Raw genomic sequence first — 56,384 nt, forward strand, 5'->3', positions numbered from 1 at the left:
GGGCGGCGCTCACGCCGACGGGGTGCCTTGCTCCGCGAATGTCCCCCGGCCTGCGGCCTCCTCCTTTATTTCGCTGCGCAAGGCACCCCGCCAGCGTGGGCGTCGTTCAGAGTGGTCATTGATCGGCGAGCACAACGGCAGCGTCTCTTGTGCACAGGGCATCGGGTGCTCCCCGCAGCGAAATAAAGGAGGAGGGGCGCAGCCCCGGGGGACATTCGCGGAGGGGAGTACCCGATGCCCTGTGCACGCGCCCCGAACAAAGCTCAAGACAAACAGCAAACTTCCTCAGAAGTCCGAACACCCGTTCCGCTTCTCCGTATCCACGCAACTCGAAAGATTGGGCCGAGACCGCACACGCGACCACTCGCGCGCCAACACATCGCCTCCTTGCGCCGCGCGGTCGCCTTCCAGCGGCCCGGTTGCGTAGCAGATCGGCGCCGGCCCGATGTTGCGGTCGTACAGCCAGGTGCTCGGCAGGTCGCGCAGCACATCGGGGCGCGGCAGGTTCGGCAGCCCCGAAACCAGCAGCGTGCCCGGCACCACGTTGACCGCATAGCCTTCGGCCGAGGTGAAGGTGCCGTTGATCGGGTACGCGCCCAGCGGGCTCGACGGCACCGCAGGCGAACCGACGACACCCGCGAAGCCCGCCCCCGTGTCGCCAAGGATCAACCCGCCGATGGTGTAGCTGAACAGTGGGTTCGGATAACCGAACGGCCGGCTCACGCTGCCGATCAGCACCGTGGCCGTTGGCTGCTGCGCATAGATGAAGTGGTTGGCGCCCGCGGGAATGTTCACCGAGCACAGCCCCAGGTACGCGCAGTGGTACAGGTTCGGGTACAGCCCCGAGCCCAGCAGCCCGCCGCGCGTTTCGCCGACCCACGTGTCGGCCCACACGCGCCATGGCGCACCGCCGATCGTGTACGCACCGAGGTTCTGGAACCGTGAACCCGCCACAAGGTCGGTGCCGTTCGTGCTGCTCACGTTGGTGCCCAGCAGCAGGTCGCCCGTCAGCGTGCGCACGAACACCGTGTCGGCCGCCATCGAAGTGGCCGCCTCGACCTGCGGCGCATTGCCGGCCGCATCGAATCCGACGACCGAGACCGACCCCAGTTGCACCGTGTCGACATCGACATAGCGGAAGGCCCCCGCCGCGCCGCCACCGACCGTGGCCGCGCTGACGTTGTTCGGCGCCTGGTCGAGCAGCACGTTGCCACCGGTCGAGCGCGCCATCAGCGTGGTGGCGGTAATGGGTGCGTTGGCGGCCTGCGTGATGTCGCCGCGCGACAGCAACCCGAGCGTCGGTACCGTGACCGCGCCGCCCAGGTGGATGTTGCCGCCGCCACCGTTCTCCAATGTGAGCGCCGAAGACAGCGACAACGGCCCGACCACGTTGATGTCCGCCGCGTGCGCGTTGCTGCCGGCCACGATGGTGGGCGCATTGAGCCGCGTGAACTCGTCCGCCGACACCGCGAAGCCCGTGGCCGCCGTGCCGCCCAGCGTGATGGGGTTCGCCGTGCGGTCCACCGCATTGCCCGTGGCATCCACGCCGCCGGGGCGCAGGTCGAGCACGTTGCCCGCGCGCACCGTGCCGCCGATCACCAGCGCATCGACTGCACCGCCATTGCTCGCGCGCAGCACCACATTGCGGTTGCCGTCGACACGCCCCGTCGGCGCGATGGTGAGGCCCGCGCCGCCCGACTGCGATTCGCCGGCGATGTCGATGTTGCCCACGCCGAGCGTCGTGACCAATGCGTTGTTGGCGATCAGCACGCCGCCCGAGGTGTCGCCGGCGGGGCCGGCCGTTGCCAGCCCGCGAATGGCGATGTTGCCGTCGACGCTGCGCACCAGCGCGTCGTTCAGCTCCACGCTCTGCACGGTCGTCGTGCCGAAGCTGGTCGTCGGCGCACTGCCGACGCCGACGATCTGGATGTCGCCGCTGGTCGTGAGGATCTGGCTCGGTGCCGTGCCGTCGGCAATGCGCACGCCCGCGCCCTGCACGCCGATGCCCGAGATGGCCACGTTGCCCGTGCTGCTCTGGATGTTGACGCCGTTGAACTCGACCGTCGCGCCGGTGGTCGAGAAGGTGGGCGCCTCGCGCTTGCCGGTGATCTGCACGAAGCCGCCGGGGCCCGCATCGCCCAGCGCCGTGATGCGCGTGTCGATCGTCGTGTTGTTCAGCTGGATGGCGCGGTTGCCCGTGCTGGTGGCGTCGGCATTCATCGTGACGTTGCCGCCGTCGGTCAGGATCTGCCCGCTGTACACGATGCCGTTGCTGAAGCCACCGCCGACGCCCTTGGCGTTGAAGACCACGTCGAGCGGCCCGGTGGTCGACCGGATGACCGTCGGCACGAACGGGCTGCAGGGGAAGCTGGGGCACGGCGGCGGGTTCTGGCCGATGCCGTTGTTGGCATCGAGCCGGAACGTGATCGGCGTGGTGCCGGCGGTGCGCTCGACCACGACGCCGCTGTCGAAGTTGATGTTGCCCGGGCTCGTGCCCGCGGTGCCGGTGGTGATGGTCACGCTGGTGCCCTTGTCGAGCGCCGCGTTGATGTCGCCGTCCTGGATGGTCGAGTTCATCACCGGAACAAAGGGGTTGGTGGGTAACGAACCCGGCCCGTTGCCATGCGCGATGGTGACGTCGAAGGGGTCGATCAGCCAGGTGCCCGCGGTGCCCACCGGCGCCGATGCATCGACGCGCACACCCGACAGGTCGAAGTGCGGCGCCGAGGTTTCGACGGTGCCGCCATTGCCGCCCGCGCTGCCCCCGCGCGCCGCGAGGCTGCCGTAGGCGCGCAGCGTGTCGCCGGCAATCACGCGCACCGAGCCGCCGTCGCCCGTCGCCGAACTGGCATTGGCGGCCAGGCCTGCCTTGGCGCCGATGGCGATCACGTTGGTGGCCTCGATGTCGATGCTGCCGGCCTTGCCCGCGCCGCTCGCGTCGATGGTGGGAACGGTATAGACGTCGTCGACCAGCACGTTGCGCCCGGTGATCGCGACCGTGCCGCCTGCCCCGGTACTGCTCGATACGTCGAGCATCGCGGTGCTCACCGGCAGCGGAAAGTCGCTGTTGCCGAAACCGCGCGTCACGGACACGTCGCCGCCACGGCCGTCGATGGCGATCCGGCCGCCTTCGGCAAAGATGCCTCCGCTGCCCCCGACGCTGATCGTCACGGCGCTGGGGTCGGAGCCCATCGTCACGGCGCCCTGGCCATCGACCTGGAAGCTCTTGCCGCCCGCCGTGCCCGCGACCGACACCTGCTGGCCCTTGCCGGCCACGATGCTGCCGCCCGAGATGGCCACCCCGTCGCCCGAGCCGTAGCTCACGCCGTTGCCGTTGTTGGCGACGCTCGCCGCGCGAACGAAGCCGGGGTCGGCGGAAAGATCCTGCAGGTTGCCGCCCGTGCCGTCGATGCCCACACGCCCGCCCGCCACGATGACCGTGCCGCTCAGCGACACGCCGGTGTTGAGCCCCGTCACCACGGTGGGCGCGCCGCTGCTGTCGTTGGGGGTGATTTCACTGGCGTAGACCACGGCCGGATCGGCCGCCGTCCAGCTGCGCGAGCTGCCGACTATCGACACGTCGCCCGTGCCCGTGCGCAGCACTGGGCTGCCGCCGTCGGTGACGCGCATTTCCACGCCGGCCGCGCCGATGGCGCCCTGCCCCACGATGGCGATGTTGCCGGCGCCCGTGGTCAGGCTGCCGCCCGCCATGAGCACGCCGCCCGCGCTCACGTAGTAGTTGGGGTCGCCGCCAGCAGAGTTGCTGGTGCCCTGCCCGCGCAGGCTGATGGCGCCCGCGCCGCCGCAGGTGCCCGATGCCATCGCGCAGGTCGAGAGCTGGCTGTCGGACAGCGTGACGCCCGCCAGCGCGACGTGCGGGCCGCCGTCTGAATCCGCCGTGCCGCCGACCGCATACCCCGCAACCGGATCGCGCTGCCCGTAGAAGCGGATGTTGCCGCCGTTGGTGGCGATGTTGGCACCCGAAAGAACGATCGCGCCACCCGACGTGCCCTTGTCCGCGTTGGCGTCGAAGTCCACATGCAGCGCGCCGAAATTCGACTGGATCGACGATCCCGAGAACATCTCGATGTTGCGCTGCGAATCGACCGTCAGCCGCGCGTCGCGCCCTTCGGACTTCACGATGCTGGTGCCGCCCACGAAGATCACGTCGGGCGCGCTGCCTTCGATGGCGCTGGCGCTGTTGCGCAAGGTGACGTCGGTCGAGCGGCCCAGCGTGTAGCCGATGGCACTGGTGCTCACGCGCGTGTCCGCCGTGTTCTGCGCGTAGCTCGACGGGTCGTAGGCCGGCGTGGTGCTGTCCACGTTGAGCGTGCTGTTGGAATTGGCGACCCAGACGCCGTTGGCGCCCGTGGCGCCGCCTGCCGCGTCGATCTTCGCCTGGTCGCTGATCTCCAGCTGCCGGGCACTCGTGGTGACGGTGCCGCCGGCGCCGCTGCCCACGCCGCGCGCCTGGACCTGGCCCGAGACGTGCACGAAGTCGGCACTGAACCCGACCGTGCCGCCGGCACCATTCGCGCCCGTCGCGTTCGCGCTCCACAGGGCGTCGGGCGACATGCTCACCGCGTTGACACCCGTCACCTGGATCTTGCCTCCCTGGCTGCCGCCGGCATCGGCGGTGCCGGTCAGGCGCACATAGTCGGCCTGCGCGGTGATGCTGCCGCCGGCCACGCCTGCGTCGGTGCCGCTGGCATCCAGCGTTCCGCCGAGCAGCATCTCGTTGGAGCCCACCTTCGACTGGCCCGCGTCGAGCACGATCTCGCCGTTGCGCGTGGACAGCGAACGTGCGCGGACCACGCCGGTCTGGCTCACGACCAGTTGCCGCGCGTCGGTGTCCGCCGCCGCGGCCATCAGCACCACGCGGCCGCCATCGGCCGAGACGACGCCCCACTGCTTGTTGCTCTTGTCGGTGCTCCCGACGTTCATGAGCTGCGCCGTTGCCGTCGGGTCGCTGGCCTGCAGGTCGGCGAGCTTGAAGGTGGTCTGCCCGTCCACCGGCACCTTGAAGGTCGTGAGCCCGTCGCCGTCGAAGTCCAGGTTCATCGTGACCTTGCTGGCCGACACCAGGCCCACCGAGCCACGCGCAACGTTGATGTTGCCCTCGTTGCGCACCGAGCCGCCGAGCAGCGCCACGGTGCCGCCCGGCGAGGCGGTGATCGTCGCACCGGCCTCCAGCTTCACCTGCGCGACGCTGTTCGCCGTGTCGCTCACGAAGATCAGCTGGTCGTTCTTGCCGAAGGCCTTGTTCTCCGATCCGGCGGGCATGAAGTTGTCGTCGGTGATCTTCAGGGTCGACGCCACCAGCCCGCCCACGTTCACCGACGCGCCATTGCCGAACACGATGCCGCTCGGGTTGATGAGGAACACGCTGCCGCCCGGCAGGTTCGGGTTGCTCGCAAGGTAGGTCCGCAGCGTGCCGTCGATGCGGGACGCCTGGATGCTCAAGCCATCGCCCACCACCCGGTTGAGCAGCACGGCCGCGGTGCTCGGCTGCGCGATGTTGACCACGCCGCCGGGGCCGATGGAAAAGGTCTGCCAGTTGACGATGCCGCGTTGCAGCGGCTGGTTGATGGTCATCACCCCGCCGTTCTGCATGACCGTCACGTTGCCCAGGATGGCGCCGGGGAACGGAGAAATGACCGGCAGCACCTGGGCCATGGCCGGTGCCAGGCCCGCGCAGATCAACGACAGCGCCAGGGGGCGCAGCGGCAGGAGCTTGTTGCGTTGCTTCATGGTCAGAACGCCTTGACGAGCTGCACGTACAGCCTCGGGTTGCGGCCGCCGCCATCGGTCTGCGCGGCCGGCGTGCCGGCGCGCCAGGCGAGCGTCGCGTTGATCGAGAAATTGCCCGGCCGTGACCAGCTCAGGCCGATGCCATAGCCGCGCAGGCTGTGGCTGTTGACGCCATCGAAGGGCGTGGGGTTGCGCACGATCTTTCCGCGCGCCGCGTCGTAGAACAGGAAGGGCGTGAGTTCGTCGTTGACCGACCAACGCCATTCGACCGTGCCGATCAGGCCCTGGTCGACCAGCAGTTCGCCCGAAGGGTAGGCACGCACGGCGCGCGCACCGCCGAGCGCCAATTTTTCCGACGCGTCGAGGTTCTTGCTGGCCCACTGGCCGCCGAGCGAGAGGTAGAGCGAATGGCGCGGCACGATGGCCTGCAGGCGCGAGAGCTGGAAGCTGAGCTTGGTGAAGCCGCCCGCGGTGTGGTGGCCCGTGATGCTCTGGTCGAACTCGCGGCTCTCGCCGTCCTTGATCGAGAGGTTGCCGTGGTACAGCGTGCCCGAGCTGGCCCAGTAGCCGCCGCCCAGCAGTTCGTCGCGGCGTTCCCACGTCCAGCCCAGGCTCAGGCCGTTCACGCGCTTCTTCGAGGTGAAGTCGACCGCGCGCAGTTCGTCGGTCAGGTCTTTCACGTCGATGCCCAGGCGCAGGAACAGGTTCTGCTGCCGCTGCCGGATCAGCGGGTAGTTGAGCGAAAAGTCGAGCACGTTGGCGCGGCCGCGTGCATCGAGTTCGGAGAACTGGCCGCCAAGCTCATAGCTCACGCGCGACAGGCCGATGCCCGCGCGCAGCCCGCTGGTGCCAATCGGCGCCTCGTACGAAACGCGGCCGAACTGCAGCGCATTGCCGTTGGACACCATCAGGCGCATGTCGAGGTTGTCGCCGATGCCGAAGGGGCTGAGCCAACGCGCCGTGCCGCCTGCGCGGTAGCGCCCCGATTCCTTGGTGCCGTGGTTGTCGGCTTCGGCCGTGAAGGCCCAGCGCGGCGCGGCGGCCACTTCGACCGACAGGTCGGTGGTGCCGGCCTGCGTGCCTTCCTGCAGGCCCGACGACACCTTGACACCGGGCTGGTCCGACAGCAGCAGCATCGCGCGTTCGTAGTCGGGCGCGCTCACGGCTTCGCCGGGCTGCAGTGGTGCGAGAAAGCCGCGCACGCGCGCCTCGCTGATGGGCGCATCGGGCGCGACCACCACGTCGACCTTGCCGAGGCGACCTTCGATGACGCTGATCTCGACGATGCCGTCGCGCACGGTCTGCACCGGCACCACGGCTTGCGCGAGGAAGTAGCCGCGCTCCTTGTAGCGGGCGGTGATGGCCTTGGCGAGTTCTTCGAGGTCGCCGAGCGTGACGTTGCGGCCGATGTAGGGCGTGGTGATCGCCTGCAGTTCCTCGTTGCTCAGTGCCTTGACGCCATTGAGGCGCAGGTCGTTGAGCTTGAAGGAGCCGGCGGCCGCGGCAGCGGGTTGCGGCGGTGCGGGCAGGCTCTGCGGCGCGACGGTGCCGGTGGCCTGCGCCAGCGGCCGGTCGCAGGTGCCGCAGGGGTCGGCGGTCGGCAGGAGCGCAGTGGCACCGGCTTCAGCCTCGCCCGCGTGCGTGCGTTGGGCTGCGACGAACAAGGCTGCACCGACCAGTGCGGTGACCGCAAAGGCGATCGGCGTGGGGCGTTGGCGGACTTGCATGTCAGCCACCCACCGTGAGACGCCAGTTGCCGATCAGGTTGAACGGCGCCCAGAAGAAGGGGTGGGACATCTTGGGGTCCTTCAACACGGCGAGTTGCCCGGCCTGCATGGCCTTCTGGATGTCGCGGCCCTTGGCCAGCTCGCCATAGAGCGTGCTCATCAGCACGGCCGTTGCGTCGTCCGACACCGGCCACAGCGAGGCGATCAGGCTGGAGCTGCCGGCCGACAGGAAGGAGCGCGTGAAGCCCAGCACCTCGTCCCCCTGCGCGATGCGCCCCAGCCCCGATTCACAGGCCGACAAGGTCACGAGTGCGGTGCCGTCCATCGGCAGCCCGAGGATCTCGTGCGCCTCCAGGAAGTTCTGCTTGCCGCCCTCGTTGGCCAGCAGGATGCGCGAGTAGAGCGGGTCGACCGCATCGGCCTCCGCATGCGCCGCGACGTGCATCAGCGGAGAGCGCGAGGCCACGTCGCGGAACTGCGTCTTGGTGGCGGCCGCGCCCATGTACACGCTGTTGCGCGGAAAGATCTGCGCGAGCTGCTTCACCTCGGACTCGGCGCCGGGCAGGTCGTACTTGTCTTCGATGCGCGGATTGCCGAAGGCCACCAGCGATGCGTTCACGCGCGGCGTGCGCTGCGCCAGCTGCACGGCGATGCTGATCGAAGGCGCCACCGACACCGGGTGCGTCTCGATCACGTAGCGGCCATCCAGGCGCAGCGCCTGGAACGGCAGGTAGTGCAGCGGCCCGTGCGGCACGACGATCAGCCGCTGCCCCGGCGCCAGCCCGAGCGGCCCGAGCAGCGCGGCGCCCAGCTTGTCGGCGTTGGTGATGGCCGTGCGGCGGCCGCGCACGATGGAGTTGCGGAAAGTCTCGACCAGCTCGTTGAGGTCGTCGCGCTTCACCGCCACCGTCTTCTCGGTGATGTCACCCGCGCTCACGACCCACACCACCAGCCGGTCGGGCAGCGAATGGAACTGCACCACGCGCTCGTCGGGCGCCAGCGTGCGCTGCAGCGTGGCGAGGTCGACGGTGTTGGCGGCCTGGTCGTTGATCTTCGCGCGGCCGCGCACCGCATCGAGCAGCGCGCGCGAGCGGCTGTGCTCGCTGACCTCGAAGGCCTGCCGCGCATCGCCCGCGTCGCTGTAGATCGACACGCCGCGCTCGAACACGGTCTGCAGGTCCGAGAACAGGCCCATCTTGAATTCTTCGCTGCGGAACTTGGCGCGCACGTGGTCCACGTCGCCGAGCGCACGGCCCACGGCTTCGGCCGCGGCCTGCTTCTCGCCAAGCGCGAGTTCGCTGCGCGCCACGCCGTCCCAGGCCCAGAGGCGGTAGTACTCGGTGTCGACGCCGACCTGCCGCGCGGTGAGCGCGCGGTAGGCATCGCGTGCCTCGGCCGGCTTGTTCTCGGCCAGCAGCAGGCGCGCGCGGGTGCGGTCGAGCTGCGCGGTGAGCGGTGCGTCCTTGGGCGGTGCCATGGTGCCGAGCACTTCACGTGCGCGCACCGCATCGCCCGATTCGATCAGCGCATTGACCAGCGAGGCCTGCACCAGCGGCGCATAGCGCGGCGAGCTGTTGGCCAGCGCCTCGTCATAGCTGAGCACGGCACCCGAGAAATCGCCGCGCCGCGTGCGCACGTCGCCGATCACCTTCTGCACCGGGCCGACGACCAGCTTGGGGTCGCGTGCCGGATGCTTGAGCGCTTCGCGTGCGAATTCTTCCGCCTTCTCGAGCTGGCCCGAGTAGCTGTAGACGATGGCGAGGTCGCGATTGGCCATCGCCATCAGGTTCGGATCGTTGGTGGCGTTGGCCAGGTGCAGCGCCTTGCTGGCGGCACGCACGCTCTGGCGAAACTCGCCGGCCTCGGCCAGTGCGACGGCCTGGCTGCAGTACTGGTAGCCCGAGAGCTTGACCGCGTCCTGCCCATAGAGCACGGCGCCCTCGCTGGTCAGTGCCAGCAAGGTGTCGATGTCGGCCAGCCGCGCCTGCTCCATGCGGTCGGCGGCGGCCTCGGCGCTCGTCCCCTGCTGCGGCTGTGCCATTGCCGAAGGGCCGAAGCCCAGGAGAAGAATGCCTGCAAGACCGAGAGCTCTTGCGACCCCCGCACGATCACGCGCAGGGCGTTCCCATCCCCATCTCGATAACCACGCCATTGGACCCCCGCGCGCGGCCCGTGCGCCCGCCGGAAGCGGGCGGCCGGCGCGTCGAAAGTGCGCGCCGTTCAGGCCTCGTGGGGAAAGTCTAGGAGCGGGCTCTGGCCGCGCCTATTCGCAATACGGTCTAGCGCAAAAGGACTACCGGGTTCCGGTGGAGCCCTTGCGCCCGTGCTTACGCCGGCACCGCATCGATGTTGGCGCGGTCCCAATGGCGGTGCTTTGCGATCGCCGCGATGAAGTCGTGCGCGATCTGCGTTGCCGCGGTTGCATCGCCCAGGTTGGTCACCGGCGTGGCCGCGACGACGACGCCCGCGGGCGCATCGGAATCCGCCACGATGCCCAGCGTGGACAACAACTGCACGCCCTCGCCCACCGTGCAGATCGCCTTGCAGTGCTTGTAGGCCTCCAGCACGAAGTGCACCGCGTCGCCGATGGCCGCGAGCGCGGCGGCGCTGTCGGTGCCGGCCGGCACGAGCACCGCGTCGAACATCACCGAGGGCGTGTTGGCGAAGGTCATGTCGACATCGATCTGCCGCCTGGACGCGCTGGCCACGGTGCCGAGCCTGGGGCCCACCACCTTGCATTGCGCGCCGGCCTGTTCGAGCGCATCGCGGATCGGCTTGAGCGAGGCCGAGTCGACGCCATCGGCCACGAGGATCGCGATCTTGCGTGTGCGGATGGAGCCGTCGCCGGTGTCGGCCATGCTCAGCGCTGGCGACTCGTCGATCGGCAGCGCGATGCGATGGTCGCGAAAGCCCGCGCGGCCGGCTGCCGCCTTGGCATCGGGCTCGCCGATGCCGAGCGGCTCGGCCACGCGGCGCGCGAGCTTCTCGTCGACGTGCGCGAGGTTGTCGACCATGCGCTGGCGAATGGCCGGCACCTCGAGCTTCGACAACTCGAAGCGGAAGGCCGCGACGATGTGCTCCTTCTCGGCCGCGCTCTGGCTGTTGAAGAACAGGCGCGCCTGCGTGAAGTGATCGTCGAAGGACGGGCTGCGCCTGCGCACCTTCGGTGGATCGATCTCTTCGGGGAACGACTGGAAGCCGTTGCTGCCGCCATCGACACGGAACTCCGCACCGCCGCTGCCCAGCGTGTTGGGCTCGTAAGCCACCTGGCCGCGCGCGATGGTCTGGCGGTGCATGCCGTCGCGCTGCATGTTGTGGAACGGGCACACGGCCTTGTTGATCGGCAGCTCGTGAAAGTTGGCACCGCCCAGGCGCGAGATCTGCGTGTCGGTGTACGAGAACAGGCGCCCCTGCAGCAGCGGGTCGTTGCTGAAGTCGATGCCGGGCACCACGTGGCCCGGATGAAAGGCCACCTGCTCGGTCTCGGCGAAGAAGTTGTCGGGGTTGCGGTTGAGCACCAGCTTGCCGATCTTCTGCACGGGCACCATTTCTTCGGGAATGAGCTTGGTGGGGTCGAGCAGGTCGAAGCCGAGCGAATGCTCCTTGTCTTGCGGAACGATCTGCACGCCGAGCTCCCATTCAGGGAAGTCGCCGTTCTCGATGGCTTCCCACAGGTCGCGGCGATGAAAGTCGGCGTCCTTGCCGGCGATCTTCTGTGCTTCGTCCCACAGCAGGCCGTGGACGCCGAGCTTGGGCTTCCAGTGGAACTTCACGAAGTGGCTTTCGCCACGGCTGTTGATGAAGCGGAAGGTGTGCACGCCGAAGCCTTCCATCATGCGAAGGCTGCGCGGAATGGCGCGGTCGCTCATGGCCCACATCAGCATGTGGGTGCTCTCGGGCATGAGCGAGGCGAAGTCCCAGAAGGTGTCGTGCGCGCTCGCGGCCTGCGGCATCTCGTGGTGCGGCTCGGGCTTGACGGCGTGGATGAGGTCGGGGAACTTCATCGCGTCCTGGATGAAGAACACCGGGATGTTGTTGCCCACGAGGTCGTAGTTGCCTTCGCGCGTGTAGAACTTGACGGCGAAGCCGCGCACGTCGCGCACCGTGTCGGCCGATCCGCGCGAGCCGGCCACGGTCGAGAAGCGCACGAAAACGGGCGTCTTCGCGTCCGGGTCCTGAAGAAAGTCGGCGCAGGTGAACTGCGACATCGACTTGTAGACATGGAAGTAGCCATGCGCCGCCGAGCCGCGCGCATGCACGGCGCGCTCGGGAATGCGCTCGTGGTCGAAGTGCGTGATCTTCTCGCGCAGGATGAAGTCTTCGAGCAGCGTGGGCCCGCGCACGCCGGCCTTCAGCGAGTTGTGGTTGTCCGGTATCTGCAGGCCCTGGTTGGTGGTCAGGGTCGGCGGATGCTCGACGGTGAAGCCTTCGAGCTGCTGCTGCTTGGCGTTGCTGCCGTCGCCCGCCTTGGTGCCGGCGCGGCGGCCTGCGGCGGCCTTGTTCTGTGGCGTCATCGTGGACCTGGAATCTTTCATGGGGTGGGCACTCAGCCCGCTTCGTTGCCGTCGAGGAACAGGTCGAGCACATTCACCAGCGCGATCAGGCAGATGCAACCCGCGACGGCGGCAACGGCCCAGACGAGGATCTCGTCGCCCCATGCGGTGGTGAGCGAGTCGAAAAGCGATGAAATCTCCATGGTTCCCTCCTAGGAAGCAGACAGACGGGCAGGCAAGCAGGCAGATGGGCTGTCGCGGGTGTCGCGATGTCTCGGGTTTCGCTCGCGGGTGCAGGGTGGGTGCAAGGTCGCAAGCGAAATGCAAGGTTATGTTTCGCGCGGGCCGCCATCCGTAGTGGCCGCCCTCCCCCCTGCGTGGGAGAACAAGCGGGCGCGCGGTAGGAACGCGCCGACAGCGCATCGCGGCGGCCTACGCGGCTTCGGGCATCCTGGCCGCGCCGGTGGCACCGGGCACGCGCATAGCATGGGCCGCAAGATGGCACGGGGCGACACACGGCACCAATCGTGCTTGCTGTCTTCACCGTGTCTCGCGCACCGGGCGCAATCACCCGGACGCCCCCCAGGGAACAAAGAAAGAAAGAACGCAATGCAGATCAGGATCGGCTTCGATATCGAGCTCGGCGTCACCGCCCCCACGGCGTTGATCTACATGCTGCAGGTGCATCCGTCGCGCACCGCCGACCTGCAGGGCGGCGAGCACATCACCATCAGCCCGCCGCTGGTGACCGACCACTACAAGGACGCCTTCGACAACCAGTGCGCCCGCGTGCACGTGCCCGCGGGCGTGAGCAGCGTGCGGCTGCGCAACCATGCGGTGGTGTACGACACCGGCTGGCCCGACCCCGTGGACCTGGGCGCCATCGAGCACGCGGCGGCCGACCTGCCGGCATCGACCTTGCCCTTCGTGCTGCCCAGCCGCTATTGCGAGGTCGACAGCGAGTTGCTGCAGTTCGCCTGGGCGAACTTTTCAAACGTGACGCCGGGCTGGCCGCGCGTGCAGGCGATCTGCGACTTCGTGCACCGGCACCTGCGCTTCGACTACCAGAAGGCACGCGCCACGCGCACGGCACTCGAAGGCTTTCGCGAGGGCACGGGCGTGTGCCGCGACTTCGCGCACCTGGCGATCACGCTGTGCCGCTGCATGAACATCCCGGCGCGCTACGTGACCGGCTACCTCGGCGACATCGGCATTCCGCCGGTGCGCTATCCGATGGACTTCAGCGCGTGGTTCGAGGTGTACCTGGGCAACCGCTGGCACACCTTCGATGCACGCCACAACACGCCACGCATCGGCCGCGTGGTGCTGGCGCGCGGCCGCGACGCGGCCGACGTGCCGATCACGATGGTGTTCGGTGCGAACACGCTGCAGCGTTTTGACGTGACGACGGAAGAAGTGCTGCAGTAGCGGGAGTTTCTCCTTCCCCCGCTGGGGGAAGGCTGGGATGGGGGCAGGCCTTCGATCAGACGCCGCGCTTTTTATGGAAGCCGTCGTGCCCCCACCCCAACCCTCCCCCAGCGGGGGAGGGAGCGATACGGGCCGATGTTTGCTTGTTGCGTTGCAGTGGCCCGGCTTCAGGCCGCGCCAGCCACCGGCCCCAGCTCGCGCTCGCTCGGATGCGCGAAGTAGAACCACTCGGCACCCGGCAGCGCCATCGCGTTCGGGAACACGATGAAGCCGTCGTCCGGCGCGTTCAGCATCGTGCCGTCGTGGCGCATGCCGATGGGCTCGCCGCGCAGCACTTCGTCGAAGGTGGCCCAGTCGCGCACGAAGCTATCGTCTTCGTGCAGCCGATCGGTCACGCTGGCCAGGCGCAGCAGCTTGGGCGGCTGGGCCGGCGCGCCCGCCAGGCCCGGTGGCAGCGGGGCCATGCCGAGCAGCGCGAGCGTGCGGCGGATGGCGCGCCACGCGACCTCGGGCGCCTCGGGGTCCTGGTGCTGGCCGCATTCGAGCGTGACGCCGTAGCCGCCGCAGCTGCGGATGTATTCGTTGGTGCCGCGGCCGAAGTCGATCGCCGCCTCGTCGGCCGGCGCACCGCCCGCGCGCTGCGCGAGGCCGGCTGCGTAGATGTCGAGCCAGCCTTCCACCACGATGGGCGTGCCGATGTGCAGCGCGAGCTGGCCTTCTTCATACGAACGGGCAAAGGGCTCCAGCGTGCCGGTGTTGTCGCGCGGGCCGATCATCGCGAAGGCCTCGCCCTCGCTCTGGAAGGAGTGCAGGTCGAGCAGCACTTCGTGGCGCGCGATCACCGGGGCCAGGCGGTTGGTGACGCGGGCTTCGTAGTCGGCGGGGTCGTCGCTCGGGCGAAACAGGCGATTGAGGTTGCGTTCGCCCTCGCGCTGCAGGCGCCGGCGTGCAAGCGGGTTGGCGATGGGCACCAGCGTCAGTTCGCCGCGTTGCAGTTGCAGCGTGCCGGCATCGAACTCGGCCAGGATGCGCGCGATGCCTTCGGTGCCGCAGGTTTCGTCGCCGTGTACGCCGCCGATCACGAGCAGGCGCGGGCCGGGGTTCAGCGAGGCGAAGGTGTGGATGCGCAGGCTGTCGGTGGCCGCGCCGGCAAAAGGATCGGAGGACATGCGGGGATTATTGCGGAGCCCTCTCCCTGCGCGCAAAGACGCCATTGGCCCGGCAGCGGGCAAAAAGGGACGGGCCGCAACGAAGGCCTCTCGTCAGGGGGCGAATGCACACGCCCCGCCCCAGGCAGCGCCCGAACCTAGGCGCTGATGCCGGCCAGCTGCTTGCGCATGTCGGCGATCACGGCGCCGTAGTCCTTGGCATTGAAGATCGCGCTGCCCGCCACGAAGGTGTCGGCGCCGGCCGAGGCCACGCGCGCGATGTTGTCGGCCTTGATGCCGCCATCGACTTCGAGGCGGATGTCGCGCCCGCTCTGCTCGATGCGCTTGCGCGCGAGTTCGATCTTGCGCAGGGCCGAGTCGATGAAGCTCTGGCCGCCGAAGCCGGGGTTGACGCTCATGATGAGGATCAGGTCGATGTCGTCGATGGCCCAGTCCAGCGCCTCGAGCCCGAGGCCGGGGTTGAACACCAGCCCGGCCTTGCAGCCAGCGTGCTTGATGGCCTGGATGCTGCGGTGCGTGTGCGGCGATGCGTCGGGGTGGAAGCTGATGTAGTCAGCGCCTGCTTGCGCGAACGAGGCCGCCAATGCGTCGACTGGCTGGATCATCAGGTGCACATCGACCGGCACCGGCGTGCCGTCCGCCTTCTTGGCGTAGGGCTTGAGTGCCTGGCAGATCATCGGCCCGAAGGTCAGGTTCGGCACGTAATGGTTGTCCATCACGTCGAAATGGATCCAGTCGGCACCGGCCGCGATCACGTCGGTCAGTTCTTGGCCGAGGTGCGCGAAGTCGGCGGACAGGATGGAAGGCGCAATGCGGAACGGGGTGCTCATGCCCCCGATTGTCGCTTCAGCCCCTAGCCGTTGTCCTTGGAGGCTTGCATACTTCCCGATACATTTGGCCTGCCGCAGGCGCGCGGGTACAACAAATGGGGGGTCCTATGGACGAGGGCTGGTGGTACGCAGAGGGCGAAGACAGGCAGGGTCCGCTGTCGGTCGCGCAGATCCATGAGCGCATCCGCACCGGGGCCATCGGCGCACAGACGCTGGTGTGGCGTCCGGGGCGGCTGGCCTGGAAGCCCCTGCACCAGGTCGAGGAACTGGTGCTGCCCGGCATGCGCATGGAGCCCGTGCTGCTGCCGGAATTCGAATCCGCCGCCCTGCGCGAGACGCCGCCCCTGCCCGAGCCATCGGCGTCCGACCCAACGCCCACGCCGCAGTTCGCCCGCGCCGACGCAGAGCCGGAGCCCTGGCTGTCCGACGGCCCCGTGGAGGCGCCGGCACCGCGAATGCGCGCGCCCGGTCTGCCGCCGGCCGGCCCGTGGCGGCGCTTCTTCGCGCGCATCTTCGACGTCTGGACGTTGTGTGTGCCCGCCGGGTTTTTCCTGGGCGCGGTCGTCGGCCGCATCTGGCCGGCGTTCGGCTTGTGGATGGAGAACCCGTCGTCCACACCCGCGCTGGGGCTCATCATCGTGCCGGTGGCGCTGTTCTTCGAGGCCATCGTCTTCGGCCTGTTCGGCACCACGCTGGGCAAGCTGCTGTTCGGCATCCGCGTCACGCTGCACGACGGCGGGCGGCCGACCTTCGTGCAGTACCTGGGGCGCGTGGCGTGGGTCTACCTGTCCGGGCTCGGGCTGGGCATTCCCTTCGTCACGCTGATCACCATGGGCCGCCAGTTCTTCGAGGTGAAGGAGGGCCGCCCGGCCTCCTACGACCAGAAGCGCTATTTGGTGCACGCAACGGGAACCGGCGTGCTGCGCACGGGCATCGCCACGACCGCGCTGGTGGGCCTGGTGGCCGGCGTGGTCTTCATCCATCACCGCGAGACGGAAAGAAGCATCCGCTACTACGCCGGCTTTGCATGGACGAACCCGGTCACGAAGCTGCGCGCGGACATCCCGCGCGGCTGGCAATACCGCGAGCAGTCCAACACTTCGGGGGACGTGGTTCATACCTTCGTGTCCGACAGCGTGGTCGCGGTCTTCGCCGTGGAAAGCGGCCTGGACCACGTGAGCCTCGACGAGTACCAGCGGGTGTGGGTGCACGCGGTGCGGGCGGCGATGGAACTGGACTCGCGCGCCCGCCCGATCAGCGTCAAGGGGCGCTTCGGCCTGCAGATGAAGGGCGCCATGACCTCCGATGCCTCGCGGCACGTCGATGCCACGCTGCTCAAAAGCGGCGGCCAGGTCTGGCGGATGGTGGTGGTGGGCACGTCGGACCGCGACCCGGACACGGCCGCCACCGCGGCGTTGCGCGACCAGTTGTTCCAGACCGTTCCGACCGCCGCCCCCGAGGCCACGCCGAAGGGCGAAACCATCTGAGCCCCGTAGGGGTACCGGGGCCTGCAGTTACCATCGCGCCCATGTCACACAGCCCCTTCAGCGTACAAGTCGAACCACGCTACCTGGCCGACCAGTCCTCCCCCAAGGACAACATCTATACCTTTTCGTACACGATCACCGTCACGAACACGGGTTCGGTGGCCGCGCAGCTCATCGCCCGGCACTGGCTCATCAACGACGCCTCGGGCCACCCGCAGGAGGTCAAGGGCCTCGGCGTGATCGGCCAGCAGCCGCTGCTGGCGCCCGGCGAATCCTTCCGCTACACCAGCGGCTGCCGCCTGCAGGCCGCGAGCGGCACGATGCACGGCAGCTTCTTCGTGGTGACGGAAGAAGGCGAGCGCTTCGACGTGCCGGTGCCCATGTTCGTGCTCGAAGCCGACATTGGCGGCACCCCGGTTTCACGCGTCCTTCACTAGGTACTCCCCCAGGCTGCGCGCACTTCGTGTCGCTTCTCCTTCCCCCTCGTCGGGGGCAACACCAGCGGCTCGGCAAAGCCGGTTCCGCGGTGTTCCCCGCACTGGAGCCCTACTTTCATGGCTGCTGCATCTCGCGACTTGCAGGGGCTGCTTGCCGGCCTCGACCCCACGGCCGATGTGGCGCAGCGCCACATCTGGCTCATCAATCTCTTCGACTGGCTGCGCGGTGACCGCGCCTCGCCGCAGGCGGCCATGGGCCGCGTGCAGCTGCTGCTCGACGCCATCGAAGCGCGGCCCGAGCTGCGCGAACGTCTGCGCGCGTGGTGGCGCGCATTCACGCAGACGGTCGACCTGACGACACTGCTGGCCGACTACGGCTTCGCGCCGCGCACTGCCTTCGCCAGCGAGCTGGGCGAACGGCTGCGCCGCAAGATCCTGCCCGGCACGCCCGAGACCACTGACGCGTCGGACCTGTTCCGCATGGTGCTGCCCGGCGTGTTCGATGCGGGCTGGATCGCGCTGCTCGACGAAACCCAGCTCGGGCGCATCGGCGCGCTGCTGGCCGATGCCGCGCTCGATGCAGACGGCGCGCCGCGCTGGCGCCACACGGTGATGGACGCCGTCACCTACTGCGCCAGCCAGGTCGTCGCGGCGGGCTTCTCGCCCGAGCTGCGGCTGCGCATGAGCACCGAGCAGGCCGCGTCGCGCCCCTTCCACGCATTGATGGCCGACCTGGACGCACTGCGCGAACAGATGTTCGGACAGCCGCCCGGAGAAGAAAGCGAAGCAGCGCTGCAGGCCGCCTTCGTGGCGTTCCGCGACCGGCTCGACGCCTGCCGCGCCGGCGCCTCCTCGGTCTACACGCACCTCGAAGACAACGGCATCTCGGTCGGCCTCGTGTTCCGGCTGCGCCAGCTGCGCGAGCGCGTGCTGCGCATCCGCGAGCTGCTCGATTGCCTGATGTCGCCCAATCCCGCGCCCAGCGTGGCGCGGCTGATGGGCCGGCTGGTGCTGGCGGGCGGCGAGCGCAACAGCATCCGCGCGCTGATCGCATCGAACTCGTCGATGCTCGCGGCCAAGGTGACCGAGCGCAGCGCCGAGACCGGCGAGCACTACATCACCCGCGACCGCGCCAGCTATGCGCAGATGGTGAAGAAGGCCGCCGGTGGCGGCGCGCTCACGGCCATCACCGTGCTGCTGAAGTTCAGCATCTATGCGCTGGGCCTGTCGGCTTTCTGGGCCGGCCTGAGCTCGGGCCTGATGTATGCGGCGAGCTTCGTCGCGATTCAATTGCTGCACCTGACGCTGGCCACCAAGCAGCCCGCGATGACGGCGCCTGCGCTGGCGGCACGGCTGCGCGACATCAAGTCGGATGCCGCCGTCGACGACTTCGTCGACGAGGTGGCCAACCTCGTGCGCTCGCAGGTGGCGGCCGTGCTGGGCAATGTGCTGGTGGTGGTGCCGGCCATGCTCGCGCTGGCGCTCTTGGTGCAATACGCACTGGGCCGGCCGCTGCTCGACGCGGCGCATGCCGCGGCCACGCTGCATTCGCTGTCGCTGGCCGGGCCGACCGCGCTTTACGCGGCAATCACCGGCATCCTGCTGTTTTCGGCCAGCATCATCGCCGGATGGACAGAAAACGCCTTTGTCCTGCATCGCATGGACTCCGCCATGCGTTACAACCCACGCATCGGTGCTTTTCTGGGCGCCGCACGGGCCCGCCGCTGGGCCACCTTCATGCGCACACACATCTCAGGCTTTGCCTCCAACATCTCGCTCGGCCTCATGCTCGGACTGCTGCCCGCGTTCGCGGGTTTCTTCGGGCTCGGGCTGGACGTGCGCCATGTGACGCTCTCGGCCGGGCAGATCGCCGCGGCCGCCGCGTCCACGGGGCTTTCGGTGCTGCAGCAGCCTGCGCTGTGGTGGGCGGTGGCGGCGATTCCGGTCATCGGCGCGCTCAACGTGAGCGTGAGTTTCTATTTCGCCTTCCGGCTGGCACTGCGCGCACACAGCGTGAGCCTGGGAGACCGCGCACGCATCCGCAGTGCGATCTGGGCCCGCTGGCGCAGCCGGCCCATCAGCTTCTTCCTACCTGCATGAATTTGACGAGCTTCATCAACGATCTGCTGGGTTTCTGGTCCGAGTGGGTGCGCCCCTCGGCCGGCCTGCCCACCGTGCTGTGGTCACTCTTGCTGGCCGCGGCCGCGGTCTCGGGCCACCTGGTGCGCCGCTACCTGGGCCTGCCCAAGGTGATCGGCTATTCGCTGGTGGGCGCAGTGGTGGGCTTTGCGGGCTTCGAAGGCGCGATCTGGCCGCTGCGCGGCATCAGCCTCTTCTTGCTGGAGCTGGGCGTGGCCATCGTGCTGTTCGAGGCCGGCGGGCGGCTGCCGCTGCGCTGGTTCCGCCACAACCCGATGGTGCTGGTGCAGAGCCTGCTCGAAGCCACGCTCACCTACTTCGGCGTGTTCTGGGTGCTGATGCTGCTGGGCCTGCCCGAGCCGGTGGCCAACCCGATCGCGCTGATGGCCATCGTCGCCTCGCCGGCCGTGCTGAGCCGCGTGATCATCGACACCCGCGCCGCCGGCCCGGTGACCGAGCGCGCGATGACGCTGGCCACGCTCAACACCTTCTATGCACTGGCGCTCGGCTATGCGCAGGCCGGCCTGATCGAACGCGCGCCGCAGACGCTGCTGCAAAAGCTCTACCCGGTGGCGGTGGTGCTGGGGCTGTCGTTCGTGGTCGGCGCGATCATGGCGCTGGCCCTGCGCTCTGCCCTGCGGGTGATGAGCCCGACCAGCGAGAACACATCGATCCTGCTGCTCGCGCTCATCGCCGCGGGCGCCGCGCTCACGGCGCACGTCGGCGGCTCGGCACCGCTGGCGGCGCTGATCGGCGGCGTGCTGCTGAAAACACTCAACCCCAAGCCCTGGGCCTGGCAACGGCAACTGGGCACGGCGGCATCGCTGCTGACCATGCTGATGTTCGTGCTGGTGTCCATCGTGGCGGCGCAGGCCGACTGGACATTGCCCGTGGCCAGCGTGGTGCTCGCCGTGATCGGCGTGCGCCTGGTCACCAAGATCGCCGGCGTGGCCATTGCCAACCCCGGCAGCGGCGCCAGCTGGAAGCAAGCCTTCTGGGTCGGCTGCGCGATGTCGCCGCTGTCGTCGATCGCCTTGCTGATCGCCTCGAACTTCGCCAGCGCCTCGCCCTTGCTCGGCACCATGATCACACAGGTCGCCCTGCCTTCGATTCTCTTGATGGAGGTGGTGGGCGCGGTGCTTGCCACCGTCGCCATTCATGCGGTGGGCGAAAGCTCGGTGCCCTGGGCACCCCAGGCCTTCAGCACCACAGAGGACACGCAGCGATGAGCACCACCACGGTCACCCCCATCGATCCGGACAGCGACGACGTGCGCTCGGCCCCATTGCCGGCCGACCCCGCGAGCCGCGCGGTCAAGCTGGAGCCGTTCAACAAGTCGGAAGCGCTGTCGCTCGGCGTCGAGCTGGAATTGCAGCTCGTCAACACGCACGACTACGACCTCGCGCCGTATGCCGAAGACATGCTGCGGCTGATGGCACAGACGCCGCTGCCCGGCAGCGTGGTGCCCGAGATGACCTCGAGCATGATCGAGATCTCGACCGACATCTGCCACTCGGCGCAGGACGTGATCACGCAGCTCTCGCCCATTCGCGAGGCGCTGATACGCAATGCCGACAAGCTCAACATCGCGGTGGTCGGCGGCGGCACGCATGCCTTCCAGCAGTGGCACGAGCGTCGCATCTACGACAAGCCGCGCTTTCGCGAACTGTCGGAGCTGTACGGCTACCTGAGCAAGCAGTTCACCATCTTCGGCCAGCACGTGCACATCGGCTGCCCCGATGCCGATGCGGCGCTGTTGATGCTGCATCGCATGTCGCGCTACATCCCGCACTTCATCGCGCTGTCGGCGTCGTCGCCCTTCGTGCAGGGGCAGGACACGCAGTTCGACTCGGCCCGGCTCAACTCGGTGTTCGCATTTCCGCTGTCGGGCCGTGCGCCCTTCACGCTGAGCTGGAAAGAATTCGAGGCGTACTTCGAACGCATGACCCGCACCGGCGTCGTGCGCAGCATGAAGGACTTCTACTGGGACATCCGCCCCAAGCCCGAGTTCGGCACCATCGAGATCCGCGTGTTCGACACACCGCTCACCGTCGAGCGCGACGCCGCGCTCGCGGGCTACGTGCAATCGCTGGCCGCCTGGTTCCTGCAGGAGCAGCCCTTCGAGCCGACCGAAGACGACTACCTCGTCTACACCTACAACCGTTTTCAGGCCTGCCGCTTCGGCCTCGACGCGGTGTATGTCGACCCGGCCACCGGCCAGCACATGCCGCTGCGCGACCACATCCTGATGACGATGACGCAGCTCGAATGGCACAGCGAGGCGCTCAACGCCACGCAGGCGCTGGGCGAGCTGCGCACCAGCGTCGAGGCCAACCGCAACGATGCGCGCTGGCTGCGGGAGAAGCAGGGGAAAGAGCGGCTGCTGGCCGAGGTGGTGCGGCAGGCGGCGTTGAGGTTTCGCGGCGCGGCCTGAGCGTTTTCTTCGCGCGTCGCAGCGCCTGCGGTTGCGCGCTTGTGCCGTGGCATCCCCCAGTTGAGGGGGCCCCGCGGCGCACCCGGGCTCCTAGACTTTTTCTCGTTCTGAACCAACGAGGAGAAGTTGCAATGGCAAAGAGAATTCGACAGACCGCCACCGTGCTGGCCGTGGGCGCGCTGCTGGGGTTGAGCGCCTGCGGAGGCGGCGGAGGTGGGAGTGGCGGCGCCCTGCCGATGGTGCCGCCCGCTGCGGTGGGAGACCCGCCTCCCGCACCCGTCCCCGCCGGGAAAATCGCGGGCACCTTCGCGACCGGCAAGGCCGTCAGCGGCACCATCGACATCCTGGCGGCCAACGGCGCGACGCTCTCGGTCGACGCCGATGCGACGGGCCATTTCGAATTCAGCGTCGAGGGGCTCGACGCGCCCTATGTCCTGCGCGGCAAGCTGCCAGGCGGCGCTTTGCTCTATGCGGTGCGCGTCGCATTGCCGCCCGGCGGCACGACCGTCACCGCCAACATCAGCCCGCTGACGCACCTGGCTGTGTCGGGCCTGTCGCCGGACGGCGATGCGGCAAAGCTCTGGGCACTGTCGAACGACGATCGCGCGGCGCGCATCCAGGCGGGCTACGCCGGCATCCACCAGCGGCTCAAGGACGCCCTGGCCCCACTGGCAGCTGCCTTGAAGCTGCCCGACGGCGCGGACTTCGCCGACACGGGCTTCCAGGCAGACGGCACGGGCATCGACGCCCTGCTCGACAACCTGCGCACGGAGGCGATCGCGTTCACGGGCGGCACCCTGTATTCGCTCGCCTCGGCCAGCTCGCCGAACCTGCGGTCGTCGTGGCTGTCGACGGCCGGGACGATTCCGGCGCTGCAGCTCGGCACCTCGCATCCGCCGGTCGCGCTCGGCCCGGTGCAGGCGAGCATCGACGCGTCCTACAACGGCTATCGCGAAGGCGCCGCCAAGTTCGATCCGGCCAAGATCGACCAGGCCGAACTCAGCCGCGTGCTGGACCTGCTGCAGACCGAGGCGCAACGCCCCGAGCCCTCGATCGACACGCTGCAGGACCTCATGCGCCAGATGCTCGTCGCGTTGAGTTTCCCGGACGCACTGGCCAAGGAGATCGTGCGACAGCTGGATGCACGGGACCCATCTGCGGCGCTGAGCCTGATCGCCAGCTTCTTCGGGCCCGAGGGACAGGCCGCACTGAACGACGTCAAGAACATGCAGGCCCGATGGATCTCCACCGACCTGCCCGGCGGCCTTGCGACCTACCAGGTCACCATCGGCAGCAAGACCTACTTTCAGTCGTGGCTGTTGAGCACCGGGAACACCGTCGGCGGCCAATCGCCAACGCGCGACCATCCGGAATGCATGGTGTCGCGCTACACCGGCTCCACCGGGCAGGCGATCTCGAACACGCAGCTGATCGAGAACTCGGAGTTCTTCAACACCTGCAGCTTTCCCGTGAACTACGTGAGCTGCATCTGGCAGGCCGGCACCACCGGACCGCAGCACAGCGGATGCAGCAGGGAGCAGACGAGCGGTTCGGCGGAGCCCGGGGCGTCCGCGCACAAGTACGAGGTGCTGTACGGGCCGCTGGGCGAGAGCCGGGTCTTCATGGCCTGCGCTGCGCCGGCACGGCCGGTGTTCCTGGGCGAGGGGCCGTCCAACGCGCCCGCCCTGCCCTACCGCGTGCAATGGCAGTGCCAGTGAGGCGACGCGGCCTCGCTCAGCCCAGCCGCATCGACTGAACCAGTCGCACCAGCTCCACCTGGCGATGGCATCCGCTCTTGCGCAGCAGGTTCTTCAGGTGGTAGCGGGCCGTGTGCTCGGCACACTGCTGCACGAGGGCGAAGTCCTTCACGGTCTTTCCGGCCGCCAGCAGCAGGGCCAGGCGGGACTCGGCCGGCGTGAGGCCCAGCAGTTGGGCCAACGCGCGCGGGTCGGTGGTGGTGACGGCGTCGGTGTCGCGGCTGGTGAACACCACCAGCGCCAGATGCTGCTGGCGGAACGAGGCCAACGGATGGCTGGCCTTCAGTGGCAGCACACTGACATCGAGCGGCGTGCCGCTTGCCCTGGGCACCCGCATCGCGCCTCCCGTCGCCGGGCCCGACTGGCCGCAGGCCTTGTGCAAAAGCGCCAGAAAGCCGCTCTGGTATTGGCCCGTGCGAAACAGCAGGCGGCCGTGCACCACTTCGCAGGGACCGCCCGCCGAGGTGTGGCTCTCGGCCTGGCGATTGAAGTACTGCAGCTGCCCCGTCGCTTCGAGCACGGCAATGCCCTGCGGCAGACCGTCGAGGGCCGACAAGCCGATGGCCGCGTGGCTGGCCAGCTTGTGCATGCGCGCGCGCAGTTCGCTGGCACGCGCCAGGTGCGGAGCGACGCGCCGCGAGAAGGCCAGGCTGCCCGCCTCGAAATGCGCGTCGCCATGGGCACGAACGATGCCAAGGACTTCGCGGGTTTCCTCGTCGGCGCGCAGCGACATCGCCAGCGTGTAGCGCAGGCCGGCCTTGCGCAGCCAGTCGGCATAGATCTGGCTGCGCGACATCGCGCGCTCGCCCAGGTATTCGTGATCGGCGACCACCACGCCGACAGGTGCCGTCATGGTCATGTCCATGCGCCGGTCGTGGCGGCAGTGGTGAAGCTCGTACTCGCGCAGCTTTTCAGTGGGCGTCTCGAGGTTGCCAAGGCCCTCCCCGACCACCATGCCGGTGTCGCGGCGCACCGTGAAGTTGTGGAAGCAGGCCGCGCCCAGAGCGGCGCGCAGGGTGTCCAGCGCGTCGTACCAGTCGCCGGAACAGGTGACTCCGTCGTAGAGCAATGAAACGATGGCATCGTGGCGCGCGGGCGCCTGGGTGAGCGATATCGACGATGGCATGCCGATGACTCCGCTTCCTAGTTCTTCTGCCCGGTGACCACGCCGGCCGATGGGGCTGGGGGCCATATCTGCAGATAGTCGGGCTCGTAGATCAGGTCGACCAGCATGCGGGTCCACGCGGTCGAGACATAGCCGTTGTGGACGGAAACGCCGCCGAGGCTCGGCACCCGGAAGTTGAGCATGCTCTCGCTGGTCTCGATGTTCCACATGCGCCCCTGTGCGGGCACACGGCGTTCGGACGGCGGAAAGCCGTCTCTGCTGCCTTTCGACTGGAGATAGTCGAAGTTCACGTCGGCAACGTTGCAGACAGCCTTGCTCCTGAGTTCCTCCCGCTGCTGCATCGACAGCATCGGACGCCGCACCAGCACGCCGCAGTAGTCAACGGGCACGTCGCTCACCGGGGGCAACCAGGCGTATCGCTGCACGAACTGGTTGTATTCGAACCCCTTGCCCGCGTCCTGTTCCCATGCATTTGCGTCCACGTGGTCTTCGACCTTCCTGCAATCGCTCCCGCTGCAGCGCATGACGTCCAGCACGTGCGTGATGTAGGCGGGGAAATGGCCGATGGTCGTGCCCGAGGCCTTCTCCTCTTCCCTGACAACCTCCCTGTCTTTCTCCATCTCCTTTTCCTTCTCGCTCCACTCTGGTTTGAGCCAGCCCAGCGAGAACGCCTTCGGGTAGATCCAGCCAGTGGCCCAGTCTTCTTTCGAGGTCATGTTGATCCAGCTCGGGCGCAGCGCTTCGGCCCGCGCAAAGCCTTTTGCATAAAGCGGCGAGAAATAGTCCGCGCCGATCGCCGCATTGACCGTGTTCACCAGCACCCGCTCGCCAAGAGGCTGCGAACGGCCCTCGATAAAGTCCGGCACGAAGGCCCTGCTCAACAGGCGGCCGCCGAACGAATGCCCCATCACGACCATGCGGCTTTCAGGATGGGTCTCGCGCATCGCTTTGGCCACCGCGTCCAGGGTGCCACGAACACCGTCCGGCGACCGGTTGGCGGCAATGGCATTGGCCACCCCGGCGCGCGACCCTACGGAGCGAAACCATCTGTAGCCACCGTCGTAGACCTCGCCCTGCCAGCCCACATAGATGCCCAGGACATCCGGCACGCGCCCATCGGGAAACTTGCGCACCAGCGAATCCTTCGTGCGCGCGAGCAGGTCATCGAACTTGACGGCGTTCTCGCTCTCGTCCGAAGCGACGGTGCTCGCGTTCTGATGCCAGCCGTGCACATAGACGAGCACGAACAAGGGCTTGTGCGTGTTCTTGAGGTAGCGCTCGACGGCATTCCACTGATTGACATCGTGGGGCCAGCCTTCGGCATTGAACTCCAGGTAGGCCTTGGGCACGCGCCGTTCGATGTATCTGGCGGGGTCCGTGTCCGCCGGAAGCGCCTGGCGGTAGGTCCACCATCCGTCGCGCCGAACGAAGACGGGCGTCGACTTCACGGCACCGGCGTATTCCTCGTCCGTGCATTGGCGGGGCGTCTTGCAGCTCACACGCTGCCAGGCATGGTCGGGAACATAGGTCCCGCACCCTGTCAGCACACATGCAGCGCACGCTGCAAGGAAGGCGCGACGCCGGGCATGAGCGCCCAAGCCTGCGGTTGCGGCGGGCGTGGTTCTGTTGGACAGGTGCATGGCGCTCTCCCCCGAGGCGTGTGCATTTGTGAATCCGGCGGATTCTGGAGCTTCGCGGCGCGGAGCGCCATCCTGTGTTTCGAGGATGCGCAGGCACGCGCGCCACCCTGGCCGCGAGCGCTTATGCTCGTGCGATGGGTGAATTCGACCTGATCACACGCTACTTCAAGCGCCCCGCCACGCGCTCCCCGCTCGGCGTGGGCGACGACTGCGCCTTGCTCGCGCCGGCCGCAGGCATGCAGCTCGCGGTTTCTTCCGACATGCTGGTCGAGGGCCGGCACTTTCTCTCGACCGTCGATCCGGCGCGCCTCGGCCACAAGGCGCTGGCGGTGAACCTCAGCGACCTTGCGGCCTGCGGCGCGAAGCCGCTGGCCTTTACCCTCGCGCTGGCGTTGCCGGGCGTGGACGAAGGCTGGCTCGAAGGCTTCTCGCGCGGCCTCTTCGCGCTGGCCGATGCGCATGGCTGCGAACTGGTGGGCGGCGACACCACGCGCGGGCCGCTCAACATCTGCATCACGGTGTTCGGCGAAGTGCCGGCCGGCGCGGCGCTGCTGCGTTCGGGCGCGCGGGCCGGCGACGACATCTGGGTCAGCGGCACGCTGGGCGATGCGCGGCTGGCGCTGGAGGTGTTTCGCGGCACGGTCGCGCTGTCGGCCGATGCCTTCGAGTCGGCACGCGCGCGCATGGAACAGCCGACGCCGCGCGTGGCGCTGGGGCAGGCGTTGCGCGGCACGGCCACGTCGGCGGTGGATGTGAGCGACGGGCTGATCGGCGACCTGGGCCACATCCTCGGATCGAGCGGTGTGGGCGCCACGCTCGATGCTGATGCAGCGACGGCGCTGATTTCGGTCGAGGCGCCCGGCCTCGGCAAGGAAATCCTGCGCACCTGCGCGCTGTCGGGTGGCGATGACTACGAGTTGGTCTTCACTGCACCGCCGTCGGCACGCGGTGCGGTCGAACAGGCCGGCCAGGACAGTTCAACGTGCGTCACGCGCATCGGCCGCATCGATGCCGAAGCCGGCCTGCGCATCGTCGATGCGAGTGGTGCGCCGGTGGCGCAGCGCTTCGGCTCGTTCGATCACTTCGTCTGATCAGCCTCCACGCACCATCGCCTGCATCTTTTGTTGAGCCGCATTGATGGCGGCCGACTGGCTGTTCAGCTGCTGCAGCATCTTGTTGAGTTCGGCCTGCACGGCCGGATCGGACACGGTGACCGAGCTGCCGGAGACCTGGATCTTCGATTTGTTCTGCTGCAGAAAGTCGCCGATGGACAGCGCGCTGGCGAACACGGTGTCGAGCGCGGGGAACACTTCCTTGAACGTGGTGGCGGGCGCCGTCACCGTCTTTTCGTAGGCCTTGTCGTAGACCTGCTTCAGGTCGTCAGGCTGCTTGAGCTGCGCGTGCGCGGCATCGGCCTTGGCCACCTGCTGATCGAGGGCAGTGCGCAGGCCGCCCAGGCCTTCCTTGGCGGCCTTGAGGTCGTCGTGGCGCGAGGCCAGGTCGGTGATCGAGCGCGGTGCGCCCTTGGCCATGACCTCGTTCATCGGCTTGCTGACCGACTGGTTCATGCCTTCGTTGAAGTCGGTGATCACCGCGTAGTGCTGCGCGTAGTCGCCGAACGAGGCCTTTTCTTCGGCGGTCGGGGTCGGCACGCGCAGGCCCGGCTTGTCGAGCACGCGGGTCTGCAGGAAGGCGATGAAGGCGACGCGCTGGTCGGCCTCCTTGTTGCCACAGGCCACCAGCACGACGCTGAAGGCCAGCAGGAGCGACAGGGCTCCGAGACGTTGGACGAAGGTTCTCATGGGCCAGGCCCTCCCGTGGTTGCTGCGGATGCAAAAAATTATAGGGAGCGCTTCAGCGCTTCGATGAAGGCGCGCGCCGCGGCCGAGAGCGAATGGCCGCGCTTGATGACGACCGAGATGTCGCGCGCCACGCGCGGCGCGCTGAGCACCTTGACGACCAGCGACGGATCGGCCTCGGCCCGCGCAAAGGCCGAGGGCATGATCGACGCGCCCATGCCGGCCGCGGTCATCCAGATCGCGGTGGAGAGAAAAGAGACTTCGTTCACCACGTCGAGCGTCACGCCGGCCTCGGCCGCGGTGCCGTCGATGAGCGGGCGCACGCCGTAGCCGGGCCGCACGGTGATGACGGGGTGGCGGCCCAGGTCGCTCCAGCGCACGACGCGCGCCTTGGCCAGCGGATGGTCGCTGCGGCACACCAGCGCGAGGTGATCGCGCATCAGCCGCTGCACCTCGACCTCGGCGCCGGGGCGCTCGGGCGTGCCGATGCCGAAGTCCACATGCTCGCCGATGATGCGCGAGATGAACTGGTCGGGCGCGCAGTCGTTCACCAGCACGCGCACCTTGGGATGCTGCTCGCTGAAGGCGCGCATGGCATCGGGCAGCAGGAAGGCCGCGAGCGTGGGCGTGATGGCCAGCGTGACGCGGCCGCGCTCCAGCGTGGCCAGTTCTCGGAAATCGTTCGACAGCGAATCGACGTCGCGCAGGATGCGCTCGACCGTCACCATCATCTGTTCGGCTGCAGCCGTGGGTTTGAGCGAACGGGTGGTGCGGTCGAACAGGCGCGTGTCGAGCCCCTCTTCGAGCTGGCGGATCAGCATGCTCACCGCCGACTGCGTGACGAACAGCCTTTGCGCCGCCGTGCTGAGCTTGCGCAGCTGGTAAACGGCCAGGAAAGCGCGCAGCTGGCGGATCGTAGGACTGAAGTTCGCATTCATCAGGAAAGATGATATTTGATTCGGAATTTCTTGATTTACGAATGAATCCGGCCATCGTTCAATGCGCATTCGGACCATACCCATATTCAAGGAGTCTCGATGACGGTTCCCCTCGCCCGCGGGACAAGCGCACGGCGTCGGCAGCTGATGCTGGCGACGGCTTGCACCGTCTTCGGCGGCGCGGCGTTCGCGCAGGCTCCAGCCGGCGACTTTCCGAACAAACCCATCCGCATGGTCGTGACGTTTCCGCCGGGCGGCAGCGCCGACGCGGTGGTGCGCATGCTGGTGCCGCGGCTCAACGAGAAGCTGGGCCAGCCGGTGGTGGTGGACAACCGGCCCGGTGCCGGCGGCAACGTCGGGCTTTCGCTGGTGGCCAAGACGCCGGCCGACGGCTACACACTGGGCCTGGGCGCGGCGGGCGCGCTGACCGCCAACGTGAGCCTGTATCCGCAGATGCCCTTCGATCCGGTGAAGGACTTCAAGCCGGTGGGCATGGTCGCGGCCACGCCCTTCGTGATCGTCGGCCATCCCTCGATCGCGGCGCGCACGCAGCGCGAGCTGATCGCGCTCGCGAAGTCGAAGCCGGGCGGCCTGTCGATCGGCCATGGCGGCAACGGCACGGCAATGCACCTGTCGGCGGCGCTGTTCGCGCAGATGGCCGATGTGAAGCTGGTCGAAGTGCCCTATCGCGGCTCGGGCCCGGCGGCGCTCGACGCCATGGCGGGGCAGATCCCGCTTGCGCTGGTCGACCTGCCGGCCTCGCTGCAGCAGATCCGGGCCGGCAAGCTGATCGCCTTTTCGGTCACCAGCGCGCAGCGCGTGCCGATGCTGCCCGACGTGCCCACGGTGGCCGAGGCCGGGCTGCCGGGCTATGACTCGACGGGCTGGTTCGGCGTGGTGGCGCCGGCCGGCACGCCCGCGCCCATCGTGATGCGGCTGAACGCGGAGATCAATGCCGCGCTCGGCGACGAACAGATCAAGGCCTCGATACGCAACCTCGGCGCGGAGCCGGCGCCGGGTTCGAGCGAAGCCTTCGAGGCCTACATCCGCTCCGAAACGAAGAAGTGGGCGAAGGTCATCCAGGCCGCCAACATCCGGCTCGACTGACACGAACCGACAGGATCTCTTATCTCTTGCAAGACATGACAGACAACACCGCACTGACCGCCGACGTGATGATCGTCGGCGCAGGCCCCGTGGGACTCACGCTGGCGATGGACCTTGCCTCGCGCGGCGTCACGGTGATCATTTGCGAAACGCGCCATTTCGCCGAGCCGCCGAACGTGAAGTGCAACCACGTGGCCTCGCGCACCATGGAGCAGTTCCGCCGCCTGGGCGTGGCGCAGAAGCTGCGCGATGCGGGGCTGCCCGCGGACCATCCGAACGACGTGGTGTTCCGCACCAGCGTGACGGGCACCGAGCTCACGCGCATTCCCATCCCCTGCCGGCGCGACCGCTACACCGAGACCGAGGGCCCCGACGCGTGGTGGCCCACGCCGGAGCCGCCGCATCGCATCAACCAGATCTACCTGGAGCCGATTTTGCTGAAGCACACGGCCGCGCTGCCGGGCGTGCAGCTGCTCAACCGCACGCAGTTCGCGGGCTTCACGCAGGACGACGAAGGCGTGACCGCCATTGCCACCGACATGGACAGCGGCGTGACGCGCAGCATCCGATGCCGCTACATGGTGGGCTGCGACGGCGGCAGCTCCGCCGTGCGCAAGCAGATCGGCGCCAAGCTCGAGGGCACGGCCGTCATTCAGCGCGTGCAGTCGACCTTCATCCGCGCGCCGGAATTGCGCGCCATGATCCCGGGCAAGCCGGCGTGGTCTTACTACGCGATGAACCCGCGCCGCTGCGGCACGATGTTCGCCATCGACGGCCACGAGACCTGGCTGGTGCACAACCATCTGAACGCCGAAGAACCCGAGTTCGATTCGGTCGACCGCGACCAGTCGCTGCGCGACATCCTCGGCGTGGGGGCGGACTTCGAATACGAGGTCATCAGCAAGGAAGACTGGGTCGGCCGCCGCCTCGTGGCCAACCGCTTCCGCGAAGGCCGCGTGTTCCTGGCGGGCGACGCGGCGCACCTGTGGGTGCCCTATGCGGGCTACGGCATGAACGCGGGCATTGCCGATGCGCTCAATCTTTCGTGGCTGCTGGGCGCGGTGGTGCAGGGCTGGGGCGACGAGGCCATGCTCGATGCCTACGAGGCCGAGCGCCAGCCGATCACCGAGCAGGTATCGAACTTCGCGATGGACCATGCGCAGAAGATGATCCGCGCGCGCCGCGCGGTGCCGCCGAACATCGAAGAGCCCGGCCCCGCGGGCGACGCGCTGCGGGCCGAGATCGGGCACGAGGCCTACGAGCTCAACGTGCAGCAGTTCTGCTGCGGCGGCCTGAACTTCGGCTACTTCTACAGCGGCTCGCCGATCATCATTGCGGACGGCGAACACACGGCGCCGTCCTATTCGATGGGCGACTTCACGCCCTCCACCGTGCCCGGCTGCCGCGCGCCGCATTTCTGGCTGGCCGATGGCCGCTCGCTCTACGACGCCTTCGGCCCCGGCTACACGCTGCTGCGCTTCGACCGCAGCGTGGACGTGAAGCCGATCGAGCATGCGGCACGTGCCTACAGGATGCCGCTCACGGTGCTCGACATCGAGACCGAAGACGTGCCCAAGGCCTACGCGCACCGCCTGGTGCTGTGCCGCGCCGACCAGCACGTGGCCTGGCGTGGTGCGCACCTGCCGGCCGAGGTCTACGACCTGGTGGCGATGCTGCGCGGCGAAGCCAGGCGCGTGCTGGCACGCAAGCGGGCGCTGGCCTGGGAAGGCGTGGTCGCCTGAGCCTGGCGGGGCCCGTTCACCAGGCTCTCCGCGCCACGGTGCGATACGCCAGCCACGCCGCCAGCGCGGGGGCCAGCGCAAAGCTCGCGAACAGCCAGATGGCCGCCGAGCGGCCGCCTTCGATGCCGCCCGGCACGGTCAGGCCCGCCGCATTGGCGACCAGTCCTGCCACGGCCGCGCCCACGGCCATGCCGTAGAGCTGCACTGTGGTGATCGAGGCCGAGGCCCGGCCTTCCTCGCCCTTGGGGGCCAGCGACATCACCCGCGTCACCAGGTGCGGCCAGCCGATGCCCACGCCCAGGCCGACCGCCGCGAGCGCGATGGCCACCAGCACCGTCTCGAAGCCCGCGCCGAGCAGGCCCGGTGCCGGCAGCAACACAACCAGCGCAACCAGGCCCAGCGTGCAGACCACCGGCCCGGTGCGCAGGATGCGATCGGCTCCGGCACCGCTGCGGCCCGACGACAGCAGCGAGCCCGCGCTCCAGCCACCCGCCATCGCCGCCGTGAGGTAGCCCGCCATGAGCGGCGAATGGCCGTGCAGCAACTGCAGGAAGTACGGCACGAAGATTTCGGTGGTGGTGCCGATCAGCAGCAGCGCCACGCTGGCGTAGATGGCGCCGAGCGGCGTGCGCACGGCATAGGCGCCGGTGGGCAGCACGCGCACGCTGGCGCTGCGGTCGATGCGCGTGGCGGCGAAGCCGATGGCCAGCCCGAGCACCACGCCGGCCGCCTGCCAGGGCAGGTCGGACAGGAAGCCGCTTGCCGCGATCACCAGCACCGAGGCCGCGAGCAGGCCGATCTGCAGGGCCGGCACGCGCGGCAGGGTTGCGGGTCGTTCATGCTTCACGCCGGCCGAGGGCCGCAGTTGCACCAGCACCAGCAGTGCCTGCGCCGCCGCCACCGGCAGCAGGAACCAGAAGGCCCAGCGCCAGTGCCCGGCCTGCGCGAACAGCCCGCCCACGGCCGGCCCGCACAGCGTGGCGACGCCCCACATGCCCGACACCAGCGCCACCGCGCGCGGCCAGAGCCGCGGCGCGAACACCAGCTGGATCAGCCCGTAGCTCAGCGCGGCGAGCATGCCGCCGCCGAGCCCCTGCACCGTGCGGCCCGCAAGCATCCATGGCATGGCCGACGCCAGCGCGCAGCCCATCGAACCGGCGGTGAAGACCGCCAGCGCGGTCAGGCAGGCGCCGCGCGGCCCGAGCACCGCGAGCAGCCGCACCGACAGCGTGGCACCGAGGATCGAGCCGACCACGAACAGCGTGGTGCTCCAGGCGTACCAGTCGAGCCCGCCGATCTCGCGCACCACCGACGGCAGCACGGTGGTCACGATGTGCACGTTGATGGCATGCAGCGCGACGCCGCCGGTAAGGGCAAGCGCGCGCCAGCCGTTGCGACCGGTGAACAGCTCGCTCCATGCCGCGGTGGGAGACGGGGCTTGCAGGGCGGCGGAATCGGCGGAAGAAGAAGACGACATGGCAGACACGAAGAGCGGAAAGAAGGCCCGAATACTAGGTGCGCCCGCTTAATTAAACAAGCTATTGCTTTGATAAATAGAAACTTCGGCGCGCGGGCCAGGGCGCAGATGCGCGACACTTCTGCCCCTGATGCAAGCCGTTTCTTCCTTCGACACCCGCGACATCCCCGACGCCACCGGCCCCATGCCGACGCCCACGCTGCCCCGCCCCACCGTCCGCTTCCTGTTCTCGCACCCCGCGCATGCCATCGCGCTGGGTTTCGGTTCGGGGCTGCCGCGCCTGGCGCCCGGCACCGTGGGCACGCTGTGGGCCTGGGTCGCCTTCTCGGTGATGCAGCTGTGGTTTGCGCCGGCCACCATCGGCTGGATCATCCTGGCGTCGCTGCCCATCGGCTGGTGGGCCTGCACGGTGACGGCGCGCGACATGAACATTGCCGACCCCGGCGCCGTGGTGTGGGACGAGGTGGTCGCCTTCTGGATCGTGCTCTGGCTGGTCACGCCGGCCGGGCTGCTCGCGCAGGCCGTTGCGTTTGCGCTGTTCCGTTACTTCGATGCCGCCAAGCCCGGACCGGTGGCCTGGGCCGACGCGCTGTTCAAGCAGCGCGATGCGGCGCAGGTGCGCTGGTGGGGCGCGGGCTTCGGCATCATCCTCGACGACCTGGTGGCGGCTTTCTGTACGCTGCTGGTCATTGCGCTCTGGCGCGCATGGTGGCAAGACCGATGATGGATTCTTCTTCGACGCTGCCCGCGCAGCCGACGCTCGCCGACCAGGACACGCCCGCGCTGGTCGTGGCCGTGGCCGGGCTGCTGCAGAAAAAGGGCTGGATGCTGGCCACCGCCGAGAGCTGCACGGGCGGGCTGATCGCCGCCGCCTGCACCGAGCTTGCGGGCTCGAGCGCATGGTTCGAGCGCGGCTTCATCACGTATTCGAACGGCGCCAAGACCGAGCTGCTGGGCGTGGACGCCGCGGTCATCGAGGCGAACGGCGCCGTCAGCGAGCCGGTGGTGCGCGCCATGGTCACGGGCGCGATCGCGCACTCGCCGCCGTCGCGCGCGGCGCTGGCCGTCACCGGCGTGGCGGGCCCGACCGGCGGCACGCCCGACAAGCCGGTGGGCACCGTGTGGTTCGGCTGGTCGGTCGATGGCGAAGTGCGCACCGAGCGCCGCCGCTTCGACGGCGACCGCGCCACTGTGCGCGCGGCCACGGTGCACTACGCGCTGCAGACGATGGTCGAGCTGCTCGCGCGGTAACGGCGGGCATCGGCGCAGCGGCGCGCGCCTTGCCGGGGCCCGGGCGTTCATGAAACCGCCGACGGGCCGTTCGTTGCATCCACGCGATCTATGATTTCCTCGCGCGCCATCCTCCGGTGACGCGACCCGCCCCCAACCCAAAGGCCCCATGACCGCAGCCACCAATGCCCAAACCATCGAGCGCTTCTACAGCGCGTTCGAGAAACTCGACGCCGCCACCATGGCCGCCTGCTATGCGCCCGACGCGGAGTTCGACGACGAGGCGTTTTCGCTGCGTGGCCGCCGCGAGGTCGGCGGCATGTGGCGCATGCTGGCCCTGGCCACGCGCGCCAAGGGGGCCGACGTGTGGCGCCTGAAATGGCGCGACGTGCAGGCCGACGAGACCACGGGCAGCGCCCACTGGGATGCGCACTACCGCTTCAGCGCCACCGGCCGGCTGGTCGACAACAGCATCGACGCGCGCTTCACCTTCACGCCCGAGGGACTGATCGCCACGCACCGCGACAGCTTTCCGTTCTGGACATGGTCGCGCCAGGCCCTGGGCATGCCGGGCCTGCTGCTCGGCTGGACACCGATGCTGCGCAAGAAGGTGCGCGCCACCGCCGCCACCAATCTCGCCGCCTTCCTGGCACGCCAACCCTGAGCGCCACGCCGGGCCACCCCCAACCAGCTCGCACCGCAGTGCGGCGCACGGAGATTTTTGAATGAGCACCACCGACCTCGCCTTCACCAACAACGAAGCCCTGCACCGCTACGAGGCCGCGCTCGACGGCAAGCTCGCGGCCTATGCCGAGTACAACCTGCTGACCGACGCGATCATGTTCACCCACACCGAAGTGCTGCCCGAGCACGAAGGCAAGGGCGTGGGTTCGGGCATTGCGCGGCACGTGCTCGACGAGGCGCGCGCGAAGGGGCTGCATGTGATTCCGGTGTGCCAGTTCATCGCGGGCTACATCCGCAAGCACCGCGAATACGCCGACCTCGTGCGACCGGACATTCAACGCGCCTTCAAGATCTGAGCGGGCCGGCCTTCGGCGCGGGCAGCCACGCGAAGGCCACGATGCCCAGCACCAGCAGCGCGGCAATGGTCGCCAGCACGGCCGTCAGCGGGTCGGCGCCATGCGCCGAGGCCACCGAGGCGGCCACGCCCGTTCCCCACTGCATGAACGCCACGCCGAGGAACATCGCCATCGTGAAGACGGCCATTGCGCGCCCCGTCAGCGCGGCCGGGTAGGCGCCGCGCACGTCGGCGTACTGCCAGACGATGAAGCCCGAGAGCACGCCGATCAGCACCATGCCGCCGACGTCGAGCCACGCCGAATGCAGGAAAGCGATGAGCGCGAACAGCACCGCGTAGACCAACCCGCAGGCCACGATCCAGCGACGGCGCGCGGCGGCACCGTCGCGGTCGAGCTTGCCGAACAGGGGCGCGCCGAACAGCGAGATCACCGACACCACCAGCGCCACGTTGCCGCTCTGCACCAGCGAATAGCCGTGGCGCTGCATCATGAGCGGCCCCAGCCAGAGCCCGCGCAACGAGATGAAGGCCGCATAGGTCACCGCGCCGAGCACGATGATGCCGAGCGTGTGCGGCATCGCGAACAGCGCGCCGAACTGGCGGATCGCCTCGGGGATCGACTCCTTCACCTGCGGCACAGCCGATGCGGGTTCGTGCACCCAGCGCCAGATCGCGAGCCAGGCCAGCGCGGCGGCCACGGCCAGCACCAGGAAGCCCGCGCGCCATGAATAGGCCTGCACCAGCCACGCCAGCGGCGTGCCCGTGGCCAGCATGCCCAGGCCGCCGATGGCCAGCACCATGCCCGAGACGGTGGCGAAGCGCGCCGCCGGAAAGTGCCGCGCGATGAACACGGTGCACACGAGGAACGCCGGCGCGCAGCCGACGCCGATCAGCGCCTGCCCCGCCACCAGCACGAGGTAGCTGGACGACACGGCCGACAGCAGTGCGCCCGCGATGGCGATGGGAAAGGCCACCAGCACCGTGCGCCGCACGCCGTGCAGGTCGATGCCGATGCCCATGAAGAGCTGCATGGCGCCGAACGCGAAATGAAAAGCCCCCGAGAAGATCCCGAGGGCCTGGGCTGACAGCTTGAAGTCGGCCTGCAGCGGGCTCGCCATGATGGCGCCGACCGTGCGGAAAGCCTGGCTCAACGCAACCCCGGCGCACAGCGCCAGCACCATGACCCAGGCCGCGCGAGGCGTCAGGGGTTCTGCGGCAAGGCGCTGCGCCGGGATGGAGCTCATTTCAGGAATGCAGCGGAACCGAGGCCTTCCCCCTTGCAAGGGGGAAGGCACGCACGGCACGGCGTGCGCAAAGCCTGGGGGCGAGCCCGGTCACTCGCCGTGGCACTTCTTGTACTTCTTGCCGCTGCCGCAGGGGCACGGATCGTTGCGGCCAGGCGTGGCTTCCTTGCGGATCGTCTCGACCTTCGGCCCGAGGCTCTTCCAGAGCTGGCGCAGGTCGTACACCGCCCAGATGGCGGCGCCGAAGTCGTCGAGCCGCTGCTGGCTCACGCTGGGTGGGCCATCGTCGCTGTACATCGAGACGGTGGGCTTGGCGGTGTCGTCCTCGGTCAGGGCCACGATGTTGTCGAGCGCGTCGTCGAGCATCTGGGCGGCTTCCTTGTCGCGCGGCGCGGCCCACTCCTCGGGCCAGTTCTCGACCGCGTACATGAAGCCCAGCGCCCAGACCTGCGCGAACGAAGGGATCTCTTCGCCGGCCACTTCGGCACGTTCTTCCTCGGGCAGCGAGGCGATGGCGCCGCGGGTGTCGAGCACCTCGGGCTGCCAGCTGCGTTCGTCGTCCAGCGTCTCGACGGGGGCGTCCAGGCCCTCTTCGATCTCGCGCCAGCGGCGCTTCCAGTTCCAGACGAACTCCATCTGCTGCGCGGGCGAAAAGCTGTCGCCCAGCAGCACCGGCCAGTATTCGGCGGGCGGAATCGGCCGGCGGGTGCAGATCAGCGCGGCCATGAAGCCTTCGCAGAACTCCCACTGGGGAATTTCCTCGTCGTGCTCGCGCATGGCGTCGAGTGCATGGTCGAGGGCGTCGAAATCGTCGGGGCCGAGGGGTTCCTGGGCGGGCGAAGGGGTCTGGGGGGTATCGGGGGAGGTCGTCATGGCAAGTTCCGGGCAGCCCTCTATGATGCAGCAGGCTCTGGCAGTCATCTCATTTCTATGCCCACGATTATTCCGTTTCCAACGCGTTACAGCGCCTTTGCCCTGTGCGTGGTCGGCCTGGTCGCCTGCCTCGCCTTTGTTCTGGTGTCGCCGCACCTCTGGCTGGCTTGGATCGGCGTGGTCGTTTTCGCGGTGCTCAGCGGCACCGGCGTGCACGACCTGCGCCAGACCCGACATGCCATCCTGCGCAATTACCCGGTGATCGGCCATATCCGCTTTCTGCTGGAGTACATCCGCCCCGAGATGCGGCAGTACTTCATCGAGAGCGACTCCGAGGCCGCGCCCTTCTCGCGCGCGCAGCGCTCGCTGGTCTACCAGCGCGCCAAGGGCGACCCCGACAACCGGCCCTTCGGCACGCAGCTCAACGTGACCATCGCGGGCTACGAGTGGATCAACCACTCGATGCAGCCGACCAAGCTCGAGAACCACGATTTCCGCATCGTGATCGGCGGCACGCCGCAGCCGGCCGATGCCAACCCGGCACAGGTCTGCACGCAGCCGTACAGCGCCAGCGTGTTCAACATCTCGGCCATGAGCTTCGGTGCGCTGTCGGCCAACGCGATCCTGGCGCTCAACCAGGGCGCCAAGATGGGCGGCTTTGCGCACGACACCGGCGAAGGCTCGATCTCGCAGCACCACCGGGTGCACGGCGGCGACCTGATCTGGGAAATCGGCTCGGGCTACTTCGGCTGCCGCAACGACGACGGCACGTTCAGCGAAGAACGCTTCACCGCCAACGCGCGCGACCCGCAGGTGAAGATGATCGAGATCAAGCTGAGCCAGGGCGCCAAGCCCGGCCACGGCGGCGTGCTGCCGGCGCCGAAGGTCACGCCCGAGATCGCCGCCGCGCGCGGCGTGCCGGTGGGCGTGGACTGCATCTCGCCCTCGTCGCACAGCGCGTTCTCCAACCCGACCGAGATGATGCATTTCGTCGCCAGGCTGCGCGAGCTGTCGGGCGGCAAGCCGACGGGCTTCAAGTTCTGCCTGGGCCATCCGTGGGAATGGTTCGGCATCGTCAAGGCGATGCAGGCCACCGGCATCACGCCCGACTTCATCGTGGTCGATGGCGCCGAGGGCGGCACGGGCGCGGCGCCGGTCGAGTTCAGCGACCACGTGGGCGCGCCGCTGCAGGAAGGCCTGCTGCTGGTGCACAACACGCTGGTCGGCGTCAATTTGCGGCACCGCATCAAGATCGGCTGCGCCGCCAAGGTGATCACCGCCTTCGACGTGGCCCGCATGATGGCGCTGGGTGCCGACTGGTGCAACGCGGCGCGCGGTTTCATGATGGCGCTGGGCTGCATCCAGGCACAGAGCTGCCATACCGGCCACTGCCCCACCGGCGTGACCACGCAGGACCCCGTGCGCCAGCAGGCGCTGGTGGTGCCGACCAAGGCCGACCGCGTGCGCAACTTCCACCGCAGCACACTGCATGCGCTGCAGGAGCTGGTGCAGGCCGCCGGCCTCGACCATCCGCAGCAGATCACCGCGCACCACATCGTGCGCCGCATCTCCGACACCGAAGTGCGCCTGTTGAGCAACCTGGTGATGCAGGTGCAGCCGGGCGCCCTGCTCGGCGCGCTCGATGAGCAGCACAATGTTTTCAGAACCTACTGGCCTCTGGCCAGCGCAGAGAGCTTCCAGCCCGTGACGAAGGGCCCGCAAGGGTTGATGGCAACGGGCCTCGCCATGGCCGCATGAACGCGGCGCGAAGCGCGAACGTATTGACCTGATGAATCCACTGAGACGAGGCGCCCCGACGCGCCTGCAGGCGCGCAAGGGCGCAGCTTCGGCGCCCGTGCCCCTTGATGCCCTGCCGAATCCGCCGGCGCCCGGCGACTACGCGGAATTCCTGCGCGCCACCCTGCCGCGCCAGGAGAAGAACGTGGCCAGCCACCGCTTCGGCAGCGAGCGCGTGTGGCTCAAGAAGGCCGGCCCGCGCCACGGCAAGTGGGGCTACCGCGTGATGGCGGCGGTCGCGCGGATGGCGCGGCTGGACATCATCAAGCCCGTGCCCAACCCGGGCGGCGAAGCGGCCATTGCCACCGAGGCGCGGCGCCTGAAGCAACTGGCGGCCGCCGGCCTGCGCGTGCCCACGGTGCTGGCGCAGCAGGCGGACGGCCTGCTGATCTCCGACCTCGGCGAAAGCGGCCGTGCCACCGTCGTGCTGCAGGAGCGGCTCGACCAGGCCGCCGCCGCCGGCCCCGCCGCCCTGCTCGCGGTGTGGCGCGAAGGCCTCGTGGCCATCGCGGCCGTGCATGTGCGCGGCCAGCACCTGAGCCAGGCCTTCGACCGCAACCTCGTGCAATGCCCCGATGGCGTGATCGGCTACATCGACTTCGAGGACGACCCCGCCGAGGTCATGACGCTGGCCGAGTGCCAGGCGCGCGACTGGCTCAGCTACCTGCATTCGACGGCCATGATGCTGGAAGCCGCCGCCCCGCAAGCCGCGGGGCAGCACTGGCACGCGGCGCTGGCGGGCGTGAACGAAGAGGTGCGCGAGCGCATCGCCAACGCGGCGCGGCGCATGAAGTGGGCGCAGAAGCTGCCGGCCAGCCGGCGCTGGGGACGCGACACGCAGCGCGTGCGGGCGGTGGCGCGGCTGCTGGGGCGGTGGCACGGCGTGCCGCCCACCCACACGCCTGCCAGTTAGCTAGTTAGCCGGTCAGTCCGTCAGGGCGCGAAGGCGTCCTGCACCGCCACGCCGCGCAGCGCCAGCCGCTTCTTCATCGACAGCACCGCCCGATCCTTGCTCAGCAGGAGCGCGCCGTGCGCCACGGCCAGGTCGATGAAGACCTGGTCATCGGGGTCGCTGCAGACGCAGGGCGCGCGCGGCGGCGTGCCGGCCAGCATCTGCACGCGCGCATCGAAGTCGGCCAGCACGGCGGGCACTTCGAGCCCCCGCTGCGCCATGCGCCGGGCGATGAGCGGGTAGCCGAGCACGCGCGCAAGCTCGGTGCGCATCGCGTCGGTCACGATCCAGCGCAGCGCGCCTGCCGCGAGCCTTTCGGTCAGCGGCTCCCATGACGGGTCTTCGAAGACCAGCAGGTCGAGCGCGATGTTGGTGTCGATGACGACGGGGTCGGGTGCGGCGGTGGAAGTCATGGGTGCGTGCGGACTATCGCCGATGTTGCACCATGCGGGGCCGGCGTCAGCCCCGAGTGGGTTCGACGCCCCACAATGCGCGCGGCGCCGTTCGCGCATTGCGCACCGTGCTGCTCCTTCCAACACGCCCTTCTTCTTTCATGAAACGACTTCCGCTGCTTTGCCTTGTCCTGCTCGCCGGCGCGGGTGTCCGAGCGGAATGGCTGACGCTGAACGGCTCGCCGGGCGACGCTGGCAACAGCTATGTGCAGGTCGATCCGACCAGCGTCGAGGTCGACGGCTCGCACCGCAACGTGACGCTGCGCATGAGCCTTGCGGAAGACCGCACCAGCAAGGACGGCGTGCGGTTCCGCTCCTTCGTGGCCCGCGCGAACGTCGATTGCGAAGCCCGCAGCGCACGCTACGTGAGCGCCACCTACTTCGGCCACCCGAACTTCGTCGGCGAGCCTGTTGCGGTGAAGACCTTCGAGGAAGACGACGTGCGCCCGATGACGTTCGCGGGCGCACCGGGCGAGCTGGCCACCCGCACGGTCAATGCGGCGTGCAGCGTCGGCGGCCGCACCACCGCGCAGTGACTGCTCAGGCCTGCCCGGCCGCGTTGTCCTGCGGCGCGCGGTTGGAGCCCCGCACCAGCTCGAAGCGGAACAGGCGGCATTCGATGGGCCCGTTCCACATCGGCACGCGGCGCGATTCCTTCAGCCGCATGTGCTTGGGCAGCTTCAGGTCGGGCGTGAGCACCCAGGCGGTCCAGCCGGCGTAGTTCTTCTTCCAGTGCGTGGCGAGCTGCGGGAAGAAGTCGCCGCCGTCGCCCTCCGGCGCGTCGCCGGAAGTCTGGGCGGCTTCGCGGGCGCCGAAACGGGCCACCCCACCGACCTCGATCCGCTCGCCGTACGGCGGGTTGAGCATGATCACGCCGCCTTCGGCCGGCGGCATGCGCTGCAATGCGTCGCCACCGCGGAATTCGATGGCCTCGGCCACGCCGGCACGCTCGGCGTTGCGCTCGGAAAAGTCGACCATGCGGTGCGACACGTCCGATCCGAAGATGGCGACGTCGCCCGTGGTCACCTGTGATTCGGCTTCTTTCCTGATGGCGGACCAGACATGCGCCTGGAACGGCAGCAGCTTCTCGAAGCCGAACTGCCGCAGCGAGCCGGCCGCGATGCCGCGCGCGATCTGTGCCGCCTCGATGGCGATGGTGCCGCTGCCGCAGCAGGGGTCGTACAGCGGCTGCGCGGCCACGGCGCCGGTCTCGGGGTTCCACCAGCCGCTGGCGGCCAGCATGGCGGCGGCCAGGGTTTCCTTCAGCGGGGCATCGCCCTTGTCCTGGCGCCAGCCGCGCTTGAACAGCGGCTCGCCCGAGGTGTCGATGTAGAGCGTGCAGCTGTCGGTGGTCAGGTGGGCGAACACGCGGCAATCGGGCCACTGGGTCTCGATGCTGGGGCGCACGCCGTGGGCCTTGGCGCGAAAGCGGTCGGCAATGGCGTCCTTGATGCGCAGGGTGGCGAAATTCAGGCTCCGCAGCGGGCTGTGCTGGGCGGTGGTCTCGATCTTGAAGGTCTGCTTCGGGGTGAACCAGATCTCCCAGGCCACGCCGCTGGCGATGGCGTAGAGGTCGTTCTCGTTGCGGTAGGGCGCATGGGCCAGCTCGACCAGCACGCGCTGCGCCAGGCGGCTGTGCAGGTTGAGCTTGAGGGCGTCGCGCCAGTCGGCGCGCACCCGCACGCCGCCGCGCAAGGTGAGCAGGTCTTGCCCGACGCGGCCGGTCAGGGCGTGCACCTCTTGAGCGAGGAATTCCTCGACGCCGGCGGCGCAAGGCAGGAAAAAGGAAAGATCGTTCACGGAAAGTTGACCATCGGGAAGCCCGACTAGGGGTCTCCATTGTCGCCGCGTCACGGCGCTTCTCTATATAGTCGATTCGCCCATGAATCCCACCCCCGCGCCCATGGTTGCCCCGGCTGCTTCCGGCAGCGATGGCTTTGCGATCCAGTGCGAGGTGCTGCGGCTGTCCGTGCGGCCCATCGGGCCGGTGCTGCTGGTGCAGTACCTGCTCAACTGCAGCGTGGCGGCGCTCTTTGCCTGGCAGTACTCGCTGGCCTATGCACTGGTGTGGATCGCGCTGATCACCATGGTGACGGTGCTGCGGGGGTTCTTTCCGCAGCGGCTGCCCGACCCTTTCACACCTGAAAACCTGCGCGCGGCGCAGCGCACCCACACGCTGCGCACCGGCATCTGGGAGCTGGCGCACGGGCTGGCGGGTGTGCTGCTGTTCAACCCCGAGCGCGCCGACCAGCAGTTGCTGCTCGGCCTGATCCTGATGGGCATGACGCTGTCGTCGGCGTTCTCGGTGTCTTTCTACACGCCGGCCACGCAGCTGGCGATCACGCTGCTGCTGGCGCCGGTGATCGTCACCGGGCTCTGGATGGGCGCGCCGACCATGATGGCGGTCGCGGTGATCGGCATCGGCCTCACCGCGATGATGTGGAAGCTGGTGGCCGAACGCTCGCGTCAGCTCGAGGAAAACATCGGCCTGCGGCTCAACGAGCGCACGCTGCGCGAGCAGGCGCTGGCCGGCCTGCGCGCCTCGGAGCAGGCGCAGGCCGAGCGGCTGCGCTTCTTCTCCGCCGCCAACCACGACCTGCGCCAGCCGGTCATGGCCATCGGCCTGCAGGCCGAGGTGCTGCGCCAGCAGTTGGACAACGGCGCGGACATGCCGGCCGTGCAGTACACGGTCGCCTCGCTCGCGCGGGCGCAGCAGGCGCTGGAAGGCCTGACCAACCAGCTGCTCGAAATCGGCCGCATCGAGGCCGCCGTCGATCCGCTGCGGCCGGTGGCGGTGGCGCTGGCGCCGCTGCTGCACGAACTGGCGCGCCAGGCCGGCGACGGTCGGGTGGTGGTGCGCTGCCCGGCGGACGCCGTCGTCTGGAGCGACGCGGTGTCGCTGCGCCGCGTGCTCGCCAACCTGGTCGACAACGCCGTCAAGTTCACGCCGCGCGGCCGCGTGCTGCTGGCGGTGCGGGCGCGCCGGCGCGGCGGCCAGCGGGCCTGGCGCATCGAGGTGCGCGACAGCGGCATCGGCATCGCGGCGGATGCGCAGCAGCGGGTGTTCAACGACTTCGAGCAGATCGGCAATGTCGAGCGCAACCTGCAGCACGGCCACGGGCTGGGCCTGGCGATCGTGCGGCGGCTGGCGGCGCAACTGGGCATCGAGGTCGGGTTGCGCTCAGCGCCGGGACGCGGCTCGGTCTTCAGCTTCGAGCTGCCGGCGGCGGCGGACGATGCGGTGGTGCCCGCGCGGCCCGCCGCCCTGCCGCACGCTGACGCCGACGCGCCCCCCGCGCTGCGCCCTGGTCTCGCCGTGCTGGTGGTGGAAGACAACGCGGTGGTGGCCGACAGCCTGTCGGCGCTGCTGCGCCAGTGGGAGGTGGTGCCGCGCGTCTACACCAGCGCCGCCGAGGCGCTGGCACTGGCCGACCTGCACGCGCTCGATGCGGCGCTGTGCGACATCCGGCTGCCGGGCGTGCTCGACGGCATCGCGCTGGCCGAGAAGCTGCAGCGGCAAAAGCCCTCGCTGACCATCGCGCTGATTTCGGCCGACATCAACGAATCGACCCTGCGCCTGGCCACCGAGCGCGGCTGGCACGCGCTGCGCAAGCCGGTACAGCCGGACGAGTTGCGTGGCGTGCTGCTGAAGGCCCAGCTGCGGGGCTGACCGGGCACGAACGGCCGCATGCCCAAGACGCGGCGATGGCGCAGCCGTGCGATGGCGTCGAAACTTCCGGGATATGCTCCGCGCACAGGCCGCCCGCCCTGCCCCCGATGTCCGTCGACACACCCGCCCCACTCCCCGCCGCCGATGCGCCCGGCCAACGCTATGGCATGGTCGCGATCGTGCTGCACTGGCTGCTGGCGGCCATGATCGTGGGCTCGCTCGGCGTGGGGATCTACATGACGGACCTGCCGTTTTCGCCACTCAGGCTGAAGCTCTACAGCTGGCACAAATGGGCCGGCATCGCCATCCTGCTGCTGTCGGCGCTGCGGCTGCTGTGGCGGCTGGGCCATCGGCCGCCGGCCTTGCCCGCGCCCGTGGCGGCGGCCATGCCGGGCTGGCAGGTTGCGGGCCACCGGGCCAGCCATGTGCTGATGTACCTGCTGTTCTTCGCGGTGCCGCTGCTCGGCTGGGCCTACACCTCGGCGCTCGGCGTGCCGGTCGTGTGGTTCGGCGTGCTGCCGTTGCCCGACTTCGTGCCGCTCGACAAGGATTTCGCCGAGGCCGTGCTCAAGCCGCTGCACAAAGGCAGCGCGTTCACGCTGGCCGGCATCACGCTGCTGCACGTGGCCGCGGCCCTCAAGCACCACTGGATCGACCGCGACGGTCTGTTGAAACGCATGTGGCCCGCGCCACGCAAGGAATCCGCCGGATGAAGCGCCTCTTCCATCTCCCGCCCTTCGTGGCGCTCGCATTCGCATGTGCCGCGGCCACGCCCGCCGGCGCCGAACCCGCGGCCACGCGGCTGGTGACCGACAAAAGCCAGATCACCTTCGTCAGCAAGCAGATGGGCGTGCCGGTGGAAGGCAGCTTCAAGAAGTTCGATGCGCAGGTCGCCTTCGATCCGAAGAAGCCCGAAGGCGGCAGCGTTGCGCTGCAGATCGACACGGCCAGCGCCGGCTTCGGCGTGCCCATGAGCGATGCCGAACTGCCCAAGCAGCCGTGGTTCGATGCCGCGCACTTTCCGCAGGCGAGCTTCCAGTCGAGCGCCATCCACGCGCTGGGCGACGGCAAGTTCGAGATGACGGGCAAGCTCACCATCAAGGGCGTGGCGCGCGCCGTGACGGTGCCGGTCGGCATCGTGGCGGCCGGCGGCAACTACGCGGTGGCCACCGGAAGCTTTACGATCCAGCGGCTCGACTACAGGGTGGGCGACGGCGAATGGACCGACACCTCGGTGGTCGCCAACGAGGTGCTGGTGCGCTTCAAGTTCACGCTCGCCGGCCTGGGGCCGCTGTGAAGCGCCGCGCCGACGGGTCGCCCCCTTTCATTCAGCAGAACACTTTCATGACACTCACATCCACCGCCATGAAAAAGCTCATCCTCCTTGCCGCCGCGTTGTCGGCCACGGCCGCCACGCTGGCGACGGCACAGGAATACACCGCGCCGGCGGTGGCCGCCAAGCCCTCGGGCGGGCCGGTGAAGAACGCCAACTACGTGATCGACCCCACGCACACCTTCGTGATGTACGAGATGGGCCACTACGGCACCACCACCAACCGGGGGCGCTTCAGCACCAAGGACGGCTCGGTGCGGATCGACGACACCGGCACCAGCGGCAAGGTGGACATCACGATGGACATCAGCTCCATCAACACCGGTGTCGACCTGCTCAACCGGCACGTGCAGAGCAAGGACTTCTTCAACGTCGCGGAATTTCCGACCGGCCGCTTCGTGGCCGACCGCATCGACTTCAGCGGCGACAAGGTGGTCGACGTGCCGGGCACGCTCACCCTGATGGGCCAGACGCGGCCCGTGACGCTGAAGGCCGTGCGTTTCAACTGCTACCTGAGCCCGCTGATCAATCGCCAGGTGTGCGGCGGCGATTTCGAGACCACGGTGGAGCGCAGCGACTGGGGCATCACCTGGGGCCTGAATTTCGGCTTCGAGAACAAGGTGAAGCTGCTGGTGCAGGTGGAGGCGGTCAACGTCCAGCCGTAGGCCGGCCCGTGCGGCGCACCCGGCGGCGTCTTACCTCGCGACGCTCTTGCGGGCGTTCTGCCCCAGGCGGCCGCCCGAAGCCCTGGACGACTTCAAGCGCTGGCGAACAGCGGCGGCGGCACGCGGGAGGTTGAGCAGCGCGAGCATCCAGGCACCCGTGACGAGGGTCATCACCGCGCCGAAGATCAGTTGCTCGGAAACCGGCGCGTCGCTCCAGTAGAAAAAGCCGAGCAGAAACGACAGGACCACGGCCCAGACGGCGAGAAGTAGAAGGTTTTTCATTTTGCGCATCGCGGGGTCCGATGGAGAAAATGTAAATGAAAAGAAACCAAAGTACTACTTACAGTTTACTTTTCATGCCTCGATGAGCGTGCATTTCTGCACGTTGTTCTCGCATTTCAAAGCACTTCCAGGAGCCAGAACCCATGGACAACACCCTTTCCCTGCTAGGTATCGCCGGCGCGATGGCCGTGGGCGCGATGAGCCCCGGCCCCAGTTTCGTGATGGTGGCGCGCACGGCCGTGGCCTCGCGCGGTGACGGGCTGGCGGCGGCGCTGGGCATGGGCGCCGGCGGCCTGGTCTTCGCGATCGCCGCGCTGGCCGGCCTGCAGGCCGCGTTCCTGGCGGTGCCCGGCCTTTACCTGGCGATCAAGGGTTTCGGCGGCGCCTACCTGATCTACCTGGGCATCCGGATCTGGCGCGGGGCACGGCAACCGCTGAACGTGGCGGCAGACGCCGGCGACTCTCCGCGCCAGCACCGCCGGGGCGGACGCACCTTCCTGCTGGGCTTGGCAACGCAGGTCAGCAACCCGAAGACGGCGGTGGTGTACGCCAGCATCTTCGCGGCCTTCCTGCCGCGCGAGGTGCCGCTGGTGCTGGCGCTGTCGGTGCCCGCGGTCATCTTCTGCATCGAGACGGGCTGGTACACCATCGTCGCGCTGACGCTCTCATCGGCGGCGCCGCGCTCCGCCTACCTGCGCTACAAGGCCTGGATCGACCGGGCCGCCGGCGGCGTGATGGGCCTTTTGGGCCTGCGGCTGGTGTGGTCGGCCGTGCGCGGCGGCAACTGAAAAGAAGCCGCCCCGGTGGCGCCCGCGCGGCTACAGCAGGCTCTCGGGCGTGAGCGGCGCCAGCAGTTCGAGCATCGTGCGGTCCCAGAAGCCGGAATCGGGCTCCTCATGCAGCACGGTGGTCTTGCCGGCCTCTTCGCTGACCCACTCGATGCGCGAGCCGTCGCTGCCTTCGGCAAAGCGCAGCCGGTAGGCGCCCTGCTGCTTGAGCACGTCGATGAGCTTGAGCGTCTGCTGCGCCATCTCGGGGCTGCGGATGAACAGCCCGATCTCGGTGTTGTGCGACTCGGAGCGCGGGTCGAAATTCATCGAGCCGACGAACAGGATGCGCTGGTCGATCACCGCCGACTTGGCATGCAGCCGCCCGACCGAGGTGCCAAACAGCCCCAGCCGCACGCTGCGGCGCGTGCGCGTCGAACTCAGTTCATAAAGATCGGCGCCCAGCCGGAGCATGTCCGGCCGGTAGCGCCGGTAGGCGGTGTGGACCAGCGGCTCGTCGGTTGCGGCCAGCGAATTGGTGACGACGCTGATCTTCACGTTGCGCCCCCGGATCTCGCGCATCACCTCCAGCCCCGTGGCGCCGGGGATCAGGTAGGGCGAGACGATGGTCACCTCGGAGCGCGCGCGGCGCATCTGCTCGACCACGTTGTAGCGCACGCTGTCGACGTCCAGCAGCGGCACGCCGCCGTACGACGCGGTCTTGCCGATCACACGGTCGGGCGAATCGGCGTAGGCCTCGGCGGTGGTCCAGATCAGGCCAAGCTTGCCGGCGTCGAGGTCTTCGACCATCGGGCTGTAGCCGAGCACGTCGTTGGGCGCGGGCTTGGGCGGCGGCGGCGTGGTGCCGGGGCCGGTGGCGGCGTCGAAGCGCTTCTGCAGTTCTTCGCGCGACAGCCCGCTGGTCACCACCGACTGGATCGGCCGCACATAGACGCTGTTCCAGTACTGGTCGAAGAGCACGCCAAGGCGCGGAATCAGCGCACCGGTGACGAAGGTGTCGAGGTCGAGAAAGTTCTCGCCCGAGGTCCGCGTGAAGTACTGGTTGCCGATGTTGCGGCCACCCGCCACCGCCATCGCGCCGTCGGCGATGAACAGCTTGTTGTGCATGCGGCGGTTGACCCGCTCGAAGTCGAACAGCGAGGCGGTGAAGCGCTTGAGCAGGCTGCCGCGCCCGGCCGGGAACGGGTTGAACAGGCGCAGCTCCACATTGGGCGTGGCGGCCAGGCCGAGCAGCAGCTCGTCTTCGCCCGATGTGTAGAGATCATCCATCAGCAGGCGCACGCGCACGCCGCGCTGGGCCGCATCGCGCAGGGTGCGCAGCAGGTAGCGGCCGGTCTCGTCGTTCTCGATCTGGTAGTACTGCACGTCGAGCGAGCGCTGGGCGCGGCGCGCGAGCTGGATGCGCGTGTCGAAGGCGAAGTCGCCGCCGGGCATCAGGCGAAAGCCGCTCAGGTCGGGGTCGGGCTGCGACGCCAGCGCGATCTTGCCGAGCGCGGTGTCGGCCGAGACGGGCATGGCCTTGGTGGGCGGGCGCGGCGCCTCGTCGGGCAAGGTGGCGCAGCCAGCAAACAGGAGCACGGCCGCCATGGCGAAAACCCAGTGCCCACAACGCGACAGCAGGCGACGAGCCATCGGCGGCTTTCTACAGGGCCTTGCGCAGGTTCGCGGGCGCGATGCGCAGCGCCTCGCGGTACTTGGCCACCGTGCGCCGCGCGCATTCGATGCCCTGCTCTTTCAGCATCTCGGAGATCTGGCTGTCCGACAGCGGCTTCTTGATGCTCTCGGAGCTCACGAACTGCTTGATGAGCGCGCGCACCGCGGTGCTCGACGCATTGCCGCCGGTCTCGGTGCCGAGCGCCGAACCGAAGAAGTACTTGAGCTCGACTGTGCCGAAGGGCGTGGCCATGTACTTGGCCGTGGTCACGCGCGAGATGGTCGACTCGTGCAGGCCCAGCTCGTCGGCGATCTCGCGCAGCACCAGCGGCCGCATGGCCAGCTCGCCGTGCACGAAGTAGCTTTTTTGCCGCTCGACGATGGCGTTGCTCACGCGCAGGATGGTGTCGAAGCGCTGCTGGATGTTCTTGATGAACCAGCGCGCCTCCTGCAGCCGCTGCGACAGCGCCTGGCTGCCTTCGCCCTTGTGCGACTTCAGCGCGCCGGCGTAGATGTCGTGCACCCGCAGGCGCGGCATGACCTCGGGGTTCAGCATGACGCGGAACTTGACGTTGGTGCCGCGCCCGGTCTTGGTGACGATCACGTCGGGAATGACGATGTTGCGCTCGACGTCGACGAAGCGGCGCCCCGGCTTGGGTTCGAGCCGCGCAATGACCTGCAGCGCCGAGCGCACCAGCTCTTCGCTGCTGCGGGTGAGCGTGGCCAGGCGCTTGAAGTCGCGCCGCGCGAGCAGCTCCATCGGCTGCTTGCAGATGGCAACGGCGATCTTGTAGACCTGCGCCAGTTCTTCGTCTTCGCCCGCGTCTTCGGCGGCCAGCGCGCGCAGCTGGATGCACAGGCACTCGCCCAGGTCGCGCGCGCCCACGCCCACGGGCTCCAGGCTCTGCAGCAGGCCGAGCGCCACCTGGAAGTGGTGCACCAGGTCGTCGAACTGGTCGTTGTCGTCGCCCGCCAGGCCCGAAGCCAGGGCCGGCAGCGAGTCTTCGAGGTAGCCGTCGTCGTTGAGCGATTCGATCAGGAAGCGCAGCGCGGCGCTGTCGTTCTCGCCCAGGCGCAGGCTCAGGGCCTGGCGGTGCAGGAACGACTGCAGCGACTCCTGGCTGCGCGCGAGCTCGGTGGCGTCGGCGCGTTCGTCGTCGCCCAGGTTGTTCTGGCGCGCGGGTGCGTCGCTGCCCCACTCGCTGTCGTCCGGTGCCATGTCGACAGTGCCGTCGCCCTCCCAGTCGGGCTCGCGCTCGGCGATCTCGGCGGCGGGGCCGTCGGTGTCGGCCGTGGAGGCGGTGTCGGTGGACGCGGTCGTTGCGCTGGCGCTGGGTGCCGAGGAGAAGTCGCCTTCGCCGGCCTCGCCCGCTTCATCGCGCGGGAGCGGTGTGTCGACGGCGTCGAGCCCGAATTCCTCTCGCGCCGCTTCTTCCGCGGTGCGTTCGAGGAACGGGTTCTCGTCGAGCATCTGCTCCACCTCCTGGCTCAGTTCGAGCGTGGAGAGCTGCAGCAGCCGGATCGACTGCTGCAACTGGGGCGTGAGCGCGAGATGCTGCGAGACGCGAAGGGACAGCCCTTGCTTCATGAGGAAACGGCTCCCCCCCACGCTGCGCGCTTTGCGCCATGCCAACCCCCTGCCGGGAGCGGGCCGGCCGCTTCAGGCGGCCGTGCGCGGCACCCTCCGCGCAGGAGCTCCGCTCGGATGACGGCCACGTTCATCCTTGACCCTCGCCGCACGATCACATCCGGAAGTGTTCGCCCAGGTACACCCTGCGTACTTCGGCGTTGTCGACGATCTCCGAGGGTGTGCCTTGTGCCAGCACATGCCCGTCGCTGATGATGAACGCGTGATCGCAGATGCCCAGCGTTTCACGCACGTTGTGGTCGGTGATGAGCACGCCGATGCCGCGTTCCTTCAGGAAGCTGATGATCCGCTGGATCTCGATGACCGCGATCGGGTCGATACCGGCGAAGGGCTCGTCCAGCAGGATGAAGCGCGGCTGGGTCGCCAGCGCACGCGCGATCTCGACGCGTCGGCGCTCGCCGCCCGACAGCGCCAGCGCCGGCGAATCGCGCAGGTGGTCGACCCGCAGGTCGGCCAGCAGTTCGGACAGGCGCTCTTCGATGTGCGCCTTCGACAGCGACACGAGCTTGCCGTTTTCATCGGGCTCACTCTGAAGCTCCAGCACGGCGCGCACGTTTTCCTCGACCGTGAGCTTGCGGAAGATCGAGGCTTCCTGCGGCAGGTAGCTCAGGCCCATGCGGGCGCGGCGGTGGATCGGCATGTGGGCGATCGGCTCGCCGTCGATCGTGATGTCGCCGGCGTCGGCACGCACCAGGCCCACGATCATGTAGAACGAGGTGGTCTTGCCGGCACCGTTCGGCCCCAGCAGCCCAACGACTTCGCCCTTCTGCACGTCGAGCGAGACGTCCTTGACCACCGTGCGGCTGCCGTAGGTCTTCTTCAGGCCGCGCGCGACCAGGCGGCTGCCCGGCGTGCCGTTGGCGTCCTGTGTTCCAGCGGTTTCGATCACTTGCGGGTTTCTCCCTCGCCACCGAGCGTGGTGGTCGAACGCAGGCCCTTGCCCGGTGCCGGGGTGGGCGCCGGAGCCGCGGGCTTCGCGCCAGCTGGGGCGGAGGCGCCGGCCGCGGGCGCCGGGGCGGCCTTGGGGGTGAGGATGGTCTTGACGCGGCCGGTCGGGGACGACGCGTTGACCGCCGTGTTCGGCGGCACGGTGGAGCCGTTGACCGTGTAGGTGTCGTTGCTCTGGTCGTAGACGATCAGGGCGCCGTGGCTCTCGTCGTTCGGCGTCGAGCCGAGCAGGCGGCGCATCTCGGCATTGCGGATGAACTTGACGTTGTCGGCGCGGCTGTCGTACTCGATGACTTCGGACTCGCCCTCGATCCACTCGTCGGGCGCATTGCGCTTCTGCTTGTAATAAGCACGCTTGCCCGGAGCTGCCGTGACCACGCCGTACTGGTAACCCTCCGGGTCCTGGCGCACATCGAGACGCGCGCCGCGGATGATGATGGTGCCCTTTGTTACCAGCACGTTGCCGGTAAACACGCTGGTCTGCTTCAGGTCGTCGTAGCGCATCGAGTCGGACTCGATGTTCATCGGCTTGGAGCGGTCGGCGGTCTCGGCCTGCACGCCCGAGGCGAGGCCGGCCAGCAACAGCGCGCCGATGGCCAGGCGGCCGATGCGACGGAGAAGGAAGGGGGTGGTGGGGTAAGAGTGCAATGTCATAGAGGCACGAAACTTGCTCGGCATTGTATGCGGCTGATTGCGTCAGCCCCGCACGCTCAGATGAAAAAGCCCGCCGAAGCGGGCTTGACTTTCCTTCCTGGATCGTCTCCAGGAACACCGCGGAACCGGCTCGCCGGGCTGCAGGTGTTGCCCCTTCGAGGGGCTCGGCGCTGCGCCGCAAAGTGCGCGCAGCCCGAGGTGAGCAAGGCTCAGCCCTTCTTTGCTTCGCCGATCAGGTAGTTGACGACCTGCAGCACCTTGGTCATGTTGCCGGCGGTTTCGCCATCCACGTACCAACGGCCGGCCACGGCCATCGCCGGCACGCCGGCCACCTTGTAGGCGTCGGTCATCTGCGAGGCGCGCTTGGCCTTGCTGGCCACGCCGAACGAGGTGAAGACTTCCTTGAACTTGGCGCCGTCGAGGCCGTTGGCCGCTGCCCAGGCAATGATGTTGGCGTCGCCGTTCACGTTCTGGCGCTGCGCGTGGATCGCATTGAATACCTTCGGCTGGTATTCGTCGACCTTGCCCATGGCTTCGAGCGCGTAGTACAGGCGCTGCTTGGCTTCGACGTCGTTGCCCACGAAAGGCACCGGGATGCGGCGGAAGGCCACTTCCTTCGGCACGGTCTTGATCCAGGCTTCGAGCGACGGCTCGAAATCGTTGCAATGCGGGCAGTTGTACGAGAAGAACTCGACCACCTCGATCTTGCCGGCCGGCGCATCGACCGGCACGCGCTTGTCGAGCACCAGGTACTCGGAGCCGGCCTTGGGCGCGCGCGCCTGGGCGTGGGCCGGGTTGGCGGCCAGGGACAGCAGCCCGAGCGAAGTGGCGGCCAGCGAAAAGTCACGACGTTTCATTGAAAGGGTTCTCCTGTTGGTACGGCAGACTGAGCCGGCGCGCGGCGGGGAGTTCCCCCGCTCCCGGCGCGCCCAAGGCCATGGATGGTGGCGGCAAACGCCGCGCGGCGAAGCTTAAGGGCTATTTGTTGCAACGCCCTGCCGCCGAGAAGGTCCGAGGTCAGCGTTGGACGCGGACCAGGGCCGATTCCAGGCCGCCGCCGTCGAGCCGTTCCTTGAGCCGGTCGGCGTCGTCCTTCTTGTTGAACGGGCCCGCGCGCACGCGGTAGACCGTGCGGCCCGCCTGCTCGCGCTCGGTGACCTTGGCTTCGACGCCCATCAGCGACAGCTTGGCGCGCTGGGCTTCGGCGTCGTCGGTGGTGCGGAAGGCACCGGCCTGCACGAAGTACATGAACGGATCGGCGCCCGAGGCCGGCGCCGGCGAAGCCGCGGTGCTGCCGGCGCTGTTGGCGCGGCTGCTCGGGGCGGCCGAGGCCGTGGTCGTGCTGCTGCCCGAACCGCCACCCGAACGCGCACGGGCGAGGTCGCCCAGCGGGTCGTTCGACGGCGGCAGCGCGTTGGCTTCGGCCGGCACGGGGGCGGTGCGCGGCGGCTTGGTGGGCGCCACCACCACGGGCACCGGCGGCGCGGTCGTCGTGGGCGGGATGGTGGCCGGGGCCACGGCGGTCGTCGCCGGCTCGCCGGTGACGGGGTTGACCGGGCCGGTGGCGGCAGGCGCGGGCTTGGGCGCCCCGGCCTTGCCGGCCAGCGGCGCATTCGGGTCCCAGTCGCGGTTCTTGCGGGCCTCGGCTTCGTCCTGCTCGGCGCCGCCCTTCTGCGTCTTGGTCACGAACGGGATCGGCACCTTGGTCACGTAGACCGCGATGCCCAGCGCGACGCCCAGGCCGAGCACCAGCCCGATGATCAGGCCGATGACGATGTTGCCGCGTTGTCTGGTTGTCTTCTTCATGGTGAGGTTTACATCTTGCTCGGCGCACTGACGCCAAGAATCGCGAGGCCATTGTGCAGCACCTGCGCGGTCGCGGCGACCAGCGCCAGCCGGGCCAGCTTGACCGCTTCGTCGTCGACCAGAATGCGCTCGGCGTCGTAATAACTGTGGTAGCAGGCGGCCAGTTCGCGCAGGTAGAAGGTGACGTCGTGGGGTGCGAAATCCTTGGCCGCGGCGGTGAGCATGGCCGGGTACTTGGCCAGCAGCAGCATCAGCGCCTGGGCCGCCGGGCTTTCGAGCGGCGACAGGTCGACGCCCGCCAGCGTGGCGCGGTCGCCGCCCCAGCCGGCCAGCACCGAGCAGATGCGCGCATGCGCGTACTGCACGTAGTACACCGGGTTGTCGTTGTTCTTCGTCACGGCAAGGTCGACGTCGAAGGTGTATTCGGTGTCGGGCTTGCGGCTGAGCAGGAAGAAGCGGATGGCGTCGGTGCTGGTCCACTCGATCAGGTCGCGCAGCGTGACGTAGCTGCCGGCGCGCTTGCTGATCTTGACCTCTTCGCCACCCTTCATCACGCGCACCATGGTGTGCAGCACGTAGTCGGGGTAGCCCTCGGGGATGCCCTCGCCCGCCGCCTGCAGGCCGGCGCGCACGCGCGCGATGGTGCCGTGGTGGTCGGTGCCCTGGATGTTGATGACCTTGTGAAAGCCCCGCTCCCACTTGGCGATGTGGTACGCCACGTCGGGTACGAAGTAGGTGTACGTGCCGTCCTGCTTCTTCATCACGCGGTCTTTGTCGTCGCCGTAGTCGGTCGACTTCAGCCACAGCGCGCCGTCTTGTTCGTAGGTCTTGCCGGCGGCCACGAGCTTTTGCACGGCGGCCTCGACACGGCCGCTGGTATAGAGGCTCGACTCCAGGTAGTACTGGTCGAAGTGCACGCGGAAGGCCTGCAGATCAAGGTCTTGCTCGCGGCGCAGGTAGGCCACGGCGAACTCGCGGATCGCGTCGATGTCCTCGATGTCGCCGGTGGCGGTGACTTCGCGGTCTTCCGACTTGACGGTCTTCTTCGCCTTGAAGTCTTCGGCGATCTCGGCGATGTAGTCACCGTTGTAGGCCGGGGCCTTCTCGCCGCTCGGCCATTCGGCGTCGCCGGGCTTGAAGCCGCGCGCGCGCAGCTGCGTGCTGTTGGCCAGCGTCTGGATCTGCACGCCGGCGTCGTTGTAGTAGTACTCGCGCCACACGCTCTCGCCCTGCGAGGCGCGCAGGTTGCAGATGGCGTCGCCCAGCGCAGCCTGGCGGCCGTGGCCGACGTGCAGCGGGCCGGTCGGGTTGGCCGAGACGAACTCGACCAGCACCTTCTCGCCGGTGGCGGGCTGCTGGCCGAAGGTGTCGCCGGCCGACAGCACCTCGCGCACGATCTGCTGCTTGGCCGCCGTCTTCAGGCGGATGTTGAGAAAGCCGGGGCCGGCGATCTCGATTGCCTCGACCCATTGGCCGAAAGCGGGGGTGGCGAGCAGCGCAGCGCTCAATTGCTCGGCCAGTTCGCGGGGCTTGCGCCCCAGCGGCTTGGCGAGCTGCATCGCGGCCGTGCTGGCGAAATCGCCATGCGCTGCCACCTTGGGCGACTCGAACGCGGCTTTGGAGCCAGCGCCGGGCGAGAGGGATTCGAGCGTGTTCGCGAGCGCCGCGAGCAGCTCCTGTTTGACCAATAGCATCTGCGAATTTTACCGGGGGCAAACCCGGGGACCGTTAACGTTCGTCATCCGATCGTTGTCCTGGCCCGTTACGATGGTCAGCCCCGGGGCGGGGCACCTGTCACAACCCAACCTTGCAAGGACACATCCCATCATGAAGAAGCTCCTTTCCCTGGTCGTTCTGGGCGCATGCCTT

The 56,384-nt window shown here is 68.6% G+C and carries 47 protein-coding genes (1 of these 47 cut by a window edge); 23 read left to right on the forward strand and 24 right to left on the reverse strand.

Annotated elements, in window-relative coordinates:
- Positions 1 to 285: 285 nt before the first annotated feature.
- From BLQ28_RS25925 to BLQ28_RS33090, 5 genes are all read right to left on the reverse strand, one after another.
- Positions 286 to 5,751, reverse strand: coding sequence for a two-partner secretion domain-containing protein (locus BLQ28_RS25925; protein ID WP_093246207.1), 5,466 nt, complete (start codon positions 5,749 to 5,751; stop codon positions 286 to 288).
- Positions 5,752 to 5,753: 2 nt separating this feature from the next.
- Positions 5,754 to 7,478 (reverse strand): ShlB/FhaC/HecB family hemolysin secretion/activation protein, encoded by a 1,725-nt coding sequence (locus tag BLQ28_RS25930; RefSeq protein ID WP_093246208.1) that lies wholly within the window; start codon positions 7,476 to 7,478, stop codon positions 5,754 to 5,756.
- A 1-nt stretch (position 7,479) separates the two neighbouring features.
- Positions 7,480 to 9,519 (reverse strand): CHAT domain-containing protein, encoded by a 2,040-nt coding sequence (locus BLQ28_RS25935; protein ID WP_256327463.1) that lies wholly within the window; start codon positions 9,517 to 9,519, stop codon positions 7,480 to 7,482.
- A gap of 286 nt (positions 9,520 to 9,805) precedes the next feature.
- Positions 9,806 to 11,992 carry a catalase HPII gene (gene katE / locus BLQ28_RS25940; protein WP_093246210.1) on the reverse strand — a complete coding sequence of 729 codons (2,187 nt, stop codon included), beginning with the start codon at positions 11,990 to 11,992 and terminating at the stop codon, positions 9,806 to 9,808.
- Positions 11,993 to 12,024: 32 nt separating this feature from the next.
- A complete protein-coding gene (locus BLQ28_RS33090) occupies positions 12,025 to 12,174 on the reverse strand; it encodes a hypothetical protein (protein WP_176801230.1) in 150 nt (49 codons plus the stop codon).
- A gap of 406 nt (positions 12,175 to 12,580) precedes the next feature.
- Between BLQ28_RS33090 and BLQ28_RS25945 the strand changes: the two genes are divergently transcribed.
- Positions 12,581 to 13,399 (forward strand): transglutaminase-like domain-containing protein, encoded by an 819-nt coding sequence (locus BLQ28_RS25945; protein WP_093246211.1) that lies wholly within the window; start codon positions 12,581 to 12,583, stop codon positions 13,397 to 13,399.
- Positions 13,400 to 13,566: 167 nt separating this feature from the next.
- Here the strand turns inward: BLQ28_RS25945 and BLQ28_RS25950 are convergent, their stop codons facing one another.
- Together BLQ28_RS25950 and rpe are read right to left on the reverse strand one after the other, a co-directional pair.
- Positions 13,567 to 14,568 (reverse strand): succinylglutamate desuccinylase/aspartoacylase family protein, encoded by a 1,002-nt coding sequence (locus tag BLQ28_RS25950; RefSeq protein WP_093246212.1) that lies wholly within the window; start codon positions 14,566 to 14,568, stop codon positions 13,567 to 13,569.
- A gap of 137 nt (positions 14,569 to 14,705) precedes the next feature.
- On the reverse strand, positions 14,706 to 15,398 hold the full coding sequence (gene rpe, locus BLQ28_RS25955) for a ribulose-phosphate 3-epimerase (protein ID WP_093246213.1): 693 nt from the start codon (positions 15,396 to 15,398) through the stop codon (positions 14,706 to 14,708).
- Between the two features lie 107 nt (positions 15,399 to 15,505).
- Here rpe and BLQ28_RS25960 point away from each other — a divergent pair, with 107 nt between their 5' ends.
- From BLQ28_RS25960 to BLQ28_RS25985, 6 genes are all read left to right on the forward strand, one after another.
- A complete protein-coding gene (locus BLQ28_RS25960) occupies positions 15,506 to 16,885 on the forward strand; it encodes an RDD family protein (RefSeq protein ID WP_176801231.1) in 1,380 nt (459 codons plus the stop codon).
- A 41-nt stretch (positions 16,886 to 16,926) separates the two neighbouring features.
- Positions 16,927 to 17,322 carry a Co2+/Mg2+ efflux protein ApaG gene (gene apaG / locus BLQ28_RS25965; RefSeq protein ID WP_093246215.1) on the forward strand — a complete coding sequence of 132 codons (396 nt, stop codon included), beginning with the start codon at positions 16,927 to 16,929 and terminating at the stop codon, positions 17,320 to 17,322.
- Between the two features lie 117 nt (positions 17,323 to 17,439).
- Positions 17,440 to 19,422, forward strand: a complete 1,983-nt coding sequence (locus BLQ28_RS25970) for a site-specific recombinase (protein WP_093246216.1) — start codon at positions 17,440 to 17,442, stop codon at positions 19,420 to 19,422.
- The gene (locus BLQ28_RS25975) at positions 19,419 to 20,690 is read left to right on the forward strand and encodes a cation:proton antiporter (RefSeq protein WP_093246217.1); all 1,272 of its coding nucleotides are present in this window, start codon (positions 19,419 to 19,421) and stop codon (positions 20,688 to 20,690) included. Before BLQ28_RS25970 ends, BLQ28_RS25975 begins: the two co-directional genes overlap by 4 nt.
- On the forward strand, positions 20,687 to 21,895 hold the full coding sequence (locus tag BLQ28_RS25980) for a YbdK family carboxylate-amine ligase (protein ID WP_093246218.1): 1,209 nt from the start codon (positions 20,687 to 20,689) through the stop codon (positions 21,893 to 21,895). Before BLQ28_RS25975 ends, BLQ28_RS25980 begins: the two co-directional genes overlap by 4 nt.
- 131 nt (positions 21,896 to 22,026) lie before the next feature.
- On the forward strand, positions 22,027 to 23,613 hold the full coding sequence (locus tag BLQ28_RS25985; protein ID WP_143012577.1) for a hypothetical protein: 1,587 nt from the start codon (positions 22,027 to 22,029) through the stop codon (positions 23,611 to 23,613).
- 16 nt (positions 23,614 to 23,629) lie between these two features.
- On the opposite strand, the gene BLQ28_RS25990 is transcribed toward BLQ28_RS25985, so the two are convergent.
- Both BLQ28_RS25990 and BLQ28_RS25995 read right to left on the reverse strand, forming a co-directional pair.
- A complete protein-coding gene (locus BLQ28_RS25990) occupies positions 23,630 to 24,778 on the reverse strand; it encodes a helix-turn-helix transcriptional regulator (RefSeq protein ID WP_176801232.1) in 1,149 nt (382 codons plus the stop codon).
- 17 nt (positions 24,779 to 24,795) lie between these two features.
- Positions 24,796 to 26,418 (reverse strand): hypothetical protein, encoded by a 1,623-nt coding sequence (locus BLQ28_RS25995; RefSeq protein ID WP_143012578.1) that lies wholly within the window; start codon positions 26,416 to 26,418, stop codon positions 24,796 to 24,798.
- Between the two features lie 134 nt (positions 26,419 to 26,552).
- On the opposite strand from BLQ28_RS25995, the gene thiL reads away from it, so the two are divergent.
- On the forward strand, positions 26,553 to 27,509 hold the full coding sequence (gene thiL, locus BLQ28_RS26000) for a thiamine-phosphate kinase (RefSeq protein ID WP_093246222.1): 957 nt from the start codon (positions 26,553 to 26,555) through the stop codon (positions 27,507 to 27,509).
- Here the strand turns inward: thiL and BLQ28_RS26005 are convergent, their stop codons facing one another.
- Together BLQ28_RS26005 and BLQ28_RS26010 are read right to left on the reverse strand one after the other, a co-directional pair.
- Positions 27,510 to 28,220: a DUF3053 domain-containing protein gene (locus BLQ28_RS26005; RefSeq protein WP_093246223.1), complete on the reverse strand. Its 711-nt coding sequence runs from the start codon at positions 28,218 to 28,220 to the stop codon at positions 27,510 to 27,512. It abuts the gene before it with no gap.
- Between the two features lie 38 nt (positions 28,221 to 28,258).
- Entirely contained in the window at positions 28,259 to 29,155 is an 897-nt protein-coding gene (locus tag BLQ28_RS26010; protein ID WP_093246224.1) for a LysR family transcriptional regulator, read from the reverse strand.
- A 99-nt stretch (positions 29,156 to 29,254) separates the two neighbouring features.
- On the opposite strand from BLQ28_RS26010, the gene BLQ28_RS26015 reads away from it, so the two are divergent.
- Both BLQ28_RS26015 and BLQ28_RS26020 read left to right on the forward strand, forming a co-directional pair.
- Positions 29,255 to 30,262: a Bug family tripartite tricarboxylate transporter substrate binding protein gene (locus tag BLQ28_RS26015; protein WP_093246225.1), complete on the forward strand. Its 1,008-nt coding sequence runs from the start codon at positions 29,255 to 29,257 to the stop codon at positions 30,260 to 30,262.
- 35 nt (positions 30,263 to 30,297) lie between these two features.
- On the forward strand, positions 30,298 to 32,004 hold the full coding sequence (locus BLQ28_RS26020) for an FAD-dependent oxidoreductase (protein WP_093246226.1): 1,707 nt from the start codon (positions 30,298 to 30,300) through the stop codon (positions 32,002 to 32,004).
- Between the two features lie 16 nt (positions 32,005 to 32,020).
- On the opposite strand, the gene BLQ28_RS26025 is transcribed toward BLQ28_RS26020, so the two are convergent.
- Complete coding sequence (locus BLQ28_RS26025) at positions 32,021 to 33,481, reverse strand: MFS transporter (protein WP_093246227.1); 1,461 nt, start codon at positions 33,479 to 33,481, stop codon at positions 32,021 to 32,023.
- A 184-nt stretch (positions 33,482 to 33,665) separates the two neighbouring features.
- Between BLQ28_RS26025 and BLQ28_RS26030 the strand changes: the two genes are divergently transcribed.
- The 4 genes from BLQ28_RS26030 (at position 33,666) to BLQ28_RS26045 (ending at position 35,751) form a co-directional block, all read left to right on the forward strand.
- Positions 33,666 to 34,205: a phosphatidylglycerophosphatase A family protein gene (locus tag BLQ28_RS26030; RefSeq protein WP_093246485.1), complete on the forward strand. Its 540-nt coding sequence runs from the start codon at positions 33,666 to 33,668 to the stop codon at positions 34,203 to 34,205.
- Positions 34,205 to 34,732, forward strand: coding sequence for a CinA family protein (locus tag BLQ28_RS26035; RefSeq protein ID WP_176801239.1), 528 nt, complete (start codon positions 34,205 to 34,207; stop codon positions 34,730 to 34,732). The genes BLQ28_RS26030 and BLQ28_RS26035 overlap by 1 nt, the downstream gene beginning before the upstream one ends.
- A gap of 148 nt (positions 34,733 to 34,880) precedes the next feature.
- Positions 34,881 to 35,375, forward strand: coding sequence for a nuclear transport factor 2 family protein (locus BLQ28_RS26040; RefSeq protein ID WP_093246229.1), 495 nt, complete (start codon positions 34,881 to 34,883; stop codon positions 35,373 to 35,375).
- 61 nt (positions 35,376 to 35,436) lie between these two features.
- Positions 35,437 to 35,751: a GNAT family N-acetyltransferase gene (locus BLQ28_RS26045; RefSeq protein ID WP_093246230.1), complete on the forward strand. Its 315-nt coding sequence runs from the start codon at positions 35,437 to 35,439 to the stop codon at positions 35,749 to 35,751.
- Here the strand turns inward: BLQ28_RS26045 and BLQ28_RS26050 are convergent.
- Together BLQ28_RS26050 and BLQ28_RS26055 are read right to left on the reverse strand one after the other, a co-directional pair.
- On the reverse strand, positions 35,741 to 36,931 hold the full coding sequence (locus BLQ28_RS26050; RefSeq protein WP_093246486.1) for an MFS transporter: 1,191 nt from the start codon (positions 36,929 to 36,931) through the stop codon (positions 35,741 to 35,743). The genes BLQ28_RS26045 and BLQ28_RS26050 overlap by 11 nt on opposite strands.
- A gap of 153 nt (positions 36,932 to 37,084) precedes the next feature.
- Positions 37,085 to 37,867, reverse strand: coding sequence for a UPF0149 family protein (locus BLQ28_RS26055; RefSeq protein WP_093246231.1), 783 nt, complete (start codon positions 37,865 to 37,867; stop codon positions 37,085 to 37,087).
- 57 nt (positions 37,868 to 37,924) lie between these two features.
- On the opposite strand from BLQ28_RS26055, the gene BLQ28_RS26060 reads away from it, so the two are divergent.
- Both BLQ28_RS26060 and BLQ28_RS26065 read left to right on the forward strand, forming a co-directional pair.
- Positions 37,925 to 39,625, forward strand: a complete 1,701-nt coding sequence (locus BLQ28_RS26060; protein ID WP_093246232.1) for an FMN-binding glutamate synthase family protein — start codon at positions 37,925 to 37,927, stop codon at positions 39,623 to 39,625.
- A gap of 31 nt (positions 39,626 to 39,656) precedes the next feature.
- Positions 39,657 to 40,577, forward strand: coding sequence for a BUD32 family EKC/KEOPS complex subunit (locus tag BLQ28_RS26065; protein WP_093246233.1), 921 nt, complete (start codon positions 39,657 to 39,659; stop codon positions 40,575 to 40,577).
- 20 nt (positions 40,578 to 40,597) lie between these two features.
- On the opposite strand, the gene BLQ28_RS26070 is transcribed toward BLQ28_RS26065, so the two are convergent.
- Positions 40,598 to 41,029 carry a PIN domain-containing protein gene (locus tag BLQ28_RS26070; RefSeq protein ID WP_093246234.1) on the reverse strand — a complete coding sequence of 144 codons (432 nt, stop codon included), beginning with the start codon at positions 41,027 to 41,029 and terminating at the stop codon, positions 40,598 to 40,600.
- A gap of 140 nt (positions 41,030 to 41,169) precedes the next feature.
- On the opposite strand from BLQ28_RS26070, the gene BLQ28_RS26075 reads away from it, so the two are divergent.
- Positions 41,170 to 41,604, forward strand: a complete 435-nt coding sequence (locus BLQ28_RS26075; protein ID WP_093246487.1) for a surface-adhesin E family protein — start codon at positions 41,170 to 41,172, stop codon at positions 41,602 to 41,604.
- Between the two features lie 4 nt (positions 41,605 to 41,608).
- Here the strand turns inward: BLQ28_RS26075 and BLQ28_RS26080 are convergent, their stop codons facing one another.
- Positions 41,609 to 42,868: a THUMP domain-containing class I SAM-dependent RNA methyltransferase gene (locus tag BLQ28_RS26080; protein WP_093246235.1), complete on the reverse strand. Its 1,260-nt coding sequence runs from the start codon at positions 42,866 to 42,868 to the stop codon at positions 41,609 to 41,611.
- Between the two features lie 82 nt (positions 42,869 to 42,950).
- Here BLQ28_RS26080 and BLQ28_RS26085 point away from each other — a divergent pair, with 82 nt between their 5' ends.
- The 4 genes from BLQ28_RS26085 to BLQ28_RS26100 all read left to right on the forward strand — a co-directional run bounded on the left by BLQ28_RS26085 (position 42,951) and on the right by BLQ28_RS26100 (position 46,736).
- Entirely contained in the window at positions 42,951 to 44,738 is a 1,788-nt protein-coding gene (locus tag BLQ28_RS26085) for an ATP-binding response regulator (RefSeq protein WP_093246236.1), read from the forward strand.
- Between the two features lie 107 nt (positions 44,739 to 44,845).
- Positions 44,846 to 45,451 carry a cytochrome b gene (locus tag BLQ28_RS26090; protein ID WP_093246237.1) on the forward strand — a complete coding sequence of 202 codons (606 nt, stop codon included), beginning with the start codon at positions 44,846 to 44,848 and terminating at the stop codon, positions 45,449 to 45,451.
- A complete protein-coding gene (locus tag BLQ28_RS26095; RefSeq protein WP_093246238.1) occupies positions 45,448 to 46,035 on the forward strand; it encodes a YceI family protein in 588 nt (195 codons plus the stop codon). Before BLQ28_RS26090 ends, BLQ28_RS26095 begins: the two co-directional genes overlap by 4 nt.
- Before the next feature lie 68 nt (positions 46,036 to 46,103).
- Complete coding sequence (locus BLQ28_RS26100; protein WP_093246488.1) at positions 46,104 to 46,736, forward strand: YceI family protein; 633 nt, start codon at positions 46,104 to 46,106, stop codon at positions 46,734 to 46,736.
- Positions 46,737 to 46,766: 30 nt separating this feature from the next.
- On the opposite strand, the gene BLQ28_RS26105 is transcribed toward BLQ28_RS26100, so the two are convergent.
- Positions 46,767 to 47,018: a hypothetical protein gene (locus BLQ28_RS26105; RefSeq protein WP_143012579.1), complete on the reverse strand. Its 252-nt coding sequence runs from the start codon at positions 47,016 to 47,018 to the stop codon at positions 46,767 to 46,769.
- 143 nt (positions 47,019 to 47,161) lie between these two features.
- Here BLQ28_RS26105 and BLQ28_RS26110 point away from each other — a divergent pair, with 143 nt between their 5' ends.
- Positions 47,162 to 47,806: a LysE family translocator gene (locus tag BLQ28_RS26110; RefSeq protein ID WP_093246240.1), complete on the forward strand. Its 645-nt coding sequence runs from the start codon at positions 47,162 to 47,164 to the stop codon at positions 47,804 to 47,806.
- A gap of 30 nt (positions 47,807 to 47,836) precedes the next feature.
- Here BLQ28_RS26110 and BLQ28_RS26115 read toward each other — a convergent pair whose 3' ends face one another.
- The 7 genes from BLQ28_RS26115 to argS form a co-directional block, all read right to left on the reverse strand.
- A complete protein-coding gene (locus tag BLQ28_RS26115) occupies positions 47,837 to 49,438 on the reverse strand; it encodes a phospholipase D family protein (RefSeq protein ID WP_093246241.1) in 1,602 nt (533 codons plus the stop codon).
- Positions 49,439 to 49,448: 10 nt separating this feature from the next.
- A complete protein-coding gene (rpoN, locus tag BLQ28_RS26120; protein WP_093246242.1) occupies positions 49,449 to 51,047 on the reverse strand; it encodes an RNA polymerase factor sigma-54 in 1,599 nt (532 codons plus the stop codon).
- Positions 51,048 to 51,201: 154 nt separating this feature from the next.
- A complete protein-coding gene (lptB, locus tag BLQ28_RS26125; protein WP_093246243.1) occupies positions 51,202 to 51,996 on the reverse strand; it encodes an LPS export ABC transporter ATP-binding protein in 795 nt (264 codons plus the stop codon).
- Positions 51,993 to 52,709 carry a lipopolysaccharide transport periplasmic protein LptA gene (lptA, locus tag BLQ28_RS26130; protein ID WP_093246244.1) on the reverse strand — a complete coding sequence of 239 codons (717 nt, stop codon included), beginning with the start codon at positions 52,707 to 52,709 and terminating at the stop codon, positions 51,993 to 51,995. The genes lptB and lptA overlap by 4 nt, the downstream gene beginning before the upstream one ends.
- 209 nt (positions 52,710 to 52,918) lie before the next feature.
- Complete coding sequence (locus BLQ28_RS26135) at positions 52,919 to 53,566, reverse strand: thiol:disulfide interchange protein DsbA/DsbL (RefSeq protein ID WP_093246245.1); 648 nt, start codon at positions 53,564 to 53,566, stop codon at positions 52,919 to 52,921.
- Positions 53,567 to 53,726: 160 nt separating this feature from the next.
- Positions 53,727 to 54,515 (reverse strand): SPOR domain-containing protein, encoded by a 789-nt coding sequence (locus BLQ28_RS26140; RefSeq protein WP_093246246.1) that lies wholly within the window; start codon positions 54,513 to 54,515, stop codon positions 53,727 to 53,729.
- A gap of 8 nt (positions 54,516 to 54,523) precedes the next feature.
- Positions 54,524 to 56,209, reverse strand: coding sequence for an arginine--tRNA ligase (gene argS / locus BLQ28_RS26145; protein ID WP_093246247.1), 1,686 nt, complete (start codon positions 56,207 to 56,209; stop codon positions 54,524 to 54,526).
- A 133-nt stretch (positions 56,210 to 56,342) separates the two neighbouring features.
- On the opposite strand from argS, the gene BLQ28_RS26150 reads away from it, so the two are divergent.
- A protein-coding gene (locus BLQ28_RS26150; RefSeq protein WP_093246248.1) for a hypothetical protein crosses the window boundary here: on the forward strand, positions 56,343 to 56,384 show its 5' portion. Its footprint extends 294 nt past the window's final position; only the first 42 of its 336 coding nucleotides appear in the window; it begins with the start codon at positions 56,343 to 56,345; the stop codon falls past the right edge of the window.

Source organism: Variovorax sp. EL159 (assembly GCF_900100965.1).
GTDB lineage: Bacteria > Pseudomonadota > Gammaproteobacteria > Burkholderiales > Burkholderiaceae_C > Variovorax.

Excerpts from the sequence above, each read along its gene's own strand:
- BLQ28_RS25925 (WP_093246207.1), bottom strand. The coding sequence starts at position 5,751 with ATGAAGCAACGCAACAAGCTCCTGCCGCTGCGCCCCCTGGCGCTGTCG.
- BLQ28_RS25930 (WP_093246208.1), bottom strand. The coding sequence starts at position 7,478 with ATGCAAGTCCGCCAACGCCCCACGCCGATCGCCTTTGCGGTCACCGCA.
- BLQ28_RS25935 (WP_256327463.1), bottom strand. The coding sequence starts at position 9,519 with ATGGCACAGCCGCAGCAGGGGACGAGCGCCGAGGCCGCCGCCGACCGC.
- katE (WP_093246210.1), bottom strand. The coding sequence starts at position 11,992 with ATGACGCCACAGAACAAGGCCGCCGCAGGCCGCCGCGCCGGCACCAAG.
- BLQ28_RS33090 (WP_176801230.1), bottom strand. The coding sequence starts at position 12,174 with ATGGAGATTTCATCGCTTTTCGACTCGCTCACCACCGCATGGGGCGAC.
- BLQ28_RS25945 (WP_093246211.1), top strand. The coding sequence starts at position 12,581 with ATGCAGATCAGGATCGGCTTCGATATCGAGCTCGGCGTCACCGCCCCC.
- BLQ28_RS25950 (WP_093246212.1), bottom strand. The coding sequence starts at position 14,568 with ATGTCCTCCGATCCTTTTGCCGGCGCGGCCACCGACAGCCTGCGCATC.
- rpe (WP_093246213.1), bottom strand. The coding sequence starts at position 15,398 with ATGAGCACCCCGTTCCGCATTGCGCCTTCCATCCTGTCCGCCGACTTC.
- BLQ28_RS25960 (WP_176801231.1), top strand. The coding sequence starts at position 15,506 with ATGGACGAGGGCTGGTGGTACGCAGAGGGCGAAGACAGGCAGGGTCCG.
- apaG (WP_093246215.1), top strand. The coding sequence starts at position 16,927 with ATGTCACACAGCCCCTTCAGCGTACAAGTCGAACCACGCTACCTGGCC.
- BLQ28_RS25970 (WP_093246216.1), top strand. The coding sequence starts at position 17,440 with ATGGCTGCTGCATCTCGCGACTTGCAGGGGCTGCTTGCCGGCCTCGAC.
- BLQ28_RS25975 (WP_093246217.1), top strand. The coding sequence starts at position 19,419 with ATGAATTTGACGAGCTTCATCAACGATCTGCTGGGTTTCTGGTCCGAG.
- BLQ28_RS25980 (WP_093246218.1), top strand. The coding sequence starts at position 20,687 with ATGAGCACCACCACGGTCACCCCCATCGATCCGGACAGCGACGACGTG.
- BLQ28_RS25985 (WP_143012577.1), top strand. The coding sequence starts at position 22,027 with ATGGCAAAGAGAATTCGACAGACCGCCACCGTGCTGGCCGTGGGCGCG.
- BLQ28_RS25990 (WP_176801232.1), bottom strand. The coding sequence starts at position 24,778 with ATGCCATCGTCGATATCGCTCACCCAGGCGCCCGCGCGCCACGATGCC.
- BLQ28_RS25995 (WP_143012578.1), bottom strand. The coding sequence starts at position 26,418 with ATGCACCTGTCCAACAGAACCACGCCCGCCGCAACCGCAGGCTTGGGC.
- thiL (WP_093246222.1), top strand. The coding sequence starts at position 26,553 with ATGGGTGAATTCGACCTGATCACACGCTACTTCAAGCGCCCCGCCACG.
- BLQ28_RS26005 (WP_093246223.1), bottom strand. The coding sequence starts at position 28,220 with ATGAGAACCTTCGTCCAACGTCTCGGAGCCCTGTCGCTCCTGCTGGCC.
- BLQ28_RS26010 (WP_093246224.1), bottom strand. The coding sequence starts at position 29,155 with ATGAATGCGAACTTCAGTCCTACGATCCGCCAGCTGCGCGCTTTCCTG.
- BLQ28_RS26015 (WP_093246225.1), top strand. The coding sequence starts at position 29,255 with ATGACGGTTCCCCTCGCCCGCGGGACAAGCGCACGGCGTCGGCAGCTG.
- BLQ28_RS26020 (WP_093246226.1), top strand. The coding sequence starts at position 30,298 with ATGACAGACAACACCGCACTGACCGCCGACGTGATGATCGTCGGCGCA.
- BLQ28_RS26025 (WP_093246227.1), bottom strand. The coding sequence starts at position 33,481 with ATGTCGTCTTCTTCTTCCGCCGATTCCGCCGCCCTGCAAGCCCCGTCT.
- BLQ28_RS26030 (WP_093246485.1), top strand. The coding sequence starts at position 33,666 with ATGCCGACGCCCACGCTGCCCCGCCCCACCGTCCGCTTCCTGTTCTCG.
- BLQ28_RS26035 (WP_176801239.1), top strand. The coding sequence starts at position 34,205 with ATGGATTCTTCTTCGACGCTGCCCGCGCAGCCGACGCTCGCCGACCAG.
- BLQ28_RS26040 (WP_093246229.1), top strand. The coding sequence starts at position 34,881 with ATGACCGCAGCCACCAATGCCCAAACCATCGAGCGCTTCTACAGCGCG.
- BLQ28_RS26045 (WP_093246230.1), top strand. The coding sequence starts at position 35,437 with ATGAGCACCACCGACCTCGCCTTCACCAACAACGAAGCCCTGCACCGC.
- BLQ28_RS26050 (WP_093246486.1), bottom strand. The coding sequence starts at position 36,931 with ATGGTGCTGGCGCTGTGCGCCGGGGTTGCGTTGAGCCAGGCTTTCCGC.
- BLQ28_RS26055 (WP_093246231.1), bottom strand. The coding sequence starts at position 37,867 with ATGACGACCTCCCCCGATACCCCCCAGACCCCTTCGCCCGCCCAGGAA.
- BLQ28_RS26060 (WP_093246232.1), top strand. The coding sequence starts at position 37,925 with ATGCCCACGATTATTCCGTTTCCAACGCGTTACAGCGCCTTTGCCCTG.
- BLQ28_RS26065 (WP_093246233.1), top strand. The coding sequence starts at position 39,657 with ATGAATCCACTGAGACGAGGCGCCCCGACGCGCCTGCAGGCGCGCAAG.
- BLQ28_RS26070 (WP_093246234.1), bottom strand. The coding sequence starts at position 41,029 with ATGACTTCCACCGCCGCACCCGACCCCGTCGTCATCGACACCAACATC.
- BLQ28_RS26075 (WP_093246487.1), top strand. The coding sequence starts at position 41,170 with ATGAAACGACTTCCGCTGCTTTGCCTTGTCCTGCTCGCCGGCGCGGGT.
- BLQ28_RS26085 (WP_093246236.1), top strand. The coding sequence starts at position 42,951 with ATGAATCCCACCCCCGCGCCCATGGTTGCCCCGGCTGCTTCCGGCAGC.
- BLQ28_RS26090 (WP_093246237.1), top strand. The coding sequence starts at position 44,846 with ATGTCCGTCGACACACCCGCCCCACTCCCCGCCGCCGATGCGCCCGGC.
- BLQ28_RS26095 (WP_093246238.1), top strand. The coding sequence starts at position 45,448 with ATGAAGCGCCTCTTCCATCTCCCGCCCTTCGTGGCGCTCGCATTCGCA.
- BLQ28_RS26100 (WP_093246488.1), top strand. The coding sequence starts at position 46,104 with ATGAAAAAGCTCATCCTCCTTGCCGCCGCGTTGTCGGCCACGGCCGCC.
- BLQ28_RS26105 (WP_143012579.1), bottom strand. The coding sequence starts at position 47,018 with ATGAAAAACCTTCTACTTCTCGCCGTCTGGGCCGTGGTCCTGTCGTTT.
- BLQ28_RS26110 (WP_093246240.1), top strand. The coding sequence starts at position 47,162 with ATGGACAACACCCTTTCCCTGCTAGGTATCGCCGGCGCGATGGCCGTG.
- BLQ28_RS26115 (WP_093246241.1), bottom strand. The coding sequence starts at position 49,438 with ATGGCTCGTCGCCTGCTGTCGCGTTGTGGGCACTGGGTTTTCGCCATG.
- rpoN (WP_093246242.1), bottom strand. The coding sequence starts at position 51,047 with ATGAAGCAAGGGCTGTCCCTTCGCGTCTCGCAGCATCTCGCGCTCACG.
- lptA (WP_093246244.1), bottom strand. The coding sequence starts at position 52,709 with ATGACATTGCACTCTTACCCCACCACCCCCTTCCTTCTCCGTCGCATC.
- BLQ28_RS26135 (WP_093246245.1), bottom strand. The coding sequence starts at position 53,566 with ATGAAACGTCGTGACTTTTCGCTGGCCGCCACTTCGCTCGGGCTGCTG.
- BLQ28_RS26140 (WP_093246246.1), bottom strand. The coding sequence starts at position 54,515 with ATGAAGAAGACAACCAGACAACGCGGCAACATCGTCATCGGCCTGATC.
- argS (WP_093246247.1), bottom strand. The coding sequence starts at position 56,209 with ATGCTATTGGTCAAACAGGAGCTGCTCGCGGCGCTCGCGAACACGCTC.